The organism is Rhizobium sp. WYCCWR 11128, from assembly GCF_013416305.1.
In the GTDB taxonomy this organism is placed as follows: Bacteria; Pseudomonadota; Alphaproteobacteria; order Rhizobiales; family Rhizobiaceae; genus Rhizobium; species Rhizobium indicum.
Genome location: NZ_JACCEZ010000006.1, coordinates 171363 through 229033, shown reverse-complemented (window position 1 = coordinate 229033; position 57671 = coordinate 171363). Strand labels below are relative to the sequence as shown.

The 57671-nt window shown below is 60.0% G+C and carries 52 protein-coding genes (1 of these 52 only partly in view); 34 read left to right on the top strand and 18 right to left on the bottom strand.

Annotation, left to right across the window (positions count from 1 at the left end; genetic code table 11):
* The 3 genes in view from HX898_RS20075 to HX898_RS20065 are tightly spaced (at most 20 nt apart) and all read right to left on the bottom strand, a layout consistent with a single transcriptional unit that may run on beyond the window.
* Window positions 1–539, bottom strand: partial view of an SMP-30/gluconolactonase/LRE family protein gene (locus HX898_RS20075; RefSeq protein ID WP_180195503.1) — the 5' portion only. 352 nt of this gene lie to the left of the window's left edge; the window shows 539 of its 891 coding nt (coding positions 1–539); the start codon lies at window positions 537–539; its stop codon lies off the left edge, out of view.
* Window positions 536–1366 (bottom strand): NAD(P)-dependent oxidoreductase, encoded by an 831-nt coding sequence (locus HX898_RS20070; protein ID WP_138388849.1) that lies wholly within the window; start codon window positions 1364–1366, stop codon window positions 536–538. Before HX898_RS20070 ends, HX898_RS20075 begins: the two co-directional genes overlap by 4 nt.
* A 20-nt stretch (window positions 1367–1386) precedes the next feature.
* Window positions 1387–2100, bottom strand: coding sequence for a FadR/GntR family transcriptional regulator (locus HX898_RS20065; protein WP_138388998.1), 714 nt, complete (start codon window positions 2098–2100; stop codon window positions 1387–1389).
* Between the two features lie 317 nt (window positions 2101–2417).
* On the opposite strand from HX898_RS20065, the gene HX898_RS20060 reads away from it, so the two are divergent.
* The 6 genes from HX898_RS20060 (at window position 2418) to HX898_RS20035 (ending at window position 10748) form a co-directional block, all read left to right on the top strand.
* Entirely contained in the window at window positions 2418–4355 is a 1938-nt protein-coding gene (locus HX898_RS20060) for an ABC transporter substrate-binding protein (protein ID WP_171600416.1), read from the top strand.
* A gap of 123 nt (window positions 4356–4478) precedes the next feature.
* On the top strand, window positions 4479–5465 hold the full coding sequence (locus tag HX898_RS20055; protein WP_027664799.1) for an ABC transporter permease: 987 nt from the start codon (window positions 4479–4481) through the stop codon (window positions 5463–5465).
* A 9-nt stretch (window positions 5466–5474) separates the two neighbouring features.
* Window positions 5475–6596 carry an ABC transporter permease gene (locus tag HX898_RS20050; protein ID WP_129422515.1) on the top strand — a complete coding sequence of 374 codons (1122 nt, stop codon included), beginning with the start codon at window positions 5475–5477 and terminating at the stop codon, window positions 6594–6596.
* 7 nt (window positions 6597–6603) lie between these two features.
* A complete protein-coding gene (locus tag HX898_RS20045) occupies window positions 6604–8340 on the top strand; it encodes an ABC transporter ATP-binding protein (protein WP_180195502.1) in 1737 nt (578 codons plus the stop codon).
* Entirely contained in the window at window positions 8337–9548 is a 1212-nt protein-coding gene (locus HX898_RS20040; protein WP_180195501.1) for a mandelate racemase/muconate lactonizing enzyme family protein, read from the top strand. The genes HX898_RS20045 and HX898_RS20040 overlap by 4 nt, the downstream gene beginning before the upstream one ends.
* A gap of 12 nt (window positions 9549–9560) precedes the next feature.
* Window positions 9561–10748, top strand: a complete 1188-nt coding sequence (locus HX898_RS20035) for a galactarate dehydratase (RefSeq protein WP_011649533.1) — start codon at window positions 9561–9563, stop codon at window positions 10746–10748.
* A 71-nt stretch (window positions 10749–10819) separates the two neighbouring features.
* On the opposite strand, the gene HX898_RS20030 is transcribed toward HX898_RS20035, so the two are convergent.
* The 7 genes from HX898_RS20030 to HX898_RS20000 form a co-directional block, all read right to left on the bottom strand.
* Entirely contained in the window at window positions 10820–11392 is a 573-nt protein-coding gene (locus tag HX898_RS20030; protein ID WP_028743053.1) for an NADPH-dependent FMN reductase, read from the bottom strand.
* 85 nt (window positions 11393–11477) lie between these two features.
* Window positions 11478–12143 (bottom strand): nitroreductase, encoded by a 666-nt coding sequence (locus tag HX898_RS20025; RefSeq protein WP_180195500.1) that lies wholly within the window; start codon window positions 12141–12143, stop codon window positions 11478–11480.
* A 390-nt stretch (window positions 12144–12533) separates the two neighbouring features.
* On the bottom strand, window positions 12534–12887 hold the full coding sequence (locus HX898_RS20020) for a metalloregulator ArsR/SmtB family transcription factor (RefSeq protein WP_180195499.1): 354 nt from the start codon (window positions 12885–12887) through the stop codon (window positions 12534–12536).
* Window positions 12888–13080: 193 nt separating this feature from the next.
* Window positions 13081–13773: a response regulator transcription factor gene (locus HX898_RS20015; protein WP_180195498.1), complete on the bottom strand. Its 693-nt coding sequence runs from the start codon at window positions 13771–13773 to the stop codon at window positions 13081–13083.
* Between the two features lies 1 nt (window position 13774).
* Window positions 13775–14152, bottom strand: coding sequence for a response regulator (locus HX898_RS20010; RefSeq protein WP_168267667.1), 378 nt, complete (start codon window positions 14150–14152; stop codon window positions 13775–13777).
* A gap of 3 nt (window positions 14153–14155) precedes the next feature.
* Window positions 14156–14797 carry a response regulator gene (locus tag HX898_RS20005; protein WP_138332830.1) on the bottom strand — a complete coding sequence of 214 codons (642 nt, stop codon included), beginning with the start codon at window positions 14795–14797 and terminating at the stop codon, window positions 14156–14158.
* A complete protein-coding gene (locus HX898_RS20000) occupies window positions 14794–18429 on the bottom strand; it encodes a PAS domain-containing protein (protein WP_180195497.1) in 3636 nt (1211 codons plus the stop codon). Before HX898_RS20000 ends, HX898_RS20005 begins: the two co-directional genes overlap by 4 nt.
* Window positions 18430–18780: 351 nt before the next feature.
* On the opposite strand from HX898_RS20000, the gene HX898_RS19995 reads away from it, so the two are divergent.
* From HX898_RS19995 to HX898_RS19910, 18 genes are all read left to right on the top strand, one after another.
* Window positions 18781–19533, top strand: coding sequence for an NAD(P)H-binding protein (locus tag HX898_RS19995; protein ID WP_180195496.1), 753 nt, complete (start codon window positions 18781–18783; stop codon window positions 19531–19533).
* Window positions 19534–20271: 738 nt separating this feature from the next.
* Window positions 20272–21585, top strand: a complete 1314-nt coding sequence (locus HX898_RS19990; protein ID WP_180195495.1) for a hypothetical protein — start codon at window positions 20272–20274, stop codon at window positions 21583–21585.
* A 270-nt stretch (window positions 21586–21855) separates the two neighbouring features.
* Entirely contained in the window at window positions 21856–23049 is a 1194-nt protein-coding gene (gene repA, locus HX898_RS19985) for a plasmid partitioning protein RepA (RefSeq protein ID WP_017991335.1), read from the top strand.
* A gap of 4 nt (window positions 23050–23053) precedes the next feature.
* A complete protein-coding gene (gene repB / locus HX898_RS19980; protein ID WP_180195494.1) occupies window positions 23054–24055 on the top strand; it encodes a plasmid partitioning protein RepB in 1002 nt (333 codons plus the stop codon).
* Between the two features lie 154 nt (window positions 24056–24209).
* Window positions 24210–25514, top strand: a complete 1305-nt coding sequence (gene repC, locus HX898_RS19975) for a plasmid replication protein RepC (RefSeq protein ID WP_180195493.1) — start codon at window positions 24210–24212, stop codon at window positions 25512–25514.
* Between the two features lie 108 nt (window positions 25515–25622).
* Window positions 25623–26507 carry a dihydrodipicolinate synthase family protein gene (locus tag HX898_RS19970; protein WP_180195492.1) on the top strand — a complete coding sequence of 295 codons (885 nt, stop codon included), beginning with the start codon at window positions 25623–25625 and terminating at the stop codon, window positions 26505–26507.
* Between the two features lie 7 nt (window positions 26508–26514).
* Window positions 26515–27192, top strand: coding sequence for a GntR family transcriptional regulator (locus tag HX898_RS19965; protein ID WP_171600412.1), 678 nt, complete (start codon window positions 26515–26517; stop codon window positions 27190–27192).
* Window positions 27193–27247: 55 nt separating this feature from the next.
* Complete coding sequence (locus HX898_RS19960; RefSeq protein ID WP_138388866.1) at window positions 27248–28576, top strand: sugar ABC transporter substrate-binding protein; 1329 nt, start codon at window positions 27248–27250, stop codon at window positions 28574–28576.
* Window positions 28576–29514: a sugar ABC transporter permease gene (locus HX898_RS19955; protein WP_138388867.1), complete on the top strand. Its 939-nt coding sequence runs from the start codon at window positions 28576–28578 to the stop codon at window positions 29512–29514. The genes HX898_RS19960 and HX898_RS19955 overlap by 1 nt, the downstream gene beginning before the upstream one ends.
* Window positions 29514–30329, top strand: a complete 816-nt coding sequence (locus tag HX898_RS19950) for a carbohydrate ABC transporter permease (RefSeq protein WP_064655543.1) — start codon at window positions 29514–29516, stop codon at window positions 30327–30329. Before HX898_RS19955 ends, HX898_RS19950 begins: the two co-directional genes overlap by 1 nt.
* An 18-nt stretch (window positions 30330–30347) precedes the next feature.
* Window positions 30348–31352 carry a sugar kinase gene (locus HX898_RS19945; RefSeq protein WP_180195491.1) on the top strand — a complete coding sequence of 335 codons (1005 nt, stop codon included), beginning with the start codon at window positions 30348–30350 and terminating at the stop codon, window positions 31350–31352.
* Between the two features lie 345 nt (window positions 31353–31697).
* A complete protein-coding gene (gene ugpB / locus HX898_RS19940) occupies window positions 31698–33020 on the top strand; it encodes a sn-glycerol-3-phosphate ABC transporter substrate-binding protein UgpB (protein WP_180195490.1) in 1323 nt (440 codons plus the stop codon).
* A gap of 65 nt (window positions 33021–33085) precedes the next feature.
* Entirely contained in the window at window positions 33086–33970 is an 885-nt protein-coding gene (gene ugpA, locus HX898_RS19935) for a sn-glycerol-3-phosphate ABC transporter permease UgpA (protein ID WP_138388870.1), read from the top strand.
* A 12-nt stretch (window positions 33971–33982) separates the two neighbouring features.
* Complete coding sequence (gene ugpE, locus HX898_RS19930; protein WP_003550144.1) at window positions 33983–34831, top strand: sn-glycerol-3-phosphate ABC transporter permease UgpE; 849 nt, start codon at window positions 33983–33985, stop codon at window positions 34829–34831.
* Window position 34832: 1 nt separating this feature from the next.
* Window positions 34833–35879 carry a sn-glycerol-3-phosphate import ATP-binding protein UgpC gene (locus tag HX898_RS19925; protein ID WP_180195489.1) on the top strand — a complete coding sequence of 349 codons (1047 nt, stop codon included), beginning with the start codon at window positions 34833–34835 and terminating at the stop codon, window positions 35877–35879.
* Window positions 35880–35933: 54 nt separating this feature from the next.
* Window positions 35934–36683: a glycerophosphoryl diester phosphodiesterase gene (locus HX898_RS19920; protein ID WP_180195488.1), complete on the top strand. Its 750-nt coding sequence runs from the start codon at window positions 35934–35936 to the stop codon at window positions 36681–36683.
* A 9-nt stretch (window positions 36684–36692) separates the two neighbouring features.
* Window positions 36693–37478, top strand: a complete 786-nt coding sequence (locus HX898_RS19915; protein ID WP_138388874.1) for a DeoR/GlpR family DNA-binding transcription regulator — start codon at window positions 36693–36695, stop codon at window positions 37476–37478.
* Window positions 37475–38320, top strand: a complete 846-nt coding sequence (locus HX898_RS19910; RefSeq protein WP_138388875.1) for an HAD-IIB family hydrolase — start codon at window positions 37475–37477, stop codon at window positions 38318–38320. Before HX898_RS19915 ends, HX898_RS19910 begins: the two co-directional genes overlap by 4 nt.
* On the opposite strand, the gene HX898_RS19905 is transcribed toward HX898_RS19910, so the two are convergent.
* From HX898_RS19905 to HX898_RS19895, 3 genes are all read right to left on the bottom strand, one after another.
* Window positions 38278–39123: a carbohydrate ABC transporter permease gene (locus HX898_RS19905; RefSeq protein ID WP_003550150.1), complete on the bottom strand. Its 846-nt coding sequence runs from the start codon at window positions 39121–39123 to the stop codon at window positions 38278–38280. The genes HX898_RS19910 and HX898_RS19905 overlap by 43 nt on opposite strands.
* Window positions 39124–39126: 3 nt before the next feature.
* Window positions 39127–40065 carry a sugar ABC transporter permease gene (locus HX898_RS19900; RefSeq protein WP_180195487.1) on the bottom strand — a complete coding sequence of 313 codons (939 nt, stop codon included), beginning with the start codon at window positions 40063–40065 and terminating at the stop codon, window positions 39127–39129.
* An 88-nt stretch (window positions 40066–40153) separates the two neighbouring features.
* On the bottom strand, window positions 40154–41401 hold the full coding sequence (locus tag HX898_RS19895; RefSeq protein ID WP_025397283.1) for a sugar ABC transporter substrate-binding protein: 1248 nt from the start codon (window positions 41399–41401) through the stop codon (window positions 40154–40156).
* Between the two features lie 573 nt (window positions 41402–41974).
* On the opposite strand from HX898_RS19895, the gene HX898_RS19890 reads away from it, so the two are divergent.
* A complete protein-coding gene (locus HX898_RS19890) occupies window positions 41975–43009 on the top strand; it encodes a LacI family DNA-binding transcriptional regulator (protein WP_180195486.1) in 1035 nt (344 codons plus the stop codon).
* A gap of 19 nt (window positions 43010–43028) precedes the next feature.
* Here the strand turns inward: HX898_RS19890 and HX898_RS19885 are convergent, their stop codons facing one another.
* Together HX898_RS19885 and HX898_RS19880 are read right to left on the bottom strand one after the other, a co-directional pair.
* Window positions 43029–43964 (bottom strand): alpha/beta hydrolase, encoded by a 936-nt coding sequence (locus HX898_RS19885; protein ID WP_180195485.1) that lies wholly within the window; start codon window positions 43962–43964, stop codon window positions 43029–43031.
* Window positions 43961–45109, bottom strand: coding sequence for a Gfo/Idh/MocA family oxidoreductase (locus tag HX898_RS19880; RefSeq protein WP_180195484.1), 1149 nt, complete (start codon window positions 45107–45109; stop codon window positions 43961–43963). Before HX898_RS19880 ends, HX898_RS19885 begins: the two co-directional genes overlap by 4 nt.
* Before the next feature lie 282 nt (window positions 45110–45391).
* Between HX898_RS19880 and HX898_RS19875 the strand changes: the two genes are divergently transcribed.
* The gene (locus tag HX898_RS19875) at window positions 45392–46210 is read left to right on the top strand and encodes a sugar phosphate isomerase/epimerase (protein ID WP_180195483.1); all 819 of its coding nucleotides are present in this window, start codon (window positions 45392–45394) and stop codon (window positions 46208–46210) included.
* Between the two features lie 92 nt (window positions 46211–46302).
* On the opposite strand, the gene HX898_RS19870 is transcribed toward HX898_RS19875, so the two are convergent.
* On the bottom strand, window positions 46303–47064 hold the full coding sequence (locus tag HX898_RS19870; RefSeq protein ID WP_003550157.1) for a DeoR/GlpR family DNA-binding transcription regulator: 762 nt from the start codon (window positions 47062–47064) through the stop codon (window positions 46303–46305).
* Between the two features lie 244 nt (window positions 47065–47308).
* Here HX898_RS19870 and HX898_RS19865 point away from each other — a divergent pair, with 244 nt between their 5' ends.
* From HX898_RS19865 to HX898_RS19830, 8 genes are all read left to right on the top strand, one after another.
* Window positions 47309–48109 (top strand): class I fructose-bisphosphate aldolase, encoded by an 801-nt coding sequence (locus HX898_RS19865; RefSeq protein ID WP_017956604.1) that lies wholly within the window; start codon window positions 47309–47311, stop codon window positions 48107–48109.
* Between the two features lie 3 nt (window positions 48110–48112).
* Window positions 48113–49054, top strand: a complete 942-nt coding sequence (locus HX898_RS19860; RefSeq protein ID WP_180195482.1) for a PfkB family carbohydrate kinase — start codon at window positions 48113–48115, stop codon at window positions 49052–49054.
* 340 nt (window positions 49055–49394) lie between these two features.
* Window positions 49395–50540 carry a sn-glycerol-3-phosphate ABC transporter ATP-binding protein UgpC gene (ugpC, locus tag HX898_RS19855; RefSeq protein ID WP_138388885.1) on the top strand — a complete coding sequence of 382 codons (1146 nt, stop codon included), beginning with the start codon at window positions 49395–49397 and terminating at the stop codon, window positions 50538–50540.
* 135 nt (window positions 50541–50675) lie between these two features.
* The gene (locus HX898_RS19850; protein ID WP_138388886.1) at window positions 50676–51752 is read left to right on the top strand and encodes a Gfo/Idh/MocA family oxidoreductase; all 1077 of its coding nucleotides are present in this window, start codon (window positions 50676–50678) and stop codon (window positions 51750–51752) included.
* Window positions 51752–52597 carry a sugar phosphate isomerase/epimerase gene (locus HX898_RS19845; RefSeq protein WP_138388887.1) on the top strand — a complete coding sequence of 282 codons (846 nt, stop codon included), beginning with the start codon at window positions 51752–51754 and terminating at the stop codon, window positions 52595–52597. The genes HX898_RS19850 and HX898_RS19845 overlap by 1 nt, the downstream gene beginning before the upstream one ends.
* A complete protein-coding gene (locus HX898_RS19840) occupies window positions 52594–53403 on the top strand; it encodes an alpha/beta fold hydrolase (RefSeq protein ID WP_180195481.1) in 810 nt (269 codons plus the stop codon). The genes HX898_RS19845 and HX898_RS19840 overlap by 4 nt, the downstream gene beginning before the upstream one ends.
* Before the next feature lie 4 nt (window positions 53404–53407).
* Window positions 53408–54109 carry a ribulose-phosphate 3-epimerase gene (locus tag HX898_RS19835; RefSeq protein ID WP_138388889.1) on the top strand — a complete coding sequence of 234 codons (702 nt, stop codon included), beginning with the start codon at window positions 53408–53410 and terminating at the stop codon, window positions 54107–54109.
* 116 nt (window positions 54110–54225) lie between these two features.
* Window positions 54226–55182: an ROK family protein gene (locus tag HX898_RS19830; protein WP_180195480.1), complete on the top strand. Its 957-nt coding sequence runs from the start codon at window positions 54226–54228 to the stop codon at window positions 55180–55182.
* A gap of 27 nt (window positions 55183–55209) precedes the next feature.
* On the opposite strand, the gene HX898_RS19825 is transcribed toward HX898_RS19830, so the two are convergent.
* Both HX898_RS19825 and HX898_RS19820 read right to left on the bottom strand, forming a co-directional pair.
* A complete protein-coding gene (locus tag HX898_RS19825; protein WP_138332874.1) occupies window positions 55210–55605 on the bottom strand; it encodes a DUF4112 domain-containing protein in 396 nt (131 codons plus the stop codon).
* A gap of 115 nt (window positions 55606–55720) precedes the next feature.
* Window positions 55721–57538: a HAMP domain-containing methyl-accepting chemotaxis protein gene (locus tag HX898_RS19820; protein WP_180195479.1), complete on the bottom strand. Its 1818-nt coding sequence runs from the start codon at window positions 57536–57538 to the stop codon at window positions 55721–55723.
* Window positions 57539–57671 lie beyond the last annotated feature (133 nt).

Here is a 57671-nt window from a genome sequence, read left to right as displayed (position 1 = left end):
AAGTCGAATGCCTGCAGGAAGCATTGCCGGCTGTCGGAATGATACATCCGCCGGCCATCCGGCGACCAGGCAAGGCCGTTGGAGCTCGTCAGGTTCGTGGCCACGGTCCGCGTGCTGCCGTCGGCGCTCACGCGGAAAAGTGCGGCCTCATCGATCTGCGGCTTGGATTCACTGATCGAGCCGATCCAGAAGTGCCTGTCGGGACCGACCTTTCCATCGTTGAGGCGGCAGTTGATGTCGCGTCCGACCGGATCGCACAGAAATTCCAAATCTCCTGAGACGGGATCGAAAAGATGGACGCCCGTCTGAAGCGCCACGACGATCCTGTGATCGCGGCAAAGCCCGAGGGCGCCGATTGCAGCCGGCATGTCGAAGCGGTCGATCTTTCCAGAAGCCGAGAGCCGGACGAGTGCCGGCGCCAGAATATCGACGAACCACAAAGTGCCGGTCTCTTCGTCCCATACCGGTGATTCACCGACCGTCAGCGGCTGCTGGAACACCGGACGGACGTCCGGGCGGATGATCCGAGGCGCAGTCATTCAACCGTCTCCAGGCTCTTGGCCAGGCCCTCGGCATCGCGCATGCGGATGGTACCGTCGTGATTGATCTCACAGAACCCGCCACCCTGGAACGCCAGCGCGACCGGCCCCTCGGATCCCTCTTCGATGCGGGCGTGATCACGCGGCCGGTCCTGTGGCTGGTAGCCCAATCGTGCCGCCAGATCGTTCTCCCACCACATCTCCTCGGTGTCAGAAACGCCGTAGACCACTGTTGCTGCGATCAACGGGTGCGAAAGGCCGATCCTGACCAATTGCGCCAGGTCTCGCGCGCTGATCCAGATCGCAACCGATCGTTCGCTGTTGGGATAGGTGCCCGCATTGCCGATGCGGATGGAAAGAGAGCGAATGCCCGACGTGTCGTAGTAGAGCCCCGCCACAAGTTCGCCCCAGCATTTGGAAAGTCCGTATGGGCTGTCGGGGCGCATCGGGTCGAGCGGCGACACCAGCTGGCCGCGCGGATAAAAGCCCGTGGCATGATTGCTCGATGCATAGACGACCCGCTGGACCTTGTTGATCCGCGCGGCTTCGTAGAGATTGTATGTTCCAAGCACGTTCGCGTGCAGAATGGCATTCATGTCCGTGCCGCTTGCGATACCCGCCAGATGGACGACGCCATCGATATCCTTCAGCGCAGCCGTCGCCTCGTCGAGCTTTGTAAGGTCGGCCTTGACGAAATTCTCGTTTTCGCCAAGCCCGTCAGGTTCCTGGAGATCAATCAGGCTGAGGTGCTCGACATGCGACCGAAGAAGCGGGCGCAGTAGCGTCCCTACACGTCCGGCAGCACCCGTCATAGCGACCCGTTTCATCGTCTCTCCTCCCATATCGCTCAAACGCCCTGGAACATGCGGGCACGAGCATTCAATATGTGTTTTTTCATCGCATCATGCGCTTCGGTTTCCCGGTGCGCGAAGATCGCCTCAACGATCACCGCATGCTCATCCTGGACGCTGCGGATCTGTTCCGGCGTTCGCTTCAAGCTCAAGCTTCGCGTAACGGAATGCCCGATGGCGAAATGCGGCTTGAACCACTCGCGCAGGGTGATGTGGAACTGGTTCCCGGTCGCCATGGCAATTGCATCATGCAGAGCCTGGTCCTCCTCGGCGCCAAGCTCCCCGTTGCGCAAACATTGCTCGATCGACAGAAGCGCTGCCGTTATCCGCTCCCTGTCGACCGGTTGCCAGTTTCGCGCTGCAAGCTCCGCCGCCTCGGCTTCGAGACCGGCGCGGAATTCGAAGAACCGCTGGACATCGGCCAAGGAGCCGACCGGCACCATTTTCAGCATCGACGAATCCGGCCTTTGTCTGACATAGGAACCGGAACCCTTGCGCGAAACGACCAAGCCATCGGCTCTCAAGCGTTCGAGCGCTTCGCGCACGACGGGTCTCGATGCGCCGAAATCAGCGGCGAGCTTCGTCTCCGGCGGCAGCCGTTCGTTCACCGGAAAGTTGCCGTCGGCGATCATCCCCACGATCTTCTCGTAGATGATGTCGCTGAAGCGCGTTGCGCCCCTGTTCGAAACGGCATCGACGGCGAGTGTCATCATGGTCCTTTTCTCTCAAGGCCGCGTGCGCCGGGTCAGCGGCCACACCTTGGCTGTCGCCGGCCATGATGTTCAGGGTGGCGACAGCATCTGACAGATCCAACGTTTTTCGTCCTGCTGGCCGTATTTCAGCGGCACAACGTCGCATTTCAATGCAGCATGGCTACAAAATTTGTAATTATCTGTCAACTCTTGTAATCATTTGAGAACGTGTCTATGGTTTCGATCGTAGCGCCGAGGAGGGCGTCAGCGTCGGGTCGGGAGCCCGTCGCATCAGCCGGCGCAAAGGCTGCGCCGGCACAAAAGGGAGGAATTCGATGGCCAAAGAAATACTGTCGCGTGGCGTCACCCGCCGCGCCGTGCTTGGTGGCATGGCTGGTGTCGCGGCGCTGTCTATCGCCGGTCGCGTGTCTGCCGCAGGCGGCGAAGCGCCGGCCCTTGCGCAGCTCGCCAAGGATGGAAAGCTGCCGCCCCTGGCTGAGCGCCTGCCGAAAAAGCCGATGGTCGTGACGCCGTTCGAGAAGGTCGGCACCTATGGCGGTTCGCTGCGCCGCGGCCTTCGCGGTTCATCCGACCATAACGGCATCCTGCGTATGGTCGGCAACCAGAGCCTTGTGCGCTGGAACCTCGATTTTACCGCCGTGCAGCCGAACCTTGCCGAGCGCTGGGAAGTCAGCGACGACGCAACACAATTCACGTTCCATCTGATCGAAGGCGTGCGCTGGTCCGACGGTCATCCCTTTACGGCCGATGACGTCGTTTTCGCGATCGAAGACTGCGTCAAGAACACCGAGCTCTACAGCTCGACACCGGCGCAGCTTGCCGTCGCCGGCAAGCCGGTCACCGTCGAGAAGATTGACGACTATACGGTGAAGTTCACCTTTGCTGCGGCCAACGCGCTTTACCTGGAAAACCTCGCCACACCGCTTGGCCAGCATCCGACGCTGTTCCCGAAGCATTACTGCAGCCAGTTCCTGCCGAAATATAATCCCAATATCGAGGCCGATGCGAAGAAGGCCGGCGTCACCAGCTGGACGGAGCTCTTCCGCAGCCGTTGCGGCGACATCGAGATCCCGTCGCGATGGGGCAATGTCGACAAGCCGACGCTCGATCCATGGGTGGTCAAAGAGCCCTATGCCGGCGGCGCGACGCGCGTCGTCATGACCCGCAATCCTTATTTCTGGCAGGTCGATACCGAGGGCAACCAGCTCCCCTACATCGATGAGATCAACTTCGGCATCTCGCAGGACGTCGAATCGCTGATGCTGAACGTCATCTCTGGAAAGATCGACATCCAGGAACGTCACATCAGCGTTCTCGCCAATAAGCCGACGCTGTCCAAGAATATGGAAAAGGGCGATTATCGGCTGCTGACGCTCGTGCCTTCGGCCTCGCAACAGTGCCAGATCTATTTCAACATCACCCACAAAGATCCTGCCATGCGCAAGATGTTTGCCGACAAGGCGTTCCGGCAAGCGCTGTCGATCGGCATCAATCGCCAGGAGCTCATCGACATCGTCTATTTCGGACAGAGTGAGCCCTATCAGGCCGGGCCGCGTCCGACCCATCCCTGGTATAACGAGAAATACGCGCGCCAATTCACCGAATTCGACGCCGACAAGGCAGGCGCGATGCTCGATGAGGCCGGCTATAAGAAAGGCAGCGACGGTTTCCGCCTCCGGCCTGACGGCCAGAAGGTGTTCTTCTCGATCGACGTCATTCCGACGCTTTATCCCGACCTCGTCGATGCCCTGGAACTGGTCAAGGCGCATTGGGCTCAGATCGGTGTCGACATGAAGGTCAACACGATCGAGCGGGCGCTCTATTACACCCGCGGCGACGACAACGCCCATGACGCGGCGGTGTGGCCAGGTCCTGGCGGTCTCGATCCAATGCTCGATCCGCGCGATTTCTTCGCCTTCCATCCGCAGGGTTCGCGTTACGCCATTCCGTGGACGCTTTGGTACACCTCCAACGGTGCACGCGGCGAAGAACCGCCGGAAAGCCAGAAGAAGCGCATGAAGCTCTTCGACGAAGCGCGTTCGACGGCCGATCTCGACAAGCGCGGCGCGATCATGAAGCAGATCTTCGACATCGCGGCCGAGGAGTTCGAGACCGTCGGCCTTTGCCTTGCCGTCGGCGGTTTCGGCATCATCCGCAACAATCTGCGCAATGTTCCCGAGAAGGAGCCGGATAGCTGGTCCTGGCCCAATCCCGGCCCTGCAATGCCGCAGCAATTCACCTTCACGAGCTGATTTTCGTCATAAGCGCCGTACCATCAGGTACGGCGCTTTCTTTCAGTTCGCCCTCCGAGATGCCTTGCCGGCCCTGACGGCCGACAAGGCCCGGAAGGCGGCGTTCAATGCAAGAGGCGCCTCATGCTGGTCTTTATCGCCAAACGCTTCCTATGGATGATCCCATCGCTGTTTGCCGTCAGCTTCCTGGCTTTCGTGCTGATCCAGCTGCCGCCGGGCGATTATGTCACGACCTATATTGCGACGCTGGCAGCCTCCAACGAGATCGTCGATCAGAACACGGCGGCGCAATTGCGCGAGCGCTTCGGCCTCGGCGACCCGATGCTCGTCCAATATTTCAAATGGATGTGGGGCATTCTCACGCGCGGCGATTTCGGCATCTCCTTCGAATGGCAGCAGCCGGTCTCGGACCTGATCTGGGAGCGCATGGCGCTGACGCTGGTTCTGGCCCTGTCGACATTGATCGCCACCTGGGCGATCGCGCTGCCGATCGGCGTCTATTCCGCCGTGCGCAAATATTCGATCGGCGACTATTTCTTCACCGCCTTCACTTTCTTCGGCCTGGCCGTTCCGTCCTTCCTGCTGGCGTTGGTGCTGATGTATGTCGCGGCGGTCGAATTCGGGCAGGATGTCGGCGGGCTCTTTTCGCCGGAATACGAGAACGCGTCCTGGAGCTTCGCCAAAATGGTCGACCTCTTCTCGCATCTCTGGCTTCCGGTCATCATCCTTGCCGTCTCCTCGACGGCGAGCCTCATCCGCGTCATGCGCGCCAACATGCTCGATGAGTTGCCGAAGCCTTACGTCACAACGGCCCGGGCAAAGGGTCTCTCTGAGTTCCGGCTGCTGATGAAATATCCTCTGATGATCGCGCTCAATCCGTTCATCTCGACGATTGCCTGGCTGCTGCCCAACCTCATTTCCGGCTCGGTCGTTGTCGCGATCGTCCTCAATCTGCCGACGGCCGCACCTTTGCTGCTGCAGGCGCTGATGGCCCAGGACATGTATCTGGCCGGCGCCTTCGTCCTGCTGATCTGCGCGCTGACGCTGATAGGCTCTCTGATCAGCGATATCCTGCTTGCGCTGGTCGATCCCCGCATCCGGTTGGAATAGGAGCCCCACGTGGCCGACATCACCGTTACAAACATTCCCCCGGATCGCGCCGCCGTTGCATCGCAGTGGCAACTCATCTGGTGGGCTTTCCGCCGGCACCGGCTGGCCATGGTGGCGCTTGTCGTCACTGTGCTGATGTATATCGTCGCCCTGCTTCCCGGCTTTTTCGCCATCAACGATCCGTACCTGCAAAATGCGCGGGCGACCTTTCACCCGCCGCAGAAATTGCATCTGATCGATACTGAGAACGGGTTCTCCTTCGGCCCGCATTATTATCCGATGAAGCTCACCCGCGATCCGGAAACGCTGGCCGCCATCTACAAGGAAGACACGACAAAACGTGTCGACGTCCAGTTCTTCGGGCGCGGCTATGAATATTCCGTGTTCGGCCTATTCAGGACCAACATCCATCTGATCGCCTCGCCCGACAAGACGACGCCGCTGCTTCTCTTCGGCGCCGACAGGCTTGGACGCGATGTCTTCAGCCGAACTGTGCAGGGCTCGCAGATATCGTTGTCGATCGGCCTCGTCGGTGTCTTCTTCTCGTTGATGCTCGGCATCGTGCTCGGCGGCATCTCGGGGTATTACGGCGGCCGCATCGATTTCTTCCTGCAGCGGGTGATCGATTTCGTGCTGTCGCTGCCGACGATCCCGATCTGGCTGGCGATGGCCGCGGCCCTGCCACAGGACTGGCCTGCGACGCTACAATATATGATGATCACGATCATCCTGTCGCTGACCGGCTGGGCGCAGCTCGCCCGCGTCGTTCGCGGCCGCTTCCTGTCCTTGCGCACCGAGGAATTCGTCGCCGCCGCCAGGCTCGACGGCGTTCGCGAAAGGCGCATCATCTTTCGTCACATGCTGCCGAGCTTTGCCAGCCATATCATCGCGTCGATCACGCTTGCGGTGCCGGCAATGATCCTTGCCGAAACCTCTCTCTCCTTTCTGGGGCTCGGTCTGCAGCCGCCGACCATCTCCTGGGGCGTGCTTCTGCGCGAGGCCCAGAACATTCGCTCGATCGCCACCGCGCCATGGCTCTTCATGCCGGGCTGTGCCGTCGTGGTCGCCGTGATGGCGCTCAACCTTCTCGGCGACGGCCTGCGCGATGCGGCCGACCCCTACAACAAATGAGGCCGGCATGACCGATATCCTTCCTATTGCCGGCAGGCCGCTGCTGCAGGTGAAAAATCTGACGGTCGAGTTCCCTCTGCGCACCGGCGTCTTTCGCGCCGTCAGCGATCTGTCTTTCTCGATCGAGCCGGGCAAGACCCTCTGTGTCGTCGGCGAAAGCGGATCCGGCAAATCGGTGACGGCGCGTTCGATCCTGCAGATCGTCGATGCGCCCGGCCGCATATCCGGCGGATCGATCATACTGAACGATCAGAACGGCGGCTCGATCGATCTGACCAGCCTCAATCCGCGCGGGCGTCAGATTCGAGCGATCCGCGGCCGCGACATCGCCATGATTTTTCAGGAGCCGATGTCGTCGCTGTCGCCGATCCACACGGTCGGCAACCAGATCGTCGAGGCGCTTCGCCTTCACACCCGGATGAGCAAGGCAGAGGCGCGCGCTGAAGCCATATCGCTGCTCAGCCAAGTCGAGATTCCCTCACCGGAAAAAGCGCTGGACCGATATGCCTTTCAATATTCCGGCGGGATGCGCCAGCGCGCGATGATCGCCATGGCGCTCGCCTGCAAACCGCAACTGCTGATCGCCGACGAGCCGACCACGGCCCTCGACGTGACGACCCAAGCCGAAATTCTCGACCTGATCGCCCGGCTGCAGAAGGCCAAGGGCATGGCCGTTCTTTTCATTACGCATGACATGGGCGTCGTGGCGCAGATCGCCGACGATGTGCTCGTCATGCACAACGGTGTCGCCAAGGAATATGCGCCGGTCGAGCAGATCTTTCATGCGCCGAAAGACGACTATACCCGCATGCTGATCGGCTCGGTGCTGAAGCTGGAAGCGAAGGCCGAAATCCGGCTGGCGCGCCCGCCGCTCGACACGACGGCGCCACCGATCCTCGAACTCCGCAATGTATCGATGGATTTCGGCGAGGTGAAAGCGCTGGACGATGTGTCCATTTCGCTTCTGCCGGGCGAAACGCTCGGCATCGTCGGCGAGAGCGGATCCGGCAAGACGACGATGGGTCGCTCGATCATGCGGCTGATCGATCCGACTTCAGGCGAAATCCTCTATCGCCGCGCCGACGGCGACATCATCGATCTGGCAACGGCAAAAGGTCAGCCGCTTGCCGCTGCACGGCGGGAATTGCGAATGGTATTTCAGGATCCTTTTGGGTCCCTCAACCCACGCATGACCGTCTCCCAGATCATCGGCGAGCCGCTGCTCGTCAATGGTGTCGCAAAGGGGCGGGCGCTGGAAGAGCGGGTTTGCCACCTGATGGAGCAGGTTGGCCTCGACCCGAGGGCACGCGAACGCTACCCGCACGCATTCTCCGGCGGCCAGCGCCAGCGCATCGGCATTGCCCGCGCCATCACCCTCAATCCGCGCGTCATCGTTGCCGATGAGGCGACCTCGGCGCTCGACGTCTCGGTGCGCTCGCAGGTGCTTGATCTGTTGATGCGCCTGCAGGACGAACTCGGTCTCGCCTATATCTTTATCAGCCATGACATCGGCGTTATCCGCTACATGTGTGACCGTGTTGGCGTGATGTACAAAGGCCAGCTCGTCGAAATCGGCGACGCGGAGAAGGTCTGCCGCACGCCCGAGCACGCCTATACGCAGGCGCTCATATCAGCGATCCCGCGCCCCGATCCGCGTGATCGCGACCATTCCAGGCGTTTCCGCTATGTCGCGCCCGATAATCTGAAGCCAGGCAATTTGAAGAATGGAAGTTTTCAGCGATGAAAATCACCGGAATCCGCACCTTTCTCATGCATGTCGGTCAGCCCGATCCCGCGAACTGGGCTTCCGACCAACGGTCCAGTAGTGGCGCCTCGAAACAGTTCGGCGGCACCAGAAACTGGCTCTTTCTGAAGATCGATACCGACGAGGGCATCACCGGCATCGGTGAATGCTCAGGCTGGCCGCGCGTCGTCGAGACGGCGATCCATGATCTCGCCCCACTCCTCATAGGCGAAGATCCGGCACATACCGAGCGCTTATGGCAGAAGATGCATATCGCGATGATGGGCCATGGCATGCTCGGAACGGTCGGAGGCGGTGCGATGACCGGCATCGACATGGCGCTTTGGGACATCAAGGGCAAGGCGCTCGGCGTGCCTGTCTGGATGCTGCTCGGCGGCAAGGTGCGCGACCGGATCCCGATCTATTCGCATGCGAATACGCCCGAGCGCGCGCTTGCCATCAAGGAGCGCGGCATAAAGGCGATCAAGTGCGGTGGCGTCGCAGACCCCGTTCGCAAGGTCGCTGCCCTGCGCGAGGCGGTCGGCGACGATATGGACATTGCTATCGATCTGCATGGGCCGCCATGGCTGACACCTGCGGATGCCTGCCGGCTGGTGCGGGCACTCGAACCCTATGAGCTGATGTGGGTGGAAGATCCGATCGCGCCCGAGAATATTGATGGCTACCGGCGCATCCGCGACGCCGCGCATGTGCCGCTTGCCGCCGGCGAGCGCTCAGCGACCATCTTCGGCGAGCGCGAGCTCATCGAGAAGGAACTGGTCGACGTGATCCAGCCGGATACCGGCCGGGCCGGCGGCATCACCCAGATGAAGAAGATCGCGGCCATGGCCGAAGCCCATCATATCCAGATGGCGCCGCATTCGGGTTCGCTCGGGCCGGTGGCGGAATATGCGGCTCTGCATCTGCTTGCAGCGATCCCCAACGCCCTCATCCTTGAGCGGCTCGACGACGACTGGGACGGCCGCCGCCAGACGATCGTGCCGCACCCGCAACAGGTCGACGGCTTGATCCCCGTTCCCGATGGCCCGGGACTTGGCTGCGATATCGACGAGGCCTTCGTGGCGCGCTTCCCCAGCAACGGCAATGTCTCGGTGCCGCAAAGTGCCGGTGCCTACAATCCCGGAACCGACAACGAGCATCTCTACGTGCAGACGCGCCAGTCGCGCCGCACCTATTTCAATCGCTAGAAGGACAGAAAGATGAAGATCGACCGCATGCGGGTTTTCATGACCCGCGACAAGGACCGTCCGCGCGTGATCGTCGCGCTCGACACCGATGACGGGCTGACGGGTTGGGGCGAATGCTACAATCACGGCCCCGACAAGGCGCTGCCGCCGCTGCTCGATTATCTCTACGGATTTGTCTCCGGCCAGGACCCGACACGCGTGGAGTATCTCGTCAATCTGCTGATCCAGCAGAGCCGCTTTCCGCCGGGGGCGCTCGGCCTTGCCGCGATCTCCGCGCTTGATCACTGCCTGTGGGACCTTGCGGCCAAGGCGGTGAATGTCCCGGTCTACAAGCTGCTCGGAGGCGAAGTGCGCGACCGCATCAAGGTCTATGCCGGTGTCTATACCGCGCCGGATGCGCCGGCGGCGCGCGACGAGTTCGATCGTCTGAAAGAGGGGTGGGGTTTCACCGCCTTCAAGCTCAGCCCCTGGCGGATCGACATGCACTCCAACCGCTGGGGTAATGTCGTGAAAGCCTCGGCGGATTATTTCCGCTCGCTTCGCGAAACGGTCAATGACGAATACGAAATCGCCTTCGATGCCCATGCGAAGATTTTCGAACCGATCGCCGCTCGCCAGCTCGGCAATGCGCTGGCGCCTTATGACCCGCTGTTTTTCGAGGAGCCGCTGCGTCCTGAAAATATCGAGGCCTGGGGCGATCTGAAACAGGGGCTCAACTGCACACTTGCGACCGGCGAGTCGCTCTATAACAGAAACGAGTTCCTGCGGCTGCTGCAGGTCAAGGGCGCCGACCTCATCCAGCCCGACATCTGCGTCGTCGGCGGCATCAGCGAAATGCGCCGCATCGCCACACTCGCCGAAGCCTTCTTCGTCGGCGTGGCGCCGCACAACCCGATGGGTCCGCTTGCGACGGCGGTCAACGTTCATTTTTCGGCGGCGGCGCAGAATTTCCGCATCCTCGAATACCGGCTGCCGAAGGGACAGGCCTATGTCTATGGCGGCCTCGATATCGAGAAGCGGGAGGGGGAAACCCGTTACGTCGTCGATCCCTATCTGCCGAAGGACGGCTATCTGGAGCTGCGTCCCGACCGGCCGGGCTGGGGCGTCGAAATGGACGAGAAGGCGATGGAGGAAGAAGGTTACATCCATTGGCAGCGACGCGTGCCGAAGCGGCCCGACGGCTCCTACGCCTTCGCCTGAGGGCATTGCCCGCTTTAGAAAACAGGAGCTGGCCATCGGATGGCCAGGCCAGCTCCCGCAGGGCGACGGCTCTAGGCATCTTTCGGCAGCACTGAGCGAACCCTTGCGATGAAGACATGGAAGTCCCGCATGTAAGTGCGAAGGAAATCGGCGGTTTTGTCGTTCGTGACCTCGCCGTCATCGGTGATCAGCCCCGGTGTGAACTGGATGTAGGCTTCCGGGGCATTCATCTGGGGAGAGTTGCAGAAACTGAGCACACTGCGCAAATTCTGCTGGGCGACCGCTGTGCCTATCGCGCCCGGCGACGTGCCAATCACCGCTGACGGCTTGCGTGTGAACGAGTTGGTGCCATACGGGCGGCTCGCCCAGTCGATGGCGTTTTTCAGGCCGCCGGGTATGGATCGATTGTATTCGGGCGTGACGAACAGCACGGCGTCGACGGCCGCGATTGCCGCCTTGAATGCCTTGCCAGCCGGAGGGTAGTCGGCGTCATAGTCGTAGCTGTAGAGCGGCAGGTCCTTGAAGGATATCTCCGACATTTCAAGTTCCGGCGGGGCGAGCCGCACCAACGCCTTGGCGAGCTTGCGGTTGATCGAGCCCTTGGCGAGGCTGCCGATGAGATAGCCTACTTTATGCGTGGTCATGGCGTTCTCCAATATCTCGCATGATAAGGGACGTATCATACGCAAGAATCATAGAAGGGGTGTCTTGTCCTTCGTTCGCAGGTCACTAATCGCCGAGGAACGTGACCGTCTCGTCGAGCGGGGCGCGGCCCGTACGGGCGTAACTGACCGTGGGATCTTCGTACCCGATCGACATGCCGCAGAAGAGGATGAGCCCGTCCGGGGGTGACAGGACCTCTGCGACGGTCTCGCGAACCTGCGACCACGCCATCTGCGGGCAACTGTGCAGACCTTCGGCGCGGAGCAGCAGCATGACGGTCTGCAGATACATGCCGACGTCGGCCCATTGCGGTAAGCCCAGGTCACGGTCGATGTAGCAGAACAGGGCGGCGGGCGCGCCGAAACAGTTCCAGTTGGCGATTGCTGCCCGCTGGCGCGCCTCCCAGTCCTCGCGCGCAATGCCGAGCGCGCTGTAGCGCTCCTTGCCGAAGGCGGACCGGCGCTCGCCGTAAGGGGGCTTCAGCCCGGCCGGGTACATCTCGTACTGCCGCTTGTCCCAGGCGTCGCCATGGGCCACGCGCTCGACGGCGGACGTTTTGAGCTCTGCCAGCGGCGCGCCGGTCATCACGTAGGTGTTCCACGGCTGGATGTTCGATCCTGACGGCGACCAAGCTGCGGCGGACAGCACACGCTCAAGCACGTCCCTCTCCACAGGCTCGTCTTTGAATCCGCGCACCGACCGTCGACTTTTGACTGCCTCATATACGTCCATGATCGCCTCCATGGCGCTGGCCGTTCGTTACGTCCATACTCATGGCCGCTTCCTCCTGACTGTTCCGTTCCTGATGTGGTTCATTATCTCCATTCGCAATGGAGGCGTAATCACACCGTGGTCTAGGAGGCGTACATCAAACGTACATCAGGGATCGATGCGTTCGGGGGGGCATGTGGGCGAAGCATCGCGGGGCTCCCGCGCCACGGGCGTCCCGGCCTGGAATGACGCCCCTGAACGGCCTCAGCTTGGCGCTTACGCTCAAGCCGCAGTCATCCTTTTCGCCGTCTTCGCCATTGCGCTGCTCTTCGTTGCCGCGGCGCCGATCCCGAGTTGCCTACAAGATCATGCTCCAATCATGAGCCGCAAGAGCAACGCTTCGTCGTCTCGTCAGGTGCCTACGGCTTGGACGCGTTCCACTGGGGGGCGAGGGTGCCATCCGAAGATGTCGGCAAGCGTATCGAGCATCGCCGTGGCCGCGGCGGATTGAAGTGAATAGTAGATCGTCTGGGCAGCCCTTCGGGTCTGCACGAGTTCCTGCTCTCGAAGAATTGCCAAATGCTGGGAAGTCGAAGATTGGCTCAATCCCACCTCGTCGGCCAGGACGCTCACGGACATTTCTCCTTCGGCCAGCAGATGCAGAATGTGAAGCCGTTTGGCATTCCCCATGGCCGACAGGAAGTTTGCTTCGTTGTCGAAGACGTTGGTTTCAGGGGAAGGCGCGGCTGACGATTGATTGTTCAAAGCGAGATCTCCTTGGGGAACCAAAGCCGGGTATCTGGTCATATCCCCGAGCTTTAATTTAGAGATAACGCATGGGTGCGGGGCCGAAACCCATTATCGGCGCCGCATCGTCTTTTCCGGCGCAAATCGGATACGGCGCGCATCAAATGGACAGCGGCGGCAGATCATCTTCGAGGCCGGCATCCTTCGCCTACTAGCGCGGGCCGACCTGGCGCATTTGTGCGGGCAGTGTTTCCCAGGCCCGGATCAGTTCGCCGATGGAGGCCGCCTCCATCTTGTGCATGACATTGCTGCGATGCAGCTTGACCGTCACCTCGCTGATGCCGAGATCGAAGGCGATCTGCTTGTTGAGGCGGCCGCGCGCCACTTCATGCAGGACCTCGCGCTCGCGCTGCGTCAGTGTCTCCAGGCGCTTGATATTGCGCTTGGTGACCGCCGCTTCGGCTCGCCGTTCGGCGTCCATCGCAATGCCGGCAGTCACGGCGTCGAGCAGCGTCTGGTCCCGCACCGGTTTGGTGAGAAAATCCACGGCGCCGGCCTTCATCGCCTGGACGGTCATCGGGATGTCGCCATGCCCGGTCAGGAAGATGATCGGCTTGGAAATGCCGTTTTCGGCCAGATGGCTCTGCAGGTGAAGACCGCTTGCGCCTGGCATGCGCACGTCGAGGATCAGGCAGCCGGGGCTATCCAATATATCGGCGTCAAGCAGTTCGCGGGTTGAAGCAAAACTGGTCGACGGGAAGCCCGCCGACAGGATCAGCTCTGACAGCGCCTCGCGGACCGATGCGTCGTCATCGACGATAATGACAAGCGGCTGATTTTCTTCATAACTGCGCTGCAATGATAACGGCGCCGATCTCCGCGGCAACGGCTGGTCAACTCTCATGTCACCCTCCATCTGTCGATTTATGCAAAGCGTTGGCAATGGCCGTCAGCAGGGCCTGGGCATCGAATGGCTTGCGGAAAAATCCGCTTGCGCCTTGAGCGCGTCCCTGATCGGCTATCTCGTGGCGGCCCGTGATCATGAATACCGGCAGCTCCGGACGCGACTTCCTCACCAGGTCACGAAGCTCGAAGCCGTCGATGCCAGGCATTCCGATATCGGTGATGAGCAGGTCGAGGTCCGACAGCCCGTTGACGAGCAGCGAGCCCGCTGATGAGAAGCTGCGGGCCACATAACCCGCAGATTCCAGAAGGTCGCCCATCGATTCAAGCAACCTTGGATCGTCATCGACAATTGCCACGACGTGTCTTGTTTTGTTCATGTTTCAATTCCCTCCCACTCGGCGTGAGTGGGTTATCGGTATTTCCAATCTCTCCGCGATCCGCACCAGATCGGCGAGTGATGCCGCCGCCATTTTGTGCATCACGTTTCTTCTGTGGATCTGCAGCGTGACTTCGCTGATCCCCAGTTCGGCTGCGGCCTGCTTGTTGAGAAGGCCGCTGACGACCAGCGGCAGCACCTCGCGCTCGCGCGGCGTCAGGTCGAGATAATGTTGTCTGAGCATGTCGATCTCGGCGCGCTCGGCTCTCTTTTCCCGATCCTGAGCAATCGCCGCGTGGATTGCCGCCATGAGATCCGCATCGCTGAACGGCTTGGTCAGGAAGTCTACCGCGCCATGCTTGATCGCACGCACGGAGGAGGGAATGTCGCCGTGTCCCGTGATGAAGACGATCGGCGGATGATCCCCGTCTGCGATCTGTCTCTGCAGATCGAGACCGTTGATATCAGGCAGCTCGATATCCAGCACGAGGCAGGCGGGCACGTCCGGCTTGTCCGCTCTCACGTAGTCGCAGGCCGATTCGAAGGCGATGGCGTGCATGCCGTGCGAGTCCAGCAGCTCGCCAAGCGCTTCCCGGATACGTTCATCGTCGTCGACGATGAAGACGATATGGTCGTCGGCCGTCATGGCGCCGCCTTCGTTTCAATAGGCAATGTGAAGATCAACGTTGCTCCGCACGGATTGTTCTTCTCGGCCCACAATCGTCCGCCGTGCAGTTCGACGATCGAGCGGCAGATGGCCAGCCCCATGCCCATGCCGTTTTCCTTCGTCGTAAAAAACGGCTCGAACATCTTTTCGGGAAAGTCGATGCCCTGGCCGCGATCGCTGATCTCGGTCTGGAGGATATTCCCGATCTGGCGCACGCGGATTTCGATGACCCTGTCGCCTGTCGTGGCGTCCATTGCCTCGATGCCGTTGCGGATGAGATTGATCAGAACTTGCTGGATCTGAACGCGGTCGATTGCGATGAGCGGAAGGGTGGCGTCGGCCTCCACCTCCATCCGAACGTGACGACGCCAGGCTTCGTCGGCCATGAGGTTGCGCGCTTCGTTGACGATACCGGAGAGCGTCGATGGGATCCTCCTGTCTACGGATTGCTTGAACAGAGCGCGAATGCGGCTGACGACATCCGCCGCCGAGTTGGCATCCCGGATGATGCGCTCGACAGTCTTCTGTGCCCGTTCCATATTCGGCGGCTCGGCCATGAGCCAGCGCTGACAGGCGTGCGAGTTGGCCACGACGGCCGCAAGCGGCTGGTTCACCTCGTGCGCGATGGAGGCTGAAAGCTCGGCCAGGCTCGCCACCTGGCTCGCCCGTGCAAGACCCTCTCGCGCTCGACGCAGATCTTCCTCCGCGTGAACCTCACCGTCGATATCAAGGCAGATGACATTCCACTGGACGATGACGCCTTCAGCATTGCGCATCGGTGCCGCACGCGTCTCGACCCAGCGATATTCACCATCATGGCGCCGCAGACGGTGCCTGCGCGCATAGGGCTCGCCAGTGGACAATGAATGGGCATAGTTTTCTTTGACCCCTGCCACATCGTCGGGATGAACACCGGCATCGAGTGTGCCGTCCAGCCGGGTTTTGCCCGTTCCATCCAACTCTTCGAGATTATAACCGAGGAAGTCGCGCAGTTGCTGGCTGCGATAGATCGGCTCTCCATCAGGTGCTGCGCAATCGATCATTGCCGGCAGCGTTTCAACGAGCTGCCAGAGCGATCGTTCTCTCTCCCGCAGTGCCTCCTCGACGCGCAGTTGATCGTCGATGTCATGCGACAGACCATACCATTGGACGATCCGGCCGCTCTGATCCCGCAGCGGCTCCGCGCTGCCTTTCACCCAGCGGTAGACGCCATCGGCGCGCCGCAGACGATACTGGCTGGAAAAGCGCTCCCCGGTGGCGAAGGAATGGTTGAGCGCTTGCTCGAGGCTGGCTGCATCGTCGGGATGGACGGCGGCCTCGATGAGCGCCGCTAGCCGGCCGACGCCGGGCCTTTCCATATCGGCGATGTCGAGACCGAGAAAATCGATCAGGCGCTGGTTGAAGAAGGTTGGAGCGCCTTCCGGATTGAGCCGCCAGAGCAGGCTCGGAACCATGTCCACGAGTTGGGAAAGCTCCCGCTCGCGGTCGCGTAGCGCTTCCTGCGCGCGCATCTCATCGTCGATGTCGACTGATATGACATACCATTGCATGATCGCGCCGCTTTGATCGCGTAGCGGCTCGGCTCGGCCATCGACCCAGCGATAGGCTCCGTCGAAGCGGCGCATGCGATATTTTATCGAGAAGGGATCGCCGCTGGCGAGGGAATGATGAACCGTCTCCAGTAACCTCGATGCGTCATCGGGATGGACGAGGGTGTGAATGACCGAGGAGAGGCGGCTCATCCCGGGCTTGTCCATATCGCCAACATCGAGACCGAAAAAGTCGATCAGGCGCTTGTTGAAGAAGACCGGTTCGCCTTCCGGCGTCAGGCGCCTGATCTGGACCGGGACCATGTCCACGAGCTGCGACAGCTCGCGTTCGCGGTCGCGCAACGCCTCCAGCGCGCGCACCTCCTCGTCGATATCGAGGGAGACGCCGTACCATTGCACGACCGTTCCGTCGTCATCGCGGCGCGGCTCCACCCTGCATTCGGCCCAGCGATAGACACCATCCTTTTCAAGCCAGCGAAACCGCATGACGGAGCCGCCGCCGGTTTCGAAACAATTGCGTAGCGTGCGCTGCACATCGGGCGCATCCTCGGGATGAACCAGCTGCTGCAACAGCTCGTCGATACGCGGTTCGGCCCGCTCGTCGAAATTGGCGATGACGGCACGGAAATGATCCTGGTAACGTTTGTTGAAGTAGGTCGATCCGCCTGTCGGTTCCACGCTCCATATGCGGACCGGCACGGCGTCGATCATCTGCTGAAGCTGTCTTTCGCTCCGCCGAATGGCCTCTTCGGCACGCATCTGATCGTCGATATCGTGACAAAGCCCGTACCACTGGACGATGTTTCCGGCCTGATCGCGCATCGGCTCGGCGCGGCTCGACATCCAGCGATAGAGACCGTCAGCGCGCCGCAGCCGATACCGCATAACGAAGCTCTCGCCGGTGGAAAGGCAATGGCGAAGGGCGTCCCTGAACCCAGTTGTATCATCGGGATGAACGGTGGCCTGCAGGACCGCCTCCAGCCGGCTCATGCCTGGCCTGTCCGAGTCCGCCACGTCAAGACCCAGGAAATCGACCATCCGCCTATTGAAGAAGGTTGGCTCGCCCTCGGGCGTCAGACGCCAGACATGGCTCGGAACCATGTCCACGAGTTGCGAGAGCTCCCGTTCCCGGTCGCGCAACGTCTCCACGTTTTGGCGCAATGTGAGTACTGCCAGCTGGTGCTGTCGGGATATGGCGGCGACAATCAGCGCCGAAAATGCCGAGATGGCCAGAAACAGCTGCAGCATGATCTGATTGTGTTTCTGGGATTCGGGATCACCGGCAAACTGGCTGGCGCCTGTTATCGTGAATACCGCCGTGATCAGAGCAAGCAGAGCGAGCGATACCGCAGCGCCCTTGAACTCGAAGCGGACTGCGGCCCAAAGGAGAGGCGGCATGATAATATAGGCGAAAGGAAGGTAGCCGCTCAACGAAAGAGCCGCGACACCGAGAAAGATCAGCGCCAGGACGCAGGCTTCCACCCATTGCGCGGCCGAGAACTGCGTCTTGCTGCGCCAGCTGTGAAAGAGGACCAAGGCCAGCGGCGAAACGATGAGGACACCGGTTGCGTCTCCGATCCACCATAGCGGCCAGGCCGTCGCGAAGGATTGCGATTGAATCGCGAACCAGGCAAGCGTGGCACTTCCCACGGTCGCGCTGACAATCGGTGCAATTCCGGCAGCCAGGATGACAAATGTGAGAACTTCCTGCAGAGTTTCCAACTGAACTGGGTGCTTCAAGGTCCGGTTCACCAGCCATGCCGCGACCATTGCTCCAAGAGCGTTGCCGACATAAATCAGGAAGGCCGCAGGCACGGGGCTGTAGAACCACAGGAAATTGCTGAACATCTCTGCCAGGCAGCCCGCCAGGATCCACCATGGCCAGCTGCGCCTGGAGGCAAGGATGAGGGTCGCGACGAAAAGCCCGCCCGGAGGCCAGATGGAAATACCCGTTCCCGGCACGATTGCCAGCGACTGTGCGAAGCCGCAGGCGAGTACATAGGCGAGGAAGAAAAGCCCCAGATGCAGGAACTGGGGACGGTGCGACCAGACGCTCAGCATCAACTGCTCCTGCCGGACAGAGAAAACCGGGGGATCATCAGCATTTCCTGCAGCAGTCGTTCTCGATTTCGGGGCTGGCGAGCTCATGTTACAAAGCGTAATCCCGCCGCACCACAACCGCAACTCATGGAAACCCATGCATCGCGCGGGAACGTAGCCGGAATTTTCGGGCGGACGACGGATCGGAAGACTGTCCTGTTTTCCCGATGGCGCATCCTAGACGTCAGGCTGGTACCGCTATGCCCTTCGGCTAGGGCGCCAGACCTCAAGAACGATGGAAGGCGTCCGGCTTTCCGGTCATTGTCGATCGGCGTGAGGCATTGTAGACGACATGCAACAGAGGATGCCGATATGAAAGTCACGGTGGTGGGAGCAAGCGGTCTCATCGGAACGCGGCTCAGCGAGAAGTTGCGCCGATCGGGCCACGACGTCGCGGCCGCATCATTGTCGCTTGGCGTCGACACGGTTACCGGCAAGGGTCTGGACGTGGCGATGGCGGGAACCGAAGTCGTTGTAGACGTGACCAATGCCGCATCGTTCGGCGACAGTTCGGCGTTCGATTTCTTCAAGGCGTCGACGAAGAACTTGCTCGCAGCCGCGGCGGAAGCCGGCATCAGACACTATCTCGCACTCTCGGTCGTTGGCACGCCGCGCCTCGTGGAAAGCGACTATTTTCGCGCGAAAATGGTGCAGGAAAATCTCATCCGGGCTTCAGGTCGACCCTATACGATCCTCCGCTCCACGCAATTTTACGAGTTCATAAACGGATTGATCGACATCGGGGCCGAAGGCAATGTCTTTCGATTGCCATCGGCCTTGATGAGACCGGTCGCAGCCGGGGATGTCGCAGCATTCCTGGCGGAACTGACAGCCGGTGCTCCCTCGGGCGATGTCGTCGAAATCGGCGGCCCGGAGCAGTTCGGCATCGATGAAATCGCCCGGATCTATCTCGCCGCGAACGAAGACGAACGGCAGGTGATAACCGATCGATCCACGTCGTATTTCGGTGTCGAACTGACCGACGACGCCCTGATTCCCGGCGCCGGTGCGCGCATGGCGCGACAGACGCTTTCCGACTGGCTCTACCAATCGATGGGGGAGTAGGCCATGCGGCTTTTCTTCCGGCCGGTTGGAGACTTAAAATCGACCCGCCACAGAACGTTCATCTGGCTGCGATTAGAACCCTCAAAGGCTCACCACAATCTTTAAATCGAGATGAACGGGGGTTTCAAGGCTTGCCTCCTGAAAGATTGGCGGCGGGTACGATAATGAGCGAGCATATTCCGTGTCGGTTGAGCAGCGTTTAACCCAGCCGCCTAGATCAGTGCTTCGGGGATGCCCCAAGGTTGACAAAAAGACATCCATTGCCGATCTCTATCCGGGTCAGAAGGTCGGCCCTTACCTCTTCGCCAACAACCGCCTTTATGTGCCGCCACTTTTGGCTCTTCGGATGTGCGGGCACCGGTACGCCTTCTCGCAAGAACAGCGTTACTTCAGGAGCTTCATCTGATTTGTAGATGCAAATTCTCACCGGCTCACATCCCTGTTAACAGCAAATATTGTGCACTGCAAAACAAGGGATGGCAAACATTCATTTGCCGGGTAAGTCAACGTTGGGCCGGTGTAGACCCGTGATCCTGAGGCGCACTCTGCCGCCCGATGCTGAGGACGGCGTCCGTCGGAAGGTCGAGGGGCGCGACGCCGGAGGTTCGGATGTTTTCACCTAAGTCGCCGGGGTTCATCACCTCGAGCATTCAAGAAACCTTTATGAAGCTCAGGGTTGAACTAGTTGCACCCCGCTCCAAATCCCGGCAACAGCAGTCGAAAAGGAGGGAGGCGCACATGGGCAACGCACAGATCGATCGCGTCGGTCGGGTGAGATCAGGCTTGGGTTTCATTCTCGTCCTCGTTTCCCTACTGTCCAGCCCTCAATCCTTCGCCGCACCCGCCGATATCGGCGGCCTGACGGTGAGCCTGCCCGATGCCGCTTCCGGCTGGAGGAAAGCCGGCAAGGGCAATCTGTTCATGCTGCAGAAGGATTTTCCGGAAACGGAGGATGACAAGCGCGGCAGTGCTCTGATCCAGATCACCAAGCCGCTCCCGGCGGCGCGCAATTCTCTGCAGGCCGGCATGAAGACCTTCGTCGCGACGCTTCCCGACATGGCGAAGGAAGATATCCTGATCAAGCATTATGGGGTCACGGTGAACGGCTACGACATCCGCGTGGAAGAACGCTGCTGCGTCCATCAGAAGAACGTGACCATTAACCAGATCGTCGTCGGCATCGCCGGCGACGAGCGGCAGACCTATCTGCAGCTCGTGTTGCTGAATGTGAACGGCGACAGAAGCAGTAGCGCCGAGGCCGATTTCGCAACCCTCGTGCGCTCGGTGAAGCTTGATCCTTCCGACAAGGATTTCGATCTCGTGCCGGCGAGCGATGACGGCGGGCTGGACGGCGTTTTCACCCATCTCGATACCGGTCTCCGGCCGAATGTCTTCGGTGGTATGGATTTCTATTCGGACAGCACGATCACCACGTTCGATCCGAAAGGGCTGTTCAGCACGGAACTGCCGAAGGGCGGCCGGAGCATTGCCGAACATTGCAGGGACACCCCGACCGATTGCGGCCTCTACAAGCTTGCCGGCGGCGGGTTTTTCTCCTCCGCCGGGTCGATCGAAATGCGCAGCGTCACCTCTGCCTACGGCACAATCGAGATCGAGACGAAACCATTCTCGAAAAAAGGCGAAGACCTGGAAATTGCCGACGCAGACTACCGCGCCGTGCCGCCATTTGATGAGGGTGCGACGCTCGACGGCGAATGGGTATCCACCTTCGCCTCGAGCGGCATGACCGCGACCTCGTCGGGATCGGTGGCGTCCAGCCATACGATGACGCTTCGTCGAAACGGTACTTTCGAACGTACAGGCTGGTCCGGCGCCTCGATGACGAACGAAATCGGCGGGTCGCAATCGGGCGTCACCACGTCAAGCAACCGGCCGGGCGCAAGCGGACGCTACAAGCTTTCTGGCTACCGTCTCGACCTGACCGATGCGAGCGGCAAGACGGAAAGCATGAGCATATTCGAGCCGGACAAAGGTTCCGACGGCCTTCTGGTGATCAACGGCAACAACTACCTGAAGGACGATGGGAAATAGAGAGGAAGCGCCCAAGCTATTGATACATTAGGCTTATATGGCGAGCGGTTGACCTCCCGGTCGGCTGGGAAGCCACCGTGGTTAGTCACTTCGAGTGATCTGCAATGCGCGAATCACTTGAAATCTGGCTCATGTCGCCAGCCGCCGCGATGGCGCTGAAACGGACGGTTTGGTTAAGCATTTGTAAATTGGTAACGAATCGAGGCATATAGTAACTGCGCAACTGAAGCGCTTTCGTTCAAAATTGCGCAGTTACTTGGGAAAAAGATCATGCAGCCGAGCCTTGCTCTTCAGGACGATCAAGAGCATCTCCCGTCGCTTCTGGCAACAGATGCGAAGGAGTTATCCTATCAACTTCAGCAGCATCAGGCAAAAATCTTTCCCCCGCTCTCGCAAAAGACCATCAGAACATTTTCGCCGGCGGAAGCTGCGGCCTTCATCGGTATCGGCGAAGGTTATCTCCGCCAGGTGGCCGCCGACGGCCATGGGCCCGATCCGCTCGCGAACGGACGGCGGCTTTACAGTGCAACCGATATGGATCGAATTCGCCGGGTCCTCGACGAGCGAAATGGAACGCCGAAATATGTGCCGGCTCGCAGGCCGGGGGAAAAGCTCCAGATCGTCTCGGTCATGAATTTCAAGGGTGGCTCGGGCAAGACCACCACCGCGGCCCATCTGGCGCAGTTCATGGCGCTGCGAGGCTACCGCGTGCTCGCCGTCGACCTCGATCCGCAGGCCTCCCTGTCCGCCTTGTTCGGCCATCAGCCGGAGTTCGACGTCGGAGAGGGCGAAACGATTTACGGTGCGATCCGATATGAGGAGCCGCGCCCCATCGCCGACATCGTGCGCGCCACCTACACGCCCAATCTGCATCTCATTCCGGGCAACCTCGAGCTGATGGAGTTCGAGCACGAGACCCCAAAGGCGATGGCGTCGGGTACGGCGGAGACGATGTTCTTTGCCCGCATCGGCGAGGTCCTGACGGAGATCGAAAGCCTCTACGACGTCGTGGTCATCGACTGCCCGCCGCAGCTGGGGTTCCTGACGATGTCGGCGCTCTGCGCGGCAACCTCGGTCTTGATCACGGTTCACCCGCAGATGCTGGATGTCATGTCGATGTCGCAGTTTCTGACGATGACGAGTGAGCTGATGTCGGTCGTCGAAAAGGCCGGCGGGCGTACCAGCTATGACTGGATGCGCTATCTCGTGACGCGGTTCGAACCGAACGACGGACCGCAAAGCCAGATGACCGGCTTCATGCGGGCGATCTTCGGCAATCGAATGCTCCACAACGCCATGGTGAAGTCGACGGCGGTCGCCGACGCCGGCGTCACCAAGCAGACACTCTACGAGGTCGAGCGGTCGCAGTTCACACGCGGAACCTACGATCGGGCACTGGAGTCGCTCAACCTCGTGAACGGCGAGATAGAGGCGCATATTCGCTCCACCTGGGGGAGGAAATAGATAGATGGCGCGCAAAAACCTCATCGAAATTTCCGCTCCGAATCCGGCAAGGGTGGACGCAATCGCACCGCGCGACAATCGTCCGATCGCCGGATTCGTGCCGCAGGAGCGCAGTGCCGCGCCGGTCGGCGGCATTACCAAGACTCTCGGCAACATTACCGAGAAAATGGAGCGGGCGAGTGAGCTGGAACGGCAGCTTGCCAGTGGCCAGACCATCGTCGAACTCGATCCCGGACTGATCGACGCTTCCTTCGTCAGCGATCGATTGGCGATCGACGCGGCCGAACTTGCGCAGCTTGTCGAGCAGATCCGCGAGCACGGGCAGCAGGTTCCGATCCTTGTCCGCCCGCATCCTGAAAGCAGGGGACGCTACCAGGTCGCCTACGGCCATCGTCGCCTGGCTGCCACCCGAGAAATTGGCATCAGGGTGCGTGCGGTCGTCCGCGATCTCACCGACGGTCAGCTGGTCGTCAGCCAGGGACAGGAAAACAGCGCTCGAACCAATCTCTCCTACATCGAGCGCGCACTCTTCGCATCGCGGCTCGAGGAACGCAGCTTTGGCCGCGATGTCATCATGGCGGCTCTCGGCGTGGACAAGGCGGCGCTGTCGAGAATGCTGATCGTCATACGACAGGTCCCCCTTGATCTCGTCAACGCCATAGGTGCAGCACCTGATATCGGCCGCCGGCGATGGTTGGAACTGGGCGAGCGGCTTGAGAAAGCCGACGTCAAGAAGATCATCGCGGAGTTGTCCGCGGACGACGCGCGCAAAATTTCGAGCGACGAGCGGTTTCAGCGGGCACTCGTTCTGGCAACGAAGAAGACTGCTGCGCCGAAGCCGGCGGTGGCCAAAGCCCAGGTTAGTGGCGTGCCTGTCATGATCAAGAAGACAGCATCCGGTGCGACCTTTATCTTCGACGGCAAGACCGCGCCCGGTTTTGATCAATTCGTCCAGGAGAGGCTGAAGGGCCTGTTCCAGGAGTTCAACAAGGACAGAGGAGCGTAGCGCGCAAAAGAAAAAGGCCCCCAACGACGACGCCGTGGAAGCCCTTCTCAGATCTTAAGCACATCGAGAATCGCATTTCCCCGAATCACAGTCAAGCGTCTTAGGCACCAAATTGGTGGATGGATTTCTTTTGCCTGAACGAAGGTGAAGGCGAATGGAGAGTGGATATGTGACGACGCCCTTTGGGCGGCGGCCGATGTCGCTTGGCATGCTGGCAAGCCAGCAACTGGCCGAGACCATCGAGCCGGGGATGAAACGCAGCAAATGGAAGCTGTTCAGGGCGATCTGCGAAGCGCGGCCGGCGCTTGGCGTCACCGATCGGGCGCTGACGGTGCTCGACGCGCTTTTGACCTTCTACCCTGACGACGAAATCTCCGAGGAAAAGGGACTGATCGTCTTCCCGTCGAATGCGCAGCTTTCGTTGCGCGCTCGTGGCATGACGCCGGCAACCCTCAGGCGGCATCTTGCCGTCCTGGTCGAGGCCGGCCTGATCCTGCGCAAGGACAGCCCGAATGGAAAGCGTTATGCGCGCCGCGACAGGGCAGGGGCTATCGGCGATGCCTTCGGCTTCAGCATCGCACCGCTTCTGGCGCGTGCTGTCGAAATCGAAAGCCTGGCTGCTCAGGCGGTTGCCGACCGGGAGCTGTTACGGGTGACCAGGGAACGCCTGACGCTGTGCCGGCGGGACATTTCCAAATTGATCACGACAGCGCTCGAAGAAAGGGTTTCCGGTGATTGGGAAGGGATTTCGACAATGTTTCGAACGCTTCTCGCCCGAATTCCACGGGTGGCGACCGCCGAAGACCTGGCACCGCTGCTCGACGAGATGGGGATGCTGCGCGCAGAGGTCGTCAACATGCTGGAAAGACGGATAAAAACAAAAAAAATAGACGCCAATGAGTCTCAAATTGAGCATCACAAACAGAATTCAAATCCCGACTCCATTTATGAACTTGAACCAAGCTTCGAAACGAAGCAGGGCGAAAAGGCAGCGGTCGATAACAACCCGAACGCCGGGCCGCTGGAGGAGCGAAGATTGAAACAGCAAAAGCCTTCCGTCGGGATGAACAACAGGGCGGGAGGCGCGGCCGATCCAGGCGCCGGACCAGGCCTGAAATCCTTCCCGCTCGGCCTCGTCCTCCAGGCCTGCCCCAGTATTCTCGACTATGGGCTCGGCGGAACCATCGGTAATTGGCGAGACCTGATGTCGGCCGCCGTCGTCGTGCGCTCGATGCTCGGCGTCAGTCCCTCGGCCTATGAGGAAGCCTGCTCGGGCATGGGGCCGGAAAACGCCGCCACCGTGATCGCCTGCATCCTGGAAAGGGGAGGGCACATCAACTCGCCCGGCGGTTATCTCAGAGATCTGACCCGAAGGACCGAAAAGGGCGAGTTTGCAATCGGCCCGATGCTGATGGCGCTCGTGCGGGCGAATGGGCCGACGGCGAGGCATGCCAGTTGATCGTGAGAAAGCGACTGCCTCGACATTCTTGTAGCAGTGCGCAATCACCTCTTTACAGCTAACATGTTAGTTTGCTACATCTGATCCGTTCATTGGGAGGAAGCATATTTGACACAAAAATTCGGGCTCTCGGTTGCTCTTGCCACGCCGTTCGACAGCAATGGCGATATCGCGATCGAGGCGATGATCGAGCAGGCACGGCGCAGCCTCGCGGCCGGCTGCTCGAGTGTGACCCTGTTCGGGACGACGGGTGAAGGCTCTTCCCTCGGCACCCAGGAACGTGAGCGTATCCTCGCTTCCATGCTCGACAGTGGGATAGCCGCAAAGCAGATCATCGTCGGTGTGCTGGTCGACGCTGCCGAGGATGCGGCGATGCAGACCGGTCATGCGCTCTCCAAGGGAGCCCGCAATATCCTTCTTGCGCCACCGTCCTATTTCAAGAACGTGAGTGACGACGGCGTCTTCCAGTGGTTTTCGGCTGTTTTCGCTATTCTGGGCGACAAGGCGCGAGACATAATCGTCTACAACATTCCTTCGGTCACCATGGTTCCGCTGAGTGTATCGCTAATCGGCCGGCTACGAACCGCCTTTCCCAATGTCGTTACGGGCGTCAAAGATTCCTCCGGCGACTGGCCTTTTACGGAAAAGCTGCTGAAGGCGCATGGCGATCTCGTCATCCTGGTGGGCGACGAACGTCACCTAGCGAAGGGCGTGCGGCTTGGCGGCCAGGGTGCGATCTCCGGCATGGCGAATTTCGTACCTCGCGAAGTCAAGCTGATGGCGGAAGAGGGCAAAGACGATTCTCGCATAGAGGATTTCGTGGCCGAATTGTTGAAATTTCCGGTGACCGCTGCCGTGAAAGCGATGGTCGCTCACTTGACGTCGGATGAAATCTGGCTTGCGGTTCGCCCACCACTCGTTTCAATATCCGACGAAGGGCAGGCGCAACTCGCTCTTGCGTTCGACACTCTTTTCCGCTCGAAGGCGGCATAGGTCGGAGATGTTTCTGGGAGAGGCGATGGACGGAACGGACGAGCAGCCGACACTGCGGGAAAAGGCGTATGAGAGCTTCACACGCCATCTTCTTGCGCGTGACGTGCGCCCCGGCCAGTTCGTTTCGCAGCGGCGCCTCGTCGAGCTGACAGGGCTGACGCTTGGCGCCATCCGCGAACTCATCCCGAGGCTCGAAGCCGAAGGTCTGATCAAGACGGTGCCCCAGCGGGGGTTGCAGATCGCGCATATCGACCTGAACCTCATTCGCGAGGCGTTCCAGCTGCGCGTCTTCCTGGAGAAGGAAGCGGTCGCGCTTTTCACCCGCTCCGCGTCTGACGAGACGGTCGCCGGGCTTGTGAAGCAGCATCGGGATATCGCCGACGCCATTCGAAATGGCGATGGATCGCACGAATTGGAAGTACACGCGCAAGCTGTCGATTGGGGCATGCATGACGCCTTTATCGATGCTTTGGGAAATACCATCATCTCGAACGCCTACCGGGTGAACTCGATCAAGATGCGCCTGATCAGTCAGGACCGTTTTCGCATCGATGGTCACGTCGGACCTGTCATGGTTGAGCACCTGAAGGTGCTCGAGGCAATCGAACGACGATCGGCGGAGGACGCCGTCAACAGCCTTGTCGCACATATCAATCATGCAAGAGATCGTGCGCTCAGGATATAATCGGAAATAAACAGCCGGGGATGAGGAGATCGCCGGCAAAAGGAGGAGGAATCACATGTCATCGTTTTTGAACCCGACGAGACGCGGCTTTCTGGCAGGTACGGCCGCTTTTGGCGCCAGCAGCATGCTCGGCGTCCGGTTTGCATCGGCTGCCGTCGATTGGAAGCGCTTTGCCGGCACGACGCTTGAAGTCAACCTGGTCAAGAGCCCGCGCAGCGAAATACTTCTGAAGTACCTGTCCGAATTCGAGGAGCTCACCGGCATCAAGGTCAATGCCGAAGCGACACCCGAACAACAGCAGCGCCAGAAAACGACCATCGAGCTGAGCTCCGGCAAGCCGAGCTTCGATGTCGTGCACATGAGCTATCATGTCCAGAAGCGGCAGTTCGAAAAGGGCGGCTGGCTTGCCGATATCGGCGGGTTTCTCAAGGACCCCTCGCTGACCGACCCGTCTCTGGTTGAAACCGACTTTGCCGAAGCCGGCCTGACTTTCGCCAAAGATCCGGACGGCGTTCTGCGTTCGCTTCCATTCTCGGTCGATTACTGGATCATCTACTGGAACAAGACGCTGTTCGAGAAGAAGGGGCTGGCCTACCCGACGACGTTTGAAGAACTCGCCAGTGCTGCGGAAGCGCTCACCGATCCTTCGAGCAACACCTACGGCTTCGTCGCCCGCGGCCTGAAGAACGCCAATACGCCGGTCTGGACGTCGCTGCTGCTCGGCTATGGTTCGAGCCCGCTCGGCCCTGATGGCAAGCTGCGCACGACATCGCAAGAAGCGATCGATGCAGCCAAGCTGTATCAAAAGCTGATGACCAAGACCGCCCCTCCCGGCGTCTCCGGCTTCAACTGGGCCGAGGCGCAGTCGGCCTTCCTGCAGGGCAAGATCGGCATGTGGCTGGACGGCGTCGGTTTTGCGCCGCCGATCGAGAATCCGGAAAAGTCGCGCGTCGTCGGCCAGGTCGGTTACGGCATCATGCCGAAAGGTCCGAAGGCACAGGCCGCGGGCACCTTCGGCGACGGGCTCGGCGTCGTCGCGGCAAGTCAGAAGAAAGAAGCCGGCTACCTCTTCTGCCAATGGGCGATTTCGCATGAAATGGGCGCACGTCTGCTGCAGGCCGGCGCCGGCGTTCCTTTCCGCCAGTCCGTCCTCGAGGATGCGAAGGTCCGCGAAGGCGTCAAGATGCCGGGCGCCTGGCTTGATGCCGTTGTCGGTTCCGGCAAGATCTCGCAGCTCGCGCTGCCGGTCATCATTCCGGTCACCGAGTTCCGCGACGTCTATGGTGTCGGTCTCACCAACATGATCGGCGGCGCCGATCCCGAAACCGAGCTGAAGGCAGCGACGGCACAGTTCGAACCCGTCCTGGCGAAAAGCGAGGGATAATGGCCTCGACAAGCATCGAAACGGCCGCAGTGGCCAAGACGTCGAAAGGAAGGAGCAAACCGGATCGGTTTGCTCCCAACTACTGGCCTTTCGTCATCCCGGCGCTCATCGTCATTGCGGCCGTCATCGTTTTTCCATGGGTGTTTACCCTTTGGATGAGCGTCAACAGCTGGACGCTTGGCCAGTCCCAGGTCTTTGCGGGACTGGACAACTATGCCCGCCTGGTCGTGGACATGCGCTTCTGGGACTCGCTGTGGCATACGGTGCTCTATACGACGCTCTCCGTGGTGGCGCCCCTTTTCCTAGGGACGCTCGCCGCGCTGATCTTCGATACGCAATTTCCGCTGCGCGGCCTTCTGCGTGGCATATTCGTGATGCCGATGATGGCGACGCCCGTCGCCATCGCCCTCGTCTGGACGATGATGTTCCACCCGCAGCTCGGCGTCCTCAACTATCTTCTCTCCCTCATCGGCATCGGCCCGCAGGAGTGGATCTATAATCAGAACAGCGTCATCCCATCGCTGGTGCTGGTCGAGACTTGGCAATGGACGCCGCTTATCATGCTGATTGTGCTCGGCGGTCTGGCGGCGGTTCCACGCGAGCCCTATGAAAGTGCCGAAATCGACGGAGCCAATGTCTGGCAGAAATTTCGCTATCTGACGCTGCCGATGATCGCGCCATTCCTGATGATTGCCGTGATGATCCGCAGCATCGATGCGGTGAAAAGTTTCGACATCATTTACGCCATGACCCAGGGCGGCCCGGGCACGGCGTCGGAAACGATCAACATCTATCTCTACAACACTGCTTTCGCTTACTACGATATTGGCTATGGATCTGCGATGGCGGTTGTCTTTTTCATCCTCATCGTCCTGCTCGCCTTCGTCCTGATGATGCTGCGGCAGCGCGCGAACTGGTCCGACGGGGAGGCACGCTGATGAAGCGCAAGACGCTCGATCGCATCGGCTTGCTGTTTGTTGCCCTGGTGATGATATCGCCGGTCGTCCTGTTCTTCCTCTGGATGATCTCGCTGTCGCTGAAATATGAAATCGACAACGGCGCTTATCCGCCGATCTTCATCCCGGAGCGCTTTGCCTGGTCGAACTATCTGAAGGTTTTCGAGGAGAACAACTTCTTCCTCTATCTCTGGAATTCGGTGCTGGTGACCGGTGCCGCCACGCTTCTGGCGCTGCTGATCGGCGTACCGGCCGGATATGGCATCGCGCGCCTGAAGGCTGAGAAGTCTGCGTTGGTCATCATGATCGCGCGCATGACGCCCGGCCTTTCCTTCCTGATCCCGCTCTTCCTGCTGTTCCAGTGGCTGAATCTGCTCGGCACGCTGCTGCCGCAGATCATTATCCATCTCGTCGTCACTGTGCCGATCGTCGTGTGGATCATGATCGGTTATTTCGAGACGACGCCGATGGAGCTGGAAGAGGCTGCAAGCATCGACGGCGCAACACCCTGGCAGGTTTTCCGGCTGGTCGCCTTGCCGATCGCCAGGCCAGGCATTGTCGTCGCCTTCATCCTCTCGGTCATCTTCTCGTGGAACAACTTCGTCTTCGGCATCGTGCTCGCCAGTCGCGAGACGCGCACGCTCCCCGTCGCCGTCTACAACATGCTCTCATTCGAACAGGTCAGTTGGGGTCCGCTGGCGGCGGCGGCATTGATTGTCACCTTGCCGGTGCTGATATTGACGGTGTTCGCGCAACGGCAGATCGTAGCGGGCCTGACGGCCGGCGCCGTCAAGTGAGCGGGTGAGACTACGGTTTTGACGACTTCTTCTATTTCTATCTTCGACCCGCCTCCCGGTCAGGCGCGCCGCGTTTTGTGTGTCGGCGCGGCGGTTATGGACACCCTGTTTCGTGTACGCTCGCTACCGACTGGCCAGGGCAAAATCCTGCCTTACGATATGCTGCAGGTCGCCGAGGGCATGGCATCGAGTGCTGCCTTTGCAGTCGCCCGGCTGGGCGGCAATGCCAGCCTCTGGGGTGCAGTCGGCGATGATTCCACTGGCGAACGCATCATTGCCGACCTCAGCGATAGCGGCATAGACACGAGCGGCATGCTGCGCGTGGAAGGCGCCCGCTCGGCCATCTCGACCATCCTTGTCGATGATTATGGCGAGCGCTTGATTGTGCCTTTCTACGATGCGGGTCTGCATGAAACGGTTAAGCCGGTCACCAGACAGGACGGTTCTTCTTTCGATGCGGTGCTGGTCGACGTCCGATGGCCGAAGCTTGCACTGCGGACGCTGTTGGCCGCCCGGGAGGCGGGCAAGCCGGCCATTCTCGATGGCGATGTCGCAGGCGATGGCGTGATCGAGATGCTTGCACCGGCGGCCAGCCACATCGTATTCTCGCAGCCGGCCGCCGAGCGCCTTGCGAGTGCAGCCGAGCTGGTGAAGGTCGTCGGCCTTCTGAAGCGAAAGTTCGAGCATGCCTTCATCAGCGTCACGGCTGGCGAAAACGGCTGCTTCTGGTTCGATGACCGAACCGGCGAAGTTGTCCATCTTGTCGCTCCGAAGGTGAGGGCCGTCGATACGCTCGCAGCCGGCGATATCTTCCATGGCGCTTTCGCGTTGGCTATCGCCGAAGGCATGCCGATCGAAGAGGCGATGCGCTTGTCATCCATGGCGGCGGCGCTCAAATGCCAGGTTTTCGGCGGTCGCACCGGCGCGCCCACCAGAGCCGAAGTCTGCAGGATGCTGCAAAATTGGGACCCGCCGGTGGCGACGATGAGAGGTCCCAATTGGAAGAGGTCGGAAGGCCGATAAAGTGATCACAACGGGAGAGTTGTGAAGATCCGGGCAGCAACGGCCGTTAACGGTGAACGCCATGGAGGCGTTCATTGGATCACGCTTGCGCTGTCACCCAAAGGCGACCAAGCCCATGCGGCCAGTTATACGGCGCTTAATCCATATCCCCGACCTAAGAACAGCGCACCTCGAACCTGATGCTGTCGCCAGCATTGCGCCAACCCAGCACGGGTGATCGTCGGTCGCGGCTGGCAATCAAATGTTCATTTGAACATTTCATTCTTGCAAAGTGAAACTCGCCTGTTACCATCGGGCTCACGTTCGTAGCGGGAGGCTTCGGACCGACAACAAGTGGGAGTGAGGATGAACAAGATCGCTTTTTTCCTGTCCGCAGGATTGACCAGCCTATCGTTATCCGTTCCGGCAATGGCAGCCACGAAGATCCAGTGGTGGCACGCGATGGGCGGCGAGAATGGCGCGAAGCTTGAACAGATCGCCAAGGGGTTCAACGCATCTCAATCTGACTACGAGATCGTCCCGGTCTTCAAAGGCACTTATGACGAGACGCTGACGGGCGCCATTGCTGCGTTCCGCGCCAACCAGCAGCCCGCAATCGTGCAGGTCTACGAAGTCGGCACCGGCACCATGATGGCAGCACAGGGCGCGGTCTATCCCGTTTACCAGTTGATGAAGGACGAAGGAGAGGCCTGGGACCAGAGCAAATTCATTGCTCCGGTCGTCGGTTACTACTCGGACACCAGCGGCAACGTTCTGTCCTTGCCGTTCAATTCCTCGACGCCGATCATGTATTACAACAAGGATGTCTTCAAGAAGGCGGGGCTTGATCCGGAGACGCCGCCGAAAACATGGGCGGACGTTGAAGCCTTTTCGCGGACGATCATGAAGTCCGGCGCAGCCAAATGCGGCTTCACCAGCGCCTGGATCTCGTGGATCCAGACTGAGAACCTGAATGCGCTGCACGATAAGCCGTATTCCACAAAGGCCAACGGTTTTGGCGGCTTGGACGCAGAATTCACCTTCAACAATGATCTCACGATCCGCCATTGGGGCAACCTGAAGAAGTGGCAGGACGAGGGGCTCTTCAAATTCGGAGGACCTGGCGGCGGCGATAACGCTCCTCCGATGTTCTATTCTCAGGAATGCGCGATGTACATGAACTCGTCCGCCGGTCGGGCAGGGGTCATCAACAACGCAAAGGCTTTCAAGGTCGGTTTTGCGCCGCTTCCCTACTATGACGACGTTATTCCGCAGCCGCTCAACTCGATTATCGGCGGCGCCACGCTCTGGACGCTGAAGGGTCGCCCGGAAGAGGAATACAAAGGTGTCGCGAAGTTCTTCACTTACCTGCAGAAGCCGGACGTTCAAGCCGATTGGCATCAGTTCTCGGGCTACCTGCCGATAACCGAGGCTGCCTATAAGCTGGGCCAGGATCAGGGCTATTACGAGAAGAATCCCGGAGCAGATATCGGTATTAAGCAGCTGACGCGGGTGACACCCACCGACAATTCCAAGGGCATCCGGTTCGGCAACTACGTCCAGGTGCGTGGCATCATCGACGATGAGTTTGCGGCCTTGCTGGGCGGGAAGAAGACGGCGAAGGAAGCAGTTGATTCCGTGGTCGCACGAGGCAACGAACAGCTTCGCGATTTCCAGTCCGCCAACTAATGGGCTCCGCGACGGGGGCTGGTGAAAGACCGGCCCCCGTTTCCCATCCGTCAGTGTGAGGGCCCATGCAAACCAAACGGACCGTATTTCCCAACAAGCTTTTGCCTTACCTGCTCATCGCTCCCCAAATTTTCGTGACGGTGGTCTTTTTCCTCTGGCCTGCGGCAACTGCATTCTGGCAATCTTTCCTGCGCCAGGACGCCTTCGGTTTCAAAACGAGCTTCGTCTGGTTCGAAAACTACCGTCGGCTCTTCGCCGATCCGATCTACATCAATGCCTTTGGCCACACGCTCATCTTCGCCATTCTCGTGACGGTGCTATCAACGTCAATTGCGCTGCTCCTGGCTGCAGCGGCAATGCGTGTATTGCGCACCTCTCGAATTTATTCGACCTTGCTCATTTGGCCATATGCCGTCGCCCCCGCGATCGCCGGCATTCTTTGGTGGTTCATGTTCAATCCGTCGATCGGTATCGTCGCGTATATGTTGCGAGCGATGGGGATCAACTGGAACCATCTGATCAATCCCGATGATGCCATGGTTCTGATCGTGATCGCGGCGACGTGGAAACAGATTTCCTATAACTTCTTGTTTTTCTTGGCTGCGCTGCAATCCGTCCCGCGCTCGCTTCAGGAAGCCGGGGCCATTGACGGAGCCGGGCCGATGAAGCGTTTCTGGACGATCGTGTTCCCGTTGATCTCACCGACGACCTTCTATCTGATTGTCATCAATATCGTTTACGCGATGTTCGATACTTTCGGCATCATTCATGCGACCACCCAGGGCGGACCGGCGCGTGCAACCGAGATCCTTGTCTACAAGGTCTATTTCGACGGCTTCATCGGACTGAATTTGGGCTCGTCGGCGGCGCAGTCGGTCATTCTCATGGTGATCGTCATCGCTCTGACCGCGGTCCAATTCCGCTTCATCGAACGCCGCGTGCAATATTGAGGAATCCCGAGGATGGTTGAAAATCGCCCTTTCCTGAATTTCCTGGCGCACCTTGTCCTCATCATTGGCGTCACGATCGTCGTATTTCCGGTCTACGTGGCTTTCATCGCATCGAGCCACGGCCCAAACGACTTCCTGTCAGGCGTCGTGCCGCTGACACCGGGAAGCCATATCATCGAGAACTATTCGACGATGCTGTCGTCGGGAATGACAAGCTCCGGGGCGCCGCCGATCGGGCCGATGATGATCAACTCGCTGATCATGGCGGTTGGCGTCGCCGTCGGGAAGATCGTCATTTCGATCCTTTCGGCCTTTGCCATCGTCTATTTCCGGTTTCCGTTCCGGACCTTGGCATTCTGGATGATCTTCATCACCCTGATGTTGCCGGTCGAGGTGCGCATCGTGCCGACTTATAAGGTCGTCGCCGACCTTGGAATGCTGAACAATTACGGCGGCCTCATCATTCCGCTGATAGCATCGGCAACCGCAACCTTCCTGTTTCGTCAGTTCTTTCTGACAGTCCCTGACGAACTGATGGAGGCTGCCCGTGTCGATGGAGCAGGGCCGATGAAGTTCTTCCGCGATATTCTGCTGCCGCTGTCGATCACCAATATCGCGGCGCTCTTCATCATCCTCTTCGTGCTCGGCTGGAACCAGTATCTCTGGCCGCTCATCATAACGACCGACCAGAGCTTCTATACCGTCGTGATGGGAATCCAGCGCATGGCAGCGGTTGCCGATGCCGAGCCGCGCTGGAACCTCGTGATGGCAGCGGTCATTCTGGCGGCCCTGCCACCTGTCCTCGTCATCGTCGCCATGCAACGCCTTTTTGTCAAAGGCCTGGTCGAAACGGAGAAATGAAATGGCAACGATCAACATCATCGACGTCAAGAAGAATTATGGTGCCGTTCCGGCGGTCAAAGGCATCAACCTGTCTGTTGCGGATGGCGAACTCATCGTGCTCGTCGGCCCGTCCGGCTGTGGCAAGTCAACTTTGCTTCGCATGATTGCCGGGCTGGAAACCATCAGCGAGGGCCATGTCGAGATTGCCGGCCGCGATGTCAACAAGGCAGAGCCCGCCGACCGCGATATCGCCATGGTCTTTCAAAATTACGCGCTTTATCCGCATATGACCGTGCGCGGAAATCTCGAATATGGTTTGAAAAATCGCGGCACCGAACGGGCGGAAATCAACCGCCGTGTGGCGGAGGCGGCCGAGATCCTCGAAATCGGGCCGATGTTGGATCGTAAGCCTCGCGAACTGTCCGGCGGGCAACGCCAGCGTGTTGCGATGGGGCGCGCCATCGTTCGCGAGCCGGCCGCATTCCTTTTCGATGAGCCTCTGTCCAATCTCGATGCCAAATTGCGGGTACAGATGCGCGTTGAAATACGCCGGCTGCAACGGCGCCTGAAGACCACCAGCATCTATGTCACCCATGACCAGCTTGAAGCGATGACGCTGGCAGACCGGCTGGTCGTCATGAACGGAGGACTTGTCGAACAGGTCGGCACGCCCGTGGCGGTCTACGATCGCCCGGCGAGTTTGTTTGTCGCCAGCTTCATCGGCTCACCGCCTATGAATCTTGTGCCGATCGACGTCCTCAGGGCAGCCGACAGCGAAAGTGCCCTGGCATTGCCAGCCGGCACCGACATGGTCGGTCTTCGCCCAGACGCGCTGCTCGTCACCAAGCCGGTTGAGCCTTCCGTTCGTCTCAATGCAACGGTCGAGTTGCTCGAGCCAATTGGGGGAGAAAGCCATCTGCATGTGCGATTGGGTGGGAGCCAGCAGACGGTCGTCCTGACCGTACCGGGGCGTCCGGATTTTGCCGAGAACGCAAATGTCGACGTCTTCGCACGTGTCGGCGCGATGCACCCTTTCAACAGCGATACCGGAAAACGCACCGATTGACTCCGGTTTATTATTTCTCCATCCCACCCAGAAGACGACGAAAGTGATGAGACGATGACGACCGTAGAGCCGCGATCCGGCCCGAGACGCAGTGAAGTTCAGGCGCATCGAGGCGCCTCTGCCATAGCGCCCGAGAATACCATTGCCGCTTTCCGGGCGGCCGCTGAACAAGGCGCGGAGTGGGTCGAACTCGACGTTGCACTTCTTGCCGACGGTACGCCGGTCGTCATCCACGACGTTTCTATCGATCGCTGTTCCTCGTCAAAGGGAAATCTTGCCGACCTCACCGCATCGGATCTCGAAGCCATCGACGCGGGCTCATGGTTCAGCCCTAAATTCAAAGGCGAACCACTGCCAACGCTGGCCCGCGTTGTTTCGGCGCTTGGCGAACTCGGCCTCAACGCCAATGTCGAGATCAAGCAGCATGCCCATCACAAGTCACTCGACCAACTGGTCAAAGTCGTTGATGAACATCTGAAGGCGCGGGCGGCGCACACCAAGATCATGATCTCGAGCTTTGATGCCGCTGCGTTGAAGGGAATGCACGAGATTGTTCCAAGCTACGAGCTCGCCATGCTGTGGAGCAAGTTGCCTGCGGATTGGCTGGATGTCCTTCGGTCGATTCCCGCAAAGACCATCCATCTCGACTACAAGGCACTGAGTATCGGGTTTCTCGAGGAGGCCGTGCGTCGCGGCATCTCGGTGCGGGCGTGGACCTGCAACGATCCCAGGCGGCTCGCATCTTTCTGGGATGTTGGTTTGACCGGTGTGATAACAGACGACCCCAGTGTCTACCTCACGTAAGGAGCGGCGATGGGGCAGCGGATCATATCGAGCCGACAACGTGAGATCCTCGCGCTGATCGAAGCGGAAGGTGTTCAGTACATCGAGGAGCTGGCGCGCCGGTACGATTTGACGACGCAGACGATCCGTCGCGATATCAATGCATTATGCGATCTCGGGCACGCGCGGCGCTTCCACGGCGGCGTCGACCTACCGGTCGAGGGCAGCAACATCTCGCTCAATGCCCGCGCCCAGCTCAATCGGCGGGCCAAGCGGCTGATCGCCAAGCGCGTCGCTTCCGATATAGGTGCAGAGGCGACAGTGTTCCTGGGGATCGGCAGCACGGTTCGGTTCGTTGCAGAGGCGTTGCGTGATCACCAGGGTCTGACGGTGATCACCAACAACATCCACGTCGCTTTGAGCCTTTGCGACGCGCCGAGTGTCGAGGTCCATTTGACGGGCGGTCTTTTGCGTCACGACGATCGCGACGTGGTGGGCACGGATGTGATCAAGTTCGTCGAAAAATTCTATGCGACTTACGCAGTCGTCGGCGCAGGCGCTTTAAGCCCGCTCAACGGTCTGATGGACTTCAGCTATAGCGAAGCCCAAATCACCAATGCCCTCCTTGAGAATTCGCAAACGCAGATTCTGGCCGCCGACGTCAGCAAGTGGACGCGAAACGCTTCCGTGCGTGTGGCGCCATTCAGCAAACTCACCCGTTTTTACACCGATCGGCTGCCTGGCGAAGCGGCCGCCATCAATGCCCTCGCCGAGAGCGGCTTGGACGTGGTCACATGCAGCGAGGACATGACATGAGCTACGTAGACCTGGCGCCATCAGCTCGTGAGTTACAGGATGTGCGCTACCTGTTCACCGACATCGACGATACCCTGACCACCGAAGGCAAGCTTCTGCCGCAAACCTACGAAGCTCTCTGGGATCTCAGCCGGGCGGGTATTGCCGTCGTGCCGGTTACGGGCGGCTCCGCCGGTTGGTGCGAACATATCGTTCGTGCCTGGCCGGTGGCCGCAGTCATCGGCGAAAGTGGCGCATATTGTGTCACCCGTCGGGACGGTGCAGTCGTCTTCGACTATTGGGAGGACGCCGCCCTCCAGACCGAGCGCCAGCGTCAGCACCTCCAGGCAATCGAAGAGCTGGTCTCGCGAAGGGGCGCGGCGTTCAGAATTGCCCACGACCAGGTCTTTCGGCTGGCGGACGTCGCGATCGATATTCAGGGTCACGACCCGCGTGAGGTCGAGGATCTCGCATCCAGTATAAAAGCCATTGGCGGAACGGTTGCGATCAGCTCCATTCACATCAACACTTGGATCGGTGATTACAACAAGCGCTCGATGAGCGAGCGCGTTTTAACCGAGATGTTTGGTGTCGATCCCGATGAAACAGCCGCTGTGACCGCCTTCGTCGGTGACTCTCGAAATGATGCACCGATGTTTGGCTTTATCCGCAACTCCTTCGGGGTCAACAACATCATCCCGGTTCTTTCACAATTGCAACACGCGCCGAAATGGGTCTCCTCGCAGCCCGCCGGGCTTGGCTTTGCCGATATTGCCCAAACAATCTTGAACGCGGCTGGCGCAGGTTCTGAGACGTCTCATCAGCTTTTGACCGAGCCGGCGGTCATGCCCGCCAGGAAGTAGCGCTGAGCAACCAGGTAAAGGACCAGAAGGGGAAGGGAACCGAGTACGCTCATCGCCATCATTTCGTTCCATTCGAAAGCGTGCTGGCCCATCAGAAGCTGGATGCCGATCGGCACGGTTCTGAGGTCCATCGATTTCGTCAGCGTCAGCGCAAAGAGGAATTCGTTCCAGGCCAGCAGGAAGGTGTAGACCGCCGTGGCGACGATCCCGGGGATGGAAACGGGAACGATGACGCGCCAGAGCGCCGTCCAGCTTGAGCCGCCGTCGACAAGGACGGCCTCATCCAGCTCTTTCGGCAGGGTATTGAGATAGCCTGTCATCAGCAGGACGGCGTAAGGCAGGGTGAAGACCATGTAGGTGAGGATCAGCGCCAGATAGGTATCGAAGATCCTGAAGGCGACCACCATTCCGAAATAAGGGATGAGAAGGGTGATCGGCGGAACGGTCTGGGTGCTGATGATGAAGATATTCAAGGTGTTCTTGAAACGGAACTGGTAGCGGCTGAAGCCGTAGGCGGTCACGATCGCGACGACCAGGGTCAGGGCGGTGACGACGCCGGCGACGAAGTAACTGTTGATGAAGAACCGCACTTTCACTGGATCGTTGAAAATCGTCAGATAGGCGGCCACCGTAAAATCATCCGGCAACAGCCGCGGCGGAAGCGCGAAGATTTCCGTATTCGACTTCAGCGAACTGAAAAACATCCACACGATCGGAAAGGCCGAAAAGACGAGGCCGATCGCCAGGCCGAGATAGGTCAGGATGGTCGGCAATACCGAGCTCTTGAAGGAACGCTTTGCCATGGATCACCTGCGCTGCTGGTGTTTGATGTAGAAGTAGGTGACGCTCATCGAGATGATGAGGATGATCATTGCGCTCGCCGAAGCCAGCGAGAATTCATACTGGGAGAAGGCGAGCTTGTAGGTGAAGGTGGAGAGCACTTCCGTCGAATAGATCGGGCCGCCGCCCGTCGTCATCCATACCAGCGGAAAAACCTGCATCGTCCAGATGAAATCGAGAAGCGCGATGCTGATGATGATCGGCATCAGCTGCGGAATGGTGATGTACCAGAATTTTTGGAGTCCGTTGGCGCCGTCGATGCCGGCCGCCTCGTAAAGCTCCTTCGAAATGCCCTGGAGGCCGGCGAGCAGGCTGACCATGTAAAGCGGATAACCCGCCCAGATGTTTGCGAAGGTCAAAGCATGAATGGCCGTGCGCGTCGACGAAAACCACTCGACCTTGAAGTTGATGATATGGAGCGCCATCAGCACGCTGTTGACGACGCCGTTCGGGTCGAGCAGCAGGCGCCAGATGATGGCGATGATGACGGCGGTGAACAGCCAGGGCAGGATGAAGAGCACACGCAGGATGCTGCGAATAAGCGGATCGACGCGGTTGGTGTTCAACAGCAGCGCAAAGGCCAGGCCGATGATGAAGTGGAAGACGACGCTCATGATCGTGAAATAAAGCGTCTGTACGACCGACTGCCAGAAGACCGGATTCTCGAAGATCGTCATATAATTCTGGACGCCCGCGAAGGCAGCGTCCTTTTTCATGATGGCGCCGTCCATCAGTGAATATTTGAAGACCATCACCATGGGAAACAGCATCAGTAGGACAAGCAGCAGGGTCGCCGGCGACACGTAGAAATACGGCACCAGCTTCCTCAGGGTGCTGTAACGAAGCCATCCTTTTCTTCGCGCTTTGGCTTGCGCAGCGACCAGAGCCGTAGCCGAATGATTCATGAGCTGTGACTTTCTATTCTGCCGAAATTTGACGACTTGCACCGGCAGCGCCTGGTTGCGCTGCCGGTGATCCGTGAAAGCGACGTGCTTAGAACTTCGCCAGCCAAGCCTTCTCGGTATTGGCAGCAGCTTCCTTGGCTGACTGCCCGCCGTCGAACATCTTCTGAACTTCGACGTTCATGTCGCGCATCAGCTCTTCGGCAACCGGAAGGCCGACGAATTCGTTTGCAGGATAACCGCTCTGGAAGATTTTGAAGGCTTCCGCGAAGATCGGGTCCGAGGCCACGAAGTCCGGCTTGGCATGGACGTTGCCGGGGAAGGCATTGGCAATCGAGACGAGACGGCCGTTGACATCAGGGCTCATCAGGTATTCGACGAGCTTCCAGGCTTCTTCCTTGTGCTGGCTGCCCTCGCTGATGCCGATGCCCCAGGAGGCATAGGGCATGCCGCGCTTGCCGGTGTAGCCGTCCGTGGCCGGCAAAGCGGAGATGCCGAAATTGAGCTTCGGATTACGCTCGCGGATGAGGTTCACATGGGCGAGGGAGTCGACCATCATGCCGACGCGGCCATTAACGAATTCCTCGACCTTGTCCTGTTCCTTCTTGGCAAAAATGCCGGGGGAAATAACGCCTTCCTTGTTGAGGGAGGCGATATAGTCGAGTGTGCCGACGACTGCGTCATTTTCGAGGTCAGGCTTGCCGTCCTTCAGCATCGAGGCGCCGGAGGCCCAGACCCAAGACATGACGTCGTTCTGGATTCCGCTCGGAGACTGCAGCGATAGCGGCAGGACCCAGCCGTACTGGTTCTTCGAGGCGTCGGTCATCTTCTTTGCGGCTTCGGCAAATTCCGTGCGCGTCGTCGGCAGCTTGTCGACGCCGGCGGCCTTGGCGATATCGAGGTTCACGAAGACGGGGTAGACGAAGGATGCCAGCGGGAACATCACGCTCTTGCCATCGACCTTGACGATATCGGTGATCTGGCTTTTGTCGTATTTCGCCTTCTCCATCAGTTCGTCCATGGAGGCGATCGCGCCCTGCTTGGAGAGCCCGTTTACCCAGGCACCATCCAGGCCCACCACGTCGCTGAGCGTTCCCGAGGCGGCGCCGACGACGATCTGGTCACGCGTCGTGGCATAGGGGCCGCTGACCAGCGTCACCTTGATGCCGGGATTTTTGGCTTCGAAATCGTTCATAATGCCGCGCAAGGCGCCGGACGGCATTTCGGGTTCCCACCATTGAATGAACTCGATGGTGGTGTCGGCAAACGCCGATGTGGCGCAGAGCGCCCATACCGCTACGGCAGCCCGCATCGTCACGCCGAATTTTCTGATATTCATCTGTGCCTCCCAAAGATTGTCAGTTAATCGATCCTCCTCAAGATCGTAGTCAAAGTAGGTTCCCTGAAGCCCCTATCTGTCAATGAAGAACTGCGATCGGGAAAAGATGGGAGGCCGGCATTCACGGCGTGTGTCGAGCTAAATCATTGATAAAAAATAATAAAACTGATTGACATCATCGGTATTTTTCTGCAGCATTTGTGTTGCTTGTGACGCATTTTTTCTTTACTTTCGTAAACAAATGAAAGTTTACCCAACAAAATGAAAAGCGTGGAACCCGGCGTCTTCACTGCAAATTTTCGAATTTGGGGCGCTGAAACAAGCACCTTTTGCAACCACGCGGCGCAAATGGCGCAAGTCGCAGTGAAGGGAATATTTCGATTTTCGAAAGGGAGGGCAGGGCCCGCACCAAAAATGACGGATCACGCCGGCTTACGCGGTGGTTTTCGACGATTCAGGATACGAAGACCACCTGTACAAATTGCCGAATGCGTGATTTGGCGCGTCAGAGGATCGGCCGTTGCGTGAAGTCATTCCCGATCAGTTGTCGTCGTCCCGCCAGTAAGGAATTGAATGGCCAAGAAAAATTATAAATCGATGGACGACTTCGCGACTGCCGCCGGCGTATCGCGTCCGACCTTGTCGAAATATTTCGATGATCCCTCACAGATCAAGGAGGTGACCCGCAAGCGTATCGAGGCGGCTCTCAAGAAGTCGCATTTCGAGCCGAACCTTTTCGCCCGGCATCTCAATCGCAAGCGTACCAGGAATATCGGGATTCTGGTCCCGACCATGTCGGATCCCTTTTATGTGCAGGTCGTGTCGCTGATCGAGCTGGAGTTGCGCGAAAAGGGATTCTGGCCCGTCCAGATCTCTTCGCATACGCGGCCGGAGCTGGAGGCGGAGGCCGTGCGGACCTTGCTGTCGCTGAAGGTTGCAGGCGCGATCGTGGCGCCGCTCGGAGCCGGTTCACGCCGTTCCGCGCTGGAAAGACTAAGCGGCGCAATCCCCGTCGTCTGCTTCGACAACCCTGCCGGCGCTGACCTTCCCTATGTCGGCAACGATAACGCGCAAAGCATGGCAGCCATTGTGCAATATCTCTGCCGGTCCGGTGAGCCACCGATATTCCTGGAGATTCCGCATTTGACCGAAAATGCCGGCGAGCGGCAGGAGAGCTATCGCGCGACCATGGCGAGGGAAGGGCATGCTCCGCTGGTCATCGATTGCGACGCACCACCTTCCTGGGAATTCGAGCGTCTCGGATACGAGCAGATGCAGAGAATTCTTGCCAAAGGCGGCCTTCCCGGCAAAACGCTGCTATGCGCCAATGACCGCTTCGCTTTCGGAGCAATGGCTGCCGCATTCGCTTCGGGACTGAAAATCGGTCGTAGTGACGCGTGCGACGTACGCATTGCCGGGCACGACGACCACCCGCTGAGCCGATATACCTGTCCGTCGCTGACGACGATGGCCCAGAACGCGCCCGAGATCGCCGCGAAATCCGTAGAGCTGTTGCTGGCGCATATCGAAAGCGAGGATGATGGGACGACCCCTATGACGAACAGGGTGATCCTCGAGGCAACGCTGGTCATGCGCGACTCGGCTTGAGACTGGGCAGGTTCCCGCCTCAACGGGCAAGCGCAGGATCCATGGCGCGCCATGCCATAGCAATAACCTCGAGAGCCTCCTGCGCCTCCGGAATGGCCCGTCGCTTCGAGACGAAGCCATGGATTTGTCCAGGCCAGATCCGGGTCGTTGCCTTCGCCTCAGTGCCAAGCCGCTCGGCATAAGCGGCCCCTTCGTCGAACAACACGTCGTATCCGGCAAGGATCACCAGGGCCGGCGCCACGCCCGCCAGCGATGCTACGTTCAGTGGCGAGGCTCGCCAGTCCGACCGGCTCGCGGCGTCCGGCAGATAGTGGTCTCGAAACCATTTCATCGCCGCCGCCGTCAGGCCGAAACCCTCTTCGTACCGTGAGAAGCTGTCGCTTGTCTGCAACTGGTCGGTCACCGGATAGATCAGCACCTGTCCGATGACAGCCGGCACCTGTCCGTCCCGTGCCAGCAGGGCGACGACGGCGGCCAGATTGCCGCCGGCGCTATCGCCGGCGACGAGAATTCGCAAGGGATCGATGCCGAGCGCATCCGCCTGCTCCGTCATCCAGACGAGTGTGGCGGCGCAGTCGTCAATGGCAGCGGGAAAGGGGTGTTCCGGGGCTAGGCGATAGTCGGGCGAAACCACGACGGCGCCTGCCATATTGGCAAGCGTCCGGCAGATATCCTCATGGGTTTCCGGCGCGCCGATGACAAAACCGCCGCCATGGAGATAAAGCAAGGCCGGCGCGCCCTGGCGCGGCGCAGCGCGGCCGCGCCATATATTCAACCGGATTGCGCCCGCATGCCTTTCCAGGATCTCGGCTACGTCTTCGAGCGGCCGTTGAATGTCTGCGAAACTATCGAGATATTGCTGCCGCGCCAGCGCCGGCGTGCAGCTTTCGACCGGCGTTTGCGGATCGCCAGGCCATGCAAGCGCACGTTTGGCGGATTCATCCAGTTGTGTCATGCCAGCAAACTCCTCGCTTCGTCTTCCCGCAATTCTTTTGGCTGCGCGACAATACCCGGAATGGTCTGCACGACACCGGTTTCACCGGCACGCAGGATCGCTTCCATGACTTCGAGCACATGGAGAGCGAGATCGCCCGAAGCACGCGGCGCACGGCCCTCGATGATTGCGCGTGCGAGATCGGCAAGGCCCAGCATGCGGTAGTTGGCGCGATCAGGCGCTGCGATCGGCCAGTTGACGGCGCCAAAGAGTTCGCCTGATGTATCCGTTTCCTGCCAGGGCGCGCCGCGGCTGGAGAGCGCGACGGAGCCGCCGAAATTGTCGGGGTCGGGCAGACGCAGCGAGCCTTCGGTCCCGTGGAGCTCGATGGGGTGATTGGAGTGGCGGAAGACGTCCCAGGAGGTGCCGAAGGTGACCGTGGCACCGCAATCGAATTCCAGCAACGACAGCACGCTGGTCGGCGTGCCGACCTTGAACGTGGTGCCCTGCTTCGGTCCCTCCGCCGTGATGAGCCGCTCTTCCTGCCCGCTTGTGGCGACGGCCTGCACACGGCGGATCGGCCCCATCAGATTGACCATCATCGTCAGATAATAAGGCCCCATATCCATGACCGGGCCGGCGCCGGCCTGGTAATAAAAGCTGGGATCCGGATGCCAGTGCTCCATGCCGCGCCCCATCATGAAGGCTGTCCCGGTCACCGGCTTGCCGATGGCGCCGGCTTCCATCTGCCGCCGGGCATGGCGTCCGGCCGCCCCCAGGAACGTGTCTGGCGCCGAGCCGAGCATGAGGCCCTTTACGGCGGCGGCATCCACCAACCGGCGTCCTTTGGCGGCCGTGACTCCGAGCGGCTTCTCCGTGAAGACATGCTTGCCCGCCGACAGCGCCCGCATCGAAACGTCAAAATGCGCGGCCGGGATCGTCAGATTGAGGATGAGGTCGATGTTCCTGTCGTCGATGAGGCTATCGACGTCAGCCGCACGCAGATCGAACTCAGCTGCGCGGCGCTTGGCGGCGTCTGCGTTGAGGTCTGCACAGGCGATGATTTCGACGCCGCGAAACAGCGGCGCGTTGCGCATATAGGCGAGCGAAATGTTGCCGCATCCCACAACGCCGATCCTGAGTTTCATGCCATTGGTCTGTGTCATCGAAGAACCTGATTTTGCCGTTGCGGGTGCGAAGGGTTGAGGGTGCGTTACATTTTAATCGCAAGGAATAAAATATATTGACGCACGGTAACATTTGACCGTACGTAATGGCAAGACGCTGGCGTAGAAATCCCCGCTGAAGAGACCGCCGTTCCAGTCTTCGGCCGCCTCTCCAGGCGGAAGAGGTTTGGCAAGGCCGGCGAAGCCCCCGAGGATTGCACGCGCGGGGAAGCCGCCGGCTTCGGTATCGGCTGTCATCAACGAATAGGTCAGGACCGCGATATGAAAAATGCTGAGCCGCAGATCGGCTGCCAAACATTCACCTGGGAGATGCTGGGCACGGGTTGGGGCGGCGGTCCGGATGATCTGGTGCGCGCCATTGCCGATGGCGGATATGCCGGTCTCGAAATCACCGATACGATGATCGGTCACTACGCGCTCAAGCCTGCCGACTTTGCCCGCACCCTGACGGATGCCGGCTTGGCGCTGGTTTCCTTTGCCTTCGGCTCCGCCAGCGGTTTCACGGTGGCGGAAAAGATTGCCTCCGATGTCGAAACGGCGCGGCGATGGATGGATTTCGCGGCGAACTTTCCCGGTGCGATGGTATCGATGGGATCGGCGACGGTTGTCTCGGATGGTCCACGCGATGAGAAATTTGCCATTGCGGCCGAGTGCTACAATCGTGCGACCGAGATTGGACAGTCGGCTGGCGTCACTGTAGCTGTCCATCCTTCCTCGCACCACAACACGCTGCTGTTCACGCGGAACGACTATGATCAGCTGTTTGCTCTCTTGGATCCACAAGTGGGTTGGGTGCCGGATACCGGCCATATCCTGCGTGGCGGCCAGCAGATCGGCGACACGCTGGCGGCCCACCGGGACCGGATCCGTTACGTGCATCTGAAGGATGTCGACGCCGGCGGGACCTGGGCGATGCTCGGCGAAGGCGTCTGCGACGTGCCTGCCGTGATTTCGGCCGTTCGCAATGCGCCGCAATTTATCGGCTGGATCGTGGTGGAAGAAGAATCGGACCATGCCGGAACCGATCCTTCCGCCGCCGTTCGCGCGAACCGCGAGACGCTTCGACGTCTGGGATTTTAGCCCATCTCGCTTTCCCCGGCATCGGCCGGGGCCTTCGGCTCGCGCCAAAGCCTCTCCCGGCTCTCTTTTGAAATGGACAGGTGGACTACAGATCACGCGTAGCGAACCTCCACGCCCAGCTTGTCCAACCGGTGACGGATGCTGTGCGGCATGTTGCTATCCGTGATGATCAGATCGACGCGTGACAGCGAGAAGGCTTTGGAGGAGGCGCCGATGTCAAATTTGCTCGAATCCGCCACGAGGACGACACGCCGGGCCATGCGAACCAGGTTGCGCTTGGTCCGCGCCACGTCCTCGGAGACATCGACGACATCGAAGGCCTGATCGATCGCGTGGGCGCCGACAAAGGCCTGGTGGGCGACGAGCCCGCCGACCGCCTTGTCGGAGTCCTGTACGATCGTGCTCACGGTGCTGGGAAACACGCGGCCGCCGATCATGTGCACGTCGAGCCCTGGCCGGTACATCAGATGCTGGGCGATGTTCATTGCCGTCGTCGCAACCACGACGTTGTTGACCGGTGGCATCTGCATGGCCACCTGCAACAGCGTCGAACCGCTGTCGAAGACGATCGACTGGTTATCGATGATCTGTCGCGCAGCCATCTGGGCGATGCGTCGCTTCGCATCGAAATTGCGTTGCATGCGTTCCTCGAAGGCCGCTGCCGGAGAGTCGGACGGCAGGGCGATTGCCCCGCCATGCGTTTTGATCAACTGCTTTTTGGCGTCCATGATTTCGAGATCGGAGCGGATCGTCACTTCCGATACCTCGAAGAATTCCGCGAGCTGGCGGGTGCGTGCCTGGCCGACCCGTTGAAGTTCCAGCATGATCTGCTGCCGCCTCTGTTCTGCAAGCATATGTGATCCCGACCTGTCGCCCTTTGCGATCATATGGCTTTTGAAAAACGAAAGTTCACCGCCTTATCCTACGGCTCTTGCTACAAAAATAGCCGCATGATGACGAAAATGCACGTCAAAAATTCATCATCCATGTAAAAACGAAAGAAATCGAAATATTGAATATTTGTTTGTTTTCGAGTTAGGGTTCCCCAGCATCGGCGCCAGCAATCGCAAAGCCGGCAATCACAAAGGAAGTATCGCCATGGGTCTCGGAACCAAAGTCCGCCTCGCACGCCTGTTCTCGAACCCATCGGGGCATCTGTTCGGCGGCGCCGTCGATCATTTTGTCGGTTATGGCAATGTGCGTGAGGGCGGGCTTGCCGACCTGCCGGGTGCGCTCAGACGCGTCATGGCGGGAGGCCCCGACTACATCAGCATTCAGCCCGGCGCGGCGCGCCACCTCTGGTCGGAATATGCCGGAAAGGCAGCGCTGGTCATCCAGGGCGGTTGCTTCACCGCCGACGACCGTATTCGTCAGCTCATCGCGACCCCGGAAGACGCGGTGCGTTATGGTGCGGACGCTCTGGCTGTCGCCATTCCCGTGCGCGGCGCCACCGAAGGAGAGTATATCCGCTGGCTCACCGATACGGTCAACGCCGCCGCCCGCTTCGAAATGCCGGTCGTTGCCCATGTCTATCCCCGCGATTTCTCCGACGGCGGCAAGATCGTGTTCACCCCGGATGAGATTGCCTATGCGGTGCGCATCGGCTTCGAGGCCGGCGTCGACGTGATCAAGGTCGGCTACACCGGCGATTTCGAGTCCTTCCGCGAGACCGTTGCGACTTGCCCGATCCCGGTCGTGATCGCCGGCGGCCCGAAGACCGATACGCTGCTCGGAGCGCTCGTCCAGACCTCGGAAGCATTGCGCGCTGGAGCCAAAGGCGCGGTCGTCGGTCGCAATCTTTGGGGTCACGGCGATACCACCATGGCCGCGCGCGCCTTCAAGTTCGTCATTCACAACGGGATGGCGCCTGAGGATGCGCTGGCGGCGGCCGGTGCTTGAGACGTGTCGCGCCCTTTCCAGGTTCTGGGCTTCGGCGCTCTGGCAATCGATGACATCATTTATGTCGATCGGGGGCTGACGGCCGGCAAGGGGAAAGTGACGAAGCGCACCACGGACCATGGCGGCAACGTGGCGACGGCCCTTGTTGCCGTCGCCCGGCTCGGCGGGCAGGCCGGCTTCATCGGCTGGCTCGGTGATGAGCCAACGGCCGACGTGGCGGGCAGCGAGCTCGAGCGGGACGGTGTCGACATATCGCTGGCTCCCCGCCACGCGGATGCCGCGCCGATCCGCTCCGTGATCACGGTTGGTCCCGACGGCGACCGGTTCATCGCTTATGACGACGATGTGCTGCACGGCACGTCGGATGCGCTGCCCGACGACGTTCTGATGCAGGCCCCGGTACTGCTGATCGACGGCTATGCCACGCACTCCGAAAGTGTCGTGGCGCGCGCACGCGCCCTGGGTCTGGCCGTGATTGCCGATATTGAATGGACGGTGGGCGCCGCGACCGACCGGATCCTGGCTTTTGCCGATCATCTGGTGCTGCCGCTTGCCTTCGGGCGGGAGTACACCGGCGAGGGTGATCCCACGATGATCCTGGACAAACTCTGGTCCGGGGATCGGTCCGCGGTTGTCCTGACCGATGGCGAGCGAGGGACCTACCTCCGCCAGAAAGGCGATGCCATCCGCTGGCATTTGCCAGCCTACCAGGTTCAGGCGGTCGACACGACCGGCGCCGGTGATTGCTTTCACGGTGCCTACGCTCTTGCCCTCGCGAGGGGTAAGAGCCCGCTTGATTGCACTGCCTATGCCACGGCGGCTGCCGCCATTTCCGTGACCGCACGGGGAGGGCGCCGAGGCCTGCCAGATCACCTGATGTGCCTGGCATGGATGGCGGCGGAGAATGCGCCTGTGCCGATGCCGATGCCGGGATGCCAAAAATGAGCGCGGGCGGCGATGGGTGCCAGCACCGGTCGACTGCCCGAGCAGAGCCTCAAGGCTGACTTGGCATTGAATCGCTTTGAGCGATCTCTCAACAGCGGCAACTTCGATCACAAAAGTTACGCGCGATAAAAAATATAATTCCGCAGTTTATTTTTAATTTCTTGTAAAAGATCGATATTTTTCAAATAGATATTAGGAACGGCTGGCAATCTGCGGCGAACTATCCTCGATTCTTTGGTTGACTTTGAAGCTCAGGCCTGAGCTTTCTTGTCAAAAGGATCGGAGACGGTGGGGAGCGCCGTCTGAAGATATGCTCCGGACTGGTACGGGAGGACGAGACGTGGCTGTGGTTGTACTCGACAAAATCTGCAAGACCTATGGAAACAGCTACCATGCGATCAAGGATCTGAGCCTGACGATCCATGATGGCGAGTTTCTGATTCTGGTCGGGCCGTCCGGATGCGGAAAATCGACCGCTCTGCGCATGATTGCCGGGCTCGAGGAAATCAGCAGCGGAACATTGAGCATCGGCGGTCAGGACGTCGTGGATCTCGCGCCCAAGGACCGGGACATTGCCATGGTCTTCCAGAGCTATGCGCTTTATCCGCACATGACCGTCTTTGACAACATCGCCTTTTCAATGAAGCTGGCCGGAAAGAACAAGGCCGAACGCAGCAAGCGCGTGCACGAGATCGCCAAGATCCTGCAGCTGGAGCCCTTGCTGGGCAACAAGCCCGCACAGCTCTCCGGCGGCCAGCGCCAGCGTGTTGCGATGGGCCGCGCCATGGTCCGCGAGCCCGCGGCATTCCTCATGGACGAACCGCTCTCGAACCTCGATGCGAAGCTGCGTGTTCAGATGCGGGCAGAGATCGCAAGCCTGCAGAGACAGTTGGGCGTGACGACGATCTACGTCACGCACGACCAGACCGAAGCGCTGACCATGGGCGATCGGGTCGCGGTGCTGAAGGGCGGCGTGCTTCAGCAGGTGGATACGCCCAAGGCTTTGTATCACCGCCCGGTCAATGCGTTTGTCGCCGGCTTTATCGGTTCGCCGTCGATGAACCTTTTCGAAGGGCGTCTGGCGAGTGGACGGATCCATCTGCCGGGCTTCTCCATTCCCTTGTCCGGCGGCGCCTTCGAGCGTGCTCCCGGTCTATCCGCTTTCGAGGGAAAGGACGTGATCTTTGGGGTCAGGCCCGAGGACCTCTACGACAGCCGGTTGCCGTCTGGAGCCTCCCATCCGACGATCCCGGTTGTCGTGAAGTCGATCGAGGAGCTTGGGTCCGAACTGATCGTGCATTTGAAGATCGACGCGGTCCGGATCGACTCAGGCGACCCCGATGCCGTCGAGGACCTGAGCGGGGCCGCCAACGCGGTCGCACGGTTCGAAGCCGTCAGCGCGGTCGAGACAGGCCAATCGATCGATTTGGCCATCGACCCGGCGAAACTGCACTTTTTCCATCCTCAAACGCATATGGCGCTGTGACGTGACGAGGGAAAGCCGGCAGGCGCCGGTCGCGGCCCGGCCAGAAGCCGTCGGCGACGTTTGATGTCTTGAAAGCATTCCACCCAACGCCGAAACCAGCGTTCATCTTCAGTATCCGACTTAAAGGGCTTATCGATGCCAGCAAAACAGGAACGACGTCTCCGCATCGGCGTATTGGGAGCGGGCCAGATTGCCCAGGCCGCGCACTTCGAAAGCTGCACGAAGGCAGCTAATGCCGACCTCTATGCGATTTGCGACGTTGCCGAAGATCTCCGCGAACGTATGGCAATCACCCATGGGGCGGAAAAAACCTATGACGATTACGACAAGATGCTGGCCGATCCCGACCTCGATGCCGTGATTATCGCGACCGCCGACGCTTTTCACGTCCCGGCTTCCCTTCGCGCCCTTCAGGCGGGCAAACATGTCCTGTGCGAAAAACCCGTCGGTGTCACTATCGAGGAATGCCTCGAACTGAAGGCTGTGGTCGACACGTCGGGAAAGGTGTTTCAGGTCGGGCATATGAAGCGTTTCGACGCGGGGCTCCAAGCTGCCAAATCCTTCATCCGCGATGAAATGGGCGAGATGGTCGCTCTCAAAGCATGGTATTGCGACAGCACGCACCGCTATCCGATGACCGATGCGGTCCAGCCGCTGATCGTCACCAGCGCCAATGCGAAGAAGCCCTCCGCCAATCCGAAAGCCGACCTGCGGCGCTACTATATGCTTGCGCACGGTTGCCATCTGATCGACACGGCACGTTATTTCGCCGGCGACATTGTTTCGGTCAACGCTCGTCTGTCCGAGCGAGCCGGCATCTGGTGCTGGTTCGTGGACGTGGAATTTGCCTCCGGCACGCTCGGCCATCTCGATCTCACCGTCCAGGTGCGCATGGACTGGCACGAAGGCTTCCAGATCTACGGCAAGAACGGCAGCATTTTGGGCAAGACCTATAACCCGTGGTACTACAAGACCAGCGAGGTCGACATTTTCCGGGAAGCGGACGGCGCCACCCATCGCGTTCTCGGTGCCGACGGCCATTTCTATCGCCGTCAGGTCGAAGGCTTCGCCCGCACCATTCTGGATGGCGCCGTGATGGAAGGCGCCGACATCGATGATGGCCTGGCATCCGTCCGGGCCATGGTCGCCGTCGCGCGCTCTGTCGAAAGCGGCAAGGCGGTTGCGCTGTCGGACGTCACGGGTGGCGTGTGATGAAGCTCGGCATCTTCGCAAAGACCTTCGAGGGAACGGAACCCGCAACCGTTCTCAACTCGGTCGCTGGCGCCGGGTTCACCTGCGCCCAATACAATATGGCCTGCTCCGGCCTTTCGCCGATGCCGGAGACGATTACGGAAGCCCAGGCCCGCTCAGTTGCCGAAGCGGCGCGCGAGAGCGGCGTCGAGATCGTTGCCGTTTCGGGCACTTTCAACATGATCCATCCGGACCCCGCCGTGCGCGAGGCCGGCCTTCGCAACCTCGCGACTCTGGCCGAGCGCAGCACCAGCATGTCGACGACCTTGATCACGCTCTGCACCGGCACACGCGACCCCATCGATCAGTGGAAGGCGCATGCCGACAACGACACGCCGGAGGCCTGGCGGGATCTCCTCGAAGCCATGGGGGCAGCCATCGAGATCGCCGAGCGCTATGACGTGGATCTCGGCATCGAGCCCGAGCTTGCCAACGTCGTCAACTCGGCTGAGAAGGCGTATCGGCTGATCACGGCGCTGAAGAGCCCCCGCGTCAAGATCGTGCTCGATCCGGCCAATCTCTTCGAGGTCACGACGCTCGATGAGCAGCGGAACATTGTCTCTTCCGCCATTGACCTTCTGGCTGATCGGATCGTCATGGCGCATGCGAAAGATCGCAATCCGGACGGTAGTTTCGCGACTGCCGGCAAGGGTGTCCTCGACTACGCGCATTATCTCGGCCGTCTCAAGGCGATCGGCTTTGAGGGCAGTCTTGTCACGCATGGCCTTTCGGCTTCGGAGGCGGCCGGTGCGGCGGCTTTCCTGAAGACTAACCTCGACGGGGAACCCGCGGGGACAGGAAGATGAGACGGGCCGAACCGTTCGAAACCAGCGACGGAACCATTCTCAATGTCGATATGGCGGGCGAAGGCGCGGCCGTCATATTTCAGCATGGCTTATGCGGAGACGCGGCGCAGACCGATGAGGTCTTTCCGCTCGACGCAGGTTTTCGCCGGGTTACGATCGAAGCGCGCGGCCACGGCCATTCCCGGGCCGGCAATCTGGAGCAGTTGTCGATCGCGACCTTCTGCGATGATATCGCCGCCTATATAGAGAAGAACCGCACGCCGCCGATTGTGATCGGCGGCATCTCGATGGGCGCGGCGATCGCCTTGCGTCTCGCGGTCAAGCGGCCCGACCTTGTCAAGGCTCTGATCATCGCAAGGCCGGCTTGGCTGATGGCATCCGCGCCGGAGAATATGGAACCCAACGCCGAAGTCGGCCGTCTTCTGAAAAATCTGCCGCCGAATGACGCAAAGACAGCATTCCTGGCCGGGCCGGTGGGCGTGCGGCTCGCCGCCGAGGCGCCGGACAATCTGGCCTCGCTTGCCGGCTTTTTCTCCCGCACGCCTTTGGATGTGACCGCCGAACTGCTCACCAGGATTTCCAATGACGGTCCTGATGTGACCGACGAGGACGTCGGCAATCTCACCGTACCGACGCTGGTTATCGGCCATGATCGGGACAGCATTCATCCTCTTGGCCATGCGCATGCTCTTGCCGAGCGGATTGCCGGCGCGCGTTTGGTGCAGATCACATCGAAGACCGAGAGCCGCCCGCAATACGTTGCCGACTTCCGGCTTGCCATGGGCAATTTTCTGAAGGAGCTCTGAAACAATGACGACCCCCTCCAAAACCTGGATCGCCGATCTTCCGAAAGATCGCCTGATTGCCGAATTCTCCGTCTGGTCGGCCGATCTCGTGCATCTGGCGGACGATCTGGCGCGTGTCGATCCTCACGTCGACATCCTCCATATCGATGTCGCCGATGGCCATTTCGCGCCGGCAATGTTGTTTTTCCCTGATCTTGTTGCCGGCGTGCGCAAAGTGTCTTCGCGCCCGATCCATGTTCACCTGATGGTCGCCGACAGCATCCTCCTGTCGCAGATCGAGCAGTTCGCCGATGCGGGCAGCGACCTGATCAGTCTTCATTTTGAAAACGAAAGCGTCGCCGCCGAGGCGCTCGATCTTCTCGATCGCCGCGGTGTGGCCGCCGGCATGGTGCTCAAGGTCGACACCCCTGTCGAACGCGTCGAGAAATATGCTTCCCGGCTGCGCTTTGTGACGCTGCTCGGCACGGCGATCGGCGTGAAGGGCCAGGGTCTCGACGAAAAAGCCGGAGCGCGGCTTCAGCAGGCAAAGCAAATCATTGGCGGCTGCGGTGCAGCGCATCGGATCGTGCTGGCGGCCGACGGCGGTATTCGCGAGCACACCGTGCCGCTTCTGCGCCAGTCGGGCGCGGAGACGGTCGTCCTCGGTTCCCTGGCTTTCAATGCGCCATCGCTCGACGAGCGGATGGCATGGGTGCGCGCACTCTAGAGCGGTTCAGCTTTTAACGGAGGCGCAGAACCGCTCTATCCTTTTGTTTTTACGCAATTCCGGACGGAAAACCGCTTCGCACTTTTCCTGGAATTGCTCTAACTCATGGTCTTCACATGCAGCAGATTGCCATTGGAATCGACCTCGGTGGGACGCAGGTGCGCGCTGCCCTCGTCGACGAGCAGGGCAGGATCCTGGCGCGCGCAGCCGAACCGACGGATGCGCTGGCAGGCCCCGACCGCGTGCTCGCCCAAATCTGCGGCCTGACCGATGGACTGCTTGCAGCATCGAACCCCGCTTCTGTGGTGGGCGTCGGCGTATCCGCTCCGGGTCCGCTCGATACGGTCGCCGGCGTCGCCTCGAATATCCCGACGCTCTCAGGCTTTGTCGACTTTCCACTGAAGGCGGAGTTGCAGAAGCGGTTTCCGTTTCCGGTCGACCTCGAGAACGATGCGATTGCCGCCGCCATCGGCGAGTGGCAGTTCGGAGCCGGCAAAGGGCTCGACAATCTGGTCTATGTCACCGTGAGCACCGGCATTGGCGGTGGCGTTGTGTCGGATGGTCGCGTCGTGCGCGGCCGCAAGGGCATGGCAGCCCATGTCGGGCACATGTCGGTCGTGCCGAACGGAGAGCCTTGCCCCTGCGGCAACAGGGGTTGTTTCGAGGCCTACGGATCCGGAACGGCTTTTGCGCGCCGCGCCCAAATGAGGGCGATGGAATCCAGCGGGACGACAATCGGCAGCGATGGCGGCGCCATCGACAGCCGCAGCGTTTTTGCGGCGGCAAGAAATGGCGATCGTCTCGCAAATCAACTGATTGACGAGGAAGCGGAAATTCTCGGTCGCGGCTTCACCAGTCTGATCCATATCTTCAGTCCCGATATCATCGTGATGGGAGGCGGGCTTTCCCACGAGTTCGACCGGCTGCAGCCGGGCATTCAAGGATACATCGCGCAATGGGCAATGCCGGCATTCAAGGATGTCAAAGTGGTGCTGGCGGCGTTGGATCAGAACTCGGGCCTCGTTGGCGCAGCGGCTCTGGCGTTTCTGACGGGGAAAGGCGTTCGGACCTGATCCAGACCCTCGAGGCGACAGGCTTGGTCAGATGCGCCGGTTCAACTCGTCTTCGCTGATCCCAAAGTGGTCGAGAATGATGCCGACGTTTCGACGATGAGATTTGAAATAGACGTCGAAGAGATCGCCAAGCAGCGGAACCGTTCCGCCGGCGGCGTCGATGCCGAGATTGACGGCCATGCGGGCGAGTTTGTGGGTGGGAATGCCGAGACGTCTTGCCTCATCGATGATGAAAAGACCGATGAGGGATCCGGCAATGTCGCCGATGGCGGGGATGAGGCCGAGAATTGAGTCCGCGCCGATACGCACGCCGATGACAGGCAGTCTGACCGCGGTATCCATCAGGCGCGCTATGCCGACGGCGCGCCGAATTCTTCCGAGTTCGATGGACGTCAGGTGTTTCGCGCGGGTTGAGGTTGGCATCAGCGGCCTTTTGGCGCAAGCAATCGCTCCGCCTCATTGTGATTTTCCATTGCCTTGAAACGATGCAAACCCAATAAGGTTCGCCTGTGAAGCGGGTAGGAAGATCGACGGCGCGTCAGGCAGCCCTTCGCGGTCTTGAGCCGCTGGCGGCCGCGTCGATCTGAAAGCGGTTTACGACCCCTTCCAACGTCTGCGTTTGGCCGCCAAGCGCCCGGCAGGCCGAGGCGGTTTCGACGGCCATGGCTGCGTTGCGCTGGGTTACCTGATCGAGCGCGTTGACGGAGGCGTTGATCTCGCCGATCGCCACCACCTGTTCGGAGGACACCGAAACGATGCGGGCGATCAGGCCGGCAACCTGCTCGACCTGCCCTTCGATTTCCAGGAGCGCCTTGCCTGTGCGGTTGACGAGGTCCACGCCGGTGGAGACCTGGGCGGAGGAGGTGGAGATCAGAGCTCTGATCTCCTTGGCGGCGTTGGCCGAGCGCATGGCAAGTTCACGCACTTCTTGTGCGACGACGGCAAAACCTTTGCCTGCTTCGCCGGCGCGCGCTGCTTCAACCCCGGCATTGAGCGCCAGAAGATTGGTCTGGAAGGCGATTTCATCGATGACATTGACGATGGCGCCAATCTGGGAGGACGAGCCTTCGATCCTTTCCATGGCGGCGATGGCTTCGCGAACGACGGCTGCCGAATGTTCGGCGCTGGTGCGGGTCTGAGCCATCATGCCTGTCGCCCTGCCGGCATGGTCGGAGGCGTCTTTGGCCTTAATATTCATTTCATCGAGCGCGGCTGTCGCCTCTTCGAGCATCGCGGCCTGCTGTTCCGTGCGCGACGCAAGACTGTCGGCTGCATCGGTGATGCCGGCCGAGGAGCTGCCCACTTGCTTGGAGGTCTGGGCGATCTCCGCCATCGAAGCGCAAAGCGCGTCCATACTGTCGTTGAACTTCGCGCGCAAAGTCTCGTAGGCAGCGGCTAAGGGTGTCTTGATCCGGCAATCGAGATTGCCGGTCGATAGCTGTTCCAGTCCATATGTCAGCTGATCGATCACCGCTTCGCGGATCTGTTCCTCGGCGGCTTTTTCGGCCAGCTGGCTGCGTTCACGCTCGAATTCCGCATCGCGAAGTGCGGTCTCACGCTTCTGTGCGTCCTGCCGCTCAAGTGCGTTGCGGCGGAATACCGCGACGGCCTTGGACATGGCGCCGATCTCGTCTGACCGGTTGGCATAGGGAACTTCGGTCGAAAAATCGCCTTCGGCAAGATTGCCCATATAGGCCTTCATGCCATCAAGCGGCACGATCGCCCGGCGTCGCAGGAGATAAAGCACCAGCAGCAGCAGCGCGAACGATCCGAAGCCTGCAGCACCCGCATAGATCGTCCAGGTGACGATCTCCGAGGCGGCATTGCGCTCCTCGCCCTTCAGGAAGGCGTCGGAATTGGCAACGAGTTTCTCGACCGCGTCCTGGTGCGAATGAAAGGCGACGCGCAGTTGTTCGATCGCACCATGCGCCTTGTCTTCGTCCTTGGCATTCAGGGCCGGGATGATCTCACGGTTCATCACTCCCCAGAATGCATCGCCTTTGGCGATGACATCGTTTTCAAGCTCGTCCTTCAAAGCCTGCGGCAGCCGGGTGGTTTTCCAATAGGCGCGGCGGTCGTCATAAGCGGCCTTGAGATTGGCGATCTTGGCAAGGTTGGTATCTGTGAGTTCGGGAAATTTGCTCGCCTCGAAGGAGAGCATGTAGGATTCGACCACAAATAGCGGCGGCGGCAGAATATCGGCGATCAAATCCTTGCCGTAGACGACCTGCTCATAAACCGGCCCGTTGACTTTCAGCCGTTCAAGCGCCGATTGCTGCAATCCGATCGACGTGAAAAGGCCTACTGAAACGGCGACGCCGAACGCCACCAGACTGCGAGCAATGGTGAATGCCAAGACTGTCTCCAAATAACTTTTGGCTTCTCTACTTCGAGGGGCCTGATCTACGTACGGCATTATTTGGCAAGAACACTGAAATATGGTTAATTCTTTTTATGTCGGGGTTTTAGCCAGCTCTTTCAGGTCTGGG

Bases quoted from the DNA above. Each gene is read 5' to 3' on its own strand.
- HX898_RS19830 (WP_180195480.1), top strand. From the start codon at position 54,226: ATGCAGCAGATTGCCATTGGAATCGACCTCGGTGGGACGCAGGTGCGC.
- HX898_RS20045 (WP_180195502.1), top strand. From the start codon at position 6,604: ATGACCGATATCCTTCCTATTGCCGGCAGGCCGCTGCTGCAGGTGAAA.
- HX898_RS19960 (WP_138388866.1), top strand. From the start codon at position 27,248: ATGTCATCGTTTTTGAACCCGACGAGACGCGGCTTTCTGGCAGGTACG.
- HX898_RS20055 (WP_027664799.1), top strand. From the start codon at position 4,479: ATGCTGGTCTTTATCGCCAAACGCTTCCTATGGATGATCCCATCGCTG.
- HX898_RS19950 (WP_064655543.1), top strand. From the start codon at position 29,514: ATGAAGCGCAAGACGCTCGATCGCATCGGCTTGCTGTTTGTTGCCCTG.
- HX898_RS20025 (WP_180195500.1), bottom strand. From the start codon at position 12,143: ATGGACGTATATGAGGCAGTCAAAAGTCGACGGTCGGTGCGCGGATTC.
- HX898_RS19965 (WP_171600412.1), top strand. From the start codon at position 26,515: ATGTTTCTGGGAGAGGCGATGGACGGAACGGACGAGCAGCCGACACTG.
- HX898_RS19865 (WP_017956604.1), top strand. From the start codon at position 47,309: ATGGGTCTCGGAACCAAAGTCCGCCTCGCACGCCTGTTCTCGAACCCA.
- HX898_RS20010 (WP_168267667.1), bottom strand. From the start codon at position 14,152: ATGAACAAAACAAGACACGTCGTGGCAATTGTCGATGACGATCCAAGG.
- HX898_RS19910 (WP_138388875.1), top strand. From the start codon at position 37,475: ATGAGCTACGTAGACCTGGCGCCATCAGCTCGTGAGTTACAGGATGTG.
- HX898_RS19925 (WP_180195489.1), top strand. From the start codon at position 34,833: ATGGCAACGATCAACATCATCGACGTCAAGAAGAATTATGGTGCCGTT.
- HX898_RS19920 (WP_180195488.1), top strand. From the start codon at position 35,934: ATGACGACCGTAGAGCCGCGATCCGGCCCGAGACGCAGTGAAGTTCAG.
- repB (WP_180195494.1), top strand. From the start codon at position 23,054: ATGGCGCGCAAAAACCTCATCGAAATTTCCGCTCCGAATCCGGCAAGG.
- HX898_RS19840 (WP_180195481.1), top strand. From the start codon at position 52,594: ATGAGACGGGCCGAACCGTTCGAAACCAGCGACGGAACCATTCTCAAT.
- HX898_RS19885 (WP_180195485.1), bottom strand. From the start codon at position 43,964: ATGACACAACTGGATGAATCCGCCAAACGTGCGCTTGCATGGCCTGGC.
- HX898_RS19845 (WP_138388887.1), top strand. From the start codon at position 51,752: ATGAAGCTCGGCATCTTCGCAAAGACCTTCGAGGGAACGGAACCCGCA.
- HX898_RS19990 (WP_180195495.1), top strand. From the start codon at position 20,272: ATGGGCAACGCACAGATCGATCGCGTCGGTCGGGTGAGATCAGGCTTG.
- HX898_RS19835 (WP_138388889.1), top strand. From the start codon at position 53,408: ATGACGACCCCCTCCAAAACCTGGATCGCCGATCTTCCGAAAGATCGC.
- HX898_RS20065 (WP_138388998.1), bottom strand. From the start codon at position 2,100: ATGACACTCGCCGTCGATGCCGTTTCGAACAGGGGCGCAACGCGCTTC.
- HX898_RS19955 (WP_138388867.1), top strand. From the start codon at position 28,576: ATGGCCTCGACAAGCATCGAAACGGCCGCAGTGGCCAAGACGTCGAAA.
- ugpA (WP_138388870.1), top strand. From the start codon at position 33,086: ATGCAAACCAAACGGACCGTATTTCCCAACAAGCTTTTGCCTTACCTG.
- HX898_RS19995 (WP_180195496.1), top strand. From the start codon at position 18,781: ATGAAAGTCACGGTGGTGGGAGCAAGCGGTCTCATCGGAACGCGGCTC.
- HX898_RS20015 (WP_180195498.1), bottom strand. From the start codon at position 13,773: ATGAGAGTTGACCAGCCGTTGCCGCGGAGATCGGCGCCGTTATCATTG.
- HX898_RS20060 (WP_171600416.1), top strand. From the start codon at position 2,418: ATGGCCAAAGAAATACTGTCGCGTGGCGTCACCCGCCGCGCCGTGCTT.
- HX898_RS20070 (WP_138388849.1), bottom strand. From the start codon at position 1,366: ATGAAACGGGTCGCTATGACGGGTGCTGCCGGACGTGTAGGGACGCTA.
- repA (WP_017991335.1), top strand. From the start codon at position 21,856: ATGCAGCCGAGCCTTGCTCTTCAGGACGATCAAGAGCATCTCCCGTCG.
- HX898_RS20000 (WP_180195497.1), bottom strand. From the start codon at position 18,429: ATGCTGAGCGTCTGGTCGCACCGTCCCCAGTTCCTGCATCTGGGGCTT.
- HX898_RS20005 (WP_138332830.1), bottom strand. From the start codon at position 14,797: ATGACGGCCGACGACCATATCGTCTTCATCGTCGACGACGATGAACGT.
- HX898_RS19880 (WP_180195484.1), bottom strand. From the start codon at position 45,109: ATGACACAGACCAATGGCATGAAACTCAGGATCGGCGTTGTGGGATGC.
- ugpE (WP_003550144.1), top strand. From the start codon at position 33,983: ATGGTTGAAAATCGCCCTTTCCTGAATTTCCTGGCGCACCTTGTCCTC.
- HX898_RS20035 (WP_011649533.1), top strand. From the start codon at position 9,561: ATGAAGATCGACCGCATGCGGGTTTTCATGACCCGCGACAAGGACCGT.
- HX898_RS19850 (WP_138388886.1), top strand. From the start codon at position 50,676: ATGCCAGCAAAACAGGAACGACGTCTCCGCATCGGCGTATTGGGAGCG.
- HX898_RS19905 (WP_003550150.1), bottom strand. From the start codon at position 39,123: ATGGCAAAGCGTTCCTTCAAGAGCTCGGTATTGCCGACCATCCTGACC.
- HX898_RS20030 (WP_028743053.1), bottom strand. From the start codon at position 11,392: ATGACCACGCATAAAGTAGGCTATCTCATCGGCAGCCTCGCCAAGGGC.
- HX898_RS19870 (WP_003550157.1), bottom strand. From the start codon at position 47,064: ATGCTTGCAGAACAGAGGCGGCAGCAGATCATGCTGGAACTTCAACGG.
- HX898_RS20040 (WP_180195501.1), top strand. From the start codon at position 8,337: ATGAAAATCACCGGAATCCGCACCTTTCTCATGCATGTCGGTCAGCCC.
- HX898_RS19890 (WP_180195486.1), top strand. From the start codon at position 41,975: ATGGCCAAGAAAAATTATAAATCGATGGACGACTTCGCGACTGCCGCC.
- HX898_RS19915 (WP_138388874.1), top strand. From the start codon at position 36,693: ATGGGGCAGCGGATCATATCGAGCCGACAACGTGAGATCCTCGCGCTG.
- HX898_RS19900 (WP_180195487.1), bottom strand. From the start codon at position 40,065: ATGAATCATTCGGCTACGGCTCTGGTCGCTGCGCAAGCCAAAGCGCGA.
- HX898_RS19895 (WP_025397283.1), bottom strand. From the start codon at position 41,401: ATGAATATCAGAAAATTCGGCGTGACGATGCGGGCTGCCGTAGCGGTA.
- HX898_RS19875 (WP_180195483.1), top strand. From the start codon at position 45,392: ATGAAAAATGCTGAGCCGCAGATCGGCTGCCAAACATTCACCTGGGAG.
- ugpB (WP_180195490.1), top strand. From the start codon at position 31,698: ATGAACAAGATCGCTTTTTTCCTGTCCGCAGGATTGACCAGCCTATCG.
- HX898_RS19825 (WP_138332874.1), bottom strand. From the start codon at position 55,605: ATGCCAACCTCAACCCGCGCGAAACACCTGACGTCCATCGAACTCGGA.
- repC (WP_180195493.1), top strand. From the start codon at position 24,210: ATGGAGAGTGGATATGTGACGACGCCCTTTGGGCGGCGGCCGATGTCG.